This is a genomic window from Psychrobacter aquaticus CMS 56 (genome assembly GCF_000471625.1).
In the GTDB taxonomy this organism is placed as follows: domain Bacteria; phylum Pseudomonadota; class Gammaproteobacteria; order Pseudomonadales; family Moraxellaceae; genus Psychrobacter; species Psychrobacter aquaticus.
Genome location: NZ_AUSW01000027.1, coordinates 1 through 57671, shown reverse-complemented (window position 1 = coordinate 57671; position 57671 = coordinate 1). Strand labels below are relative to the sequence as shown.

Annotated in this window: 54 protein-coding genes and 1 pseudogene (1 of these 55 running past the window's edge); 32 read left to right on the top strand and 23 right to left on the bottom strand. The window is 43.4% G+C overall.

Annotation, left to right across the window (positions count from 1 at the left end; genetic code table 11):
* From clpX to rdgB, 4 genes are all read right to left on the bottom strand, one after another.
* Window positions 1-198: the 5' portion of an ATP-dependent protease ATP-binding subunit ClpX gene (clpX, locus tag M917_RS07565; protein ID WP_021814214.1), read on the bottom strand. The gene continues 1077 nt to the left of window position 1, outside the view; 198 of the gene's 1275 nt are visible here — the first part of the coding sequence; it begins with the start codon at window positions 196-198; its stop codon lies off the left edge, out of view.
* Between the two features lie 109 nt (window positions 199-307).
* Complete coding sequence (gene clpP / locus M917_RS07560; RefSeq protein ID WP_319802566.1) at window positions 308-946, bottom strand: ATP-dependent Clp endopeptidase proteolytic subunit ClpP; 639 nt, start codon at window positions 944-946, stop codon at window positions 308-310.
* Window positions 947-1397: 451 nt separating this feature from the next.
* Window positions 1398-2741: a trigger factor gene (tig, locus tag M917_RS07555; RefSeq protein ID WP_021814212.1), complete on the bottom strand. Its 1344-nt coding sequence runs from the start codon at window positions 2739-2741 to the stop codon at window positions 1398-1400.
* Window positions 2742-3168: 427 nt separating this feature from the next.
* Window positions 3169-3813, bottom strand: a complete 645-nt coding sequence (rdgB, locus tag M917_RS07550) for an RdgB/HAM1 family non-canonical purine NTP pyrophosphatase (RefSeq protein ID WP_021814211.1) — start codon at window positions 3811-3813, stop codon at window positions 3169-3171.
* A 507-nt stretch (window positions 3814-4320) separates the two neighbouring features.
* On the opposite strand from rdgB, the gene M917_RS07545 reads away from it, so the two are divergent.
* From M917_RS07545 to M917_RS07540, 3 genes are all read left to right on the top strand, one after another.
* The gene (locus M917_RS07545) at window positions 4321-4950 is read left to right on the top strand and encodes a superoxide dismutase (protein ID WP_021814210.1); all 630 of its coding nucleotides are present in this window, start codon (window positions 4321-4323) and stop codon (window positions 4948-4950) included.
* A 116-nt stretch (window positions 4951-5066) separates the two neighbouring features.
* Entirely contained in the window at window positions 5067-5198 is a 132-nt protein-coding gene (locus tag M917_RS14510) for a hypothetical protein (protein ID WP_021814209.1), read from the top strand.
* Window positions 5199-5218: 20 nt separating this feature from the next.
* On the top strand, window positions 5219-5623 hold the full coding sequence (locus tag M917_RS07540) for a hypothetical protein (protein ID WP_021814208.1): 405 nt from the start codon (window positions 5219-5221) through the stop codon (window positions 5621-5623).
* A 110-nt stretch (window positions 5624-5733) separates the two neighbouring features.
* Here the strand turns inward: M917_RS07540 and M917_RS07535 are convergent, their stop codons facing one another.
* The 4 genes from M917_RS07535 to M917_RS07525 all read right to left on the bottom strand — a co-directional run bounded on the left by M917_RS07535 (window position 5734) and on the right by M917_RS07525 (window position 8810).
* The gene (locus M917_RS07535; protein ID WP_021814207.1) at window positions 5734-6543 is read right to left on the bottom strand and encodes an HNH endonuclease; all 810 of its coding nucleotides are present in this window, start codon (window positions 6541-6543) and stop codon (window positions 5734-5736) included.
* Between the two features lie 175 nt (window positions 6544-6718).
* Window positions 6719-7876: a metal-dependent hydrolase gene (locus M917_RS07530; protein ID WP_021814206.1), complete on the bottom strand. Its 1158-nt coding sequence runs from the start codon at window positions 7874-7876 to the stop codon at window positions 6719-6721.
* Between the two features lie 32 nt (window positions 7877-7908).
* Window positions 7909-8046 carry a hypothetical protein gene (locus tag M917_RS14115; protein ID WP_021814205.1) on the bottom strand — a complete coding sequence of 46 codons (138 nt, stop codon included), beginning with the start codon at window positions 8044-8046 and terminating at the stop codon, window positions 7909-7911.
* A 77-nt stretch (window positions 8047-8123) separates the two neighbouring features.
* Window positions 8124-8810, bottom strand: a complete 687-nt coding sequence (locus tag M917_RS07525; RefSeq protein ID WP_021814204.1) for a TetR/AcrR family transcriptional regulator — start codon at window positions 8808-8810, stop codon at window positions 8124-8126.
* 58 nt (window positions 8811-8868) lie between these two features.
* Here M917_RS07525 and M917_RS07520 point away from each other — a divergent pair, with 58 nt between their 5' ends.
* Together M917_RS07520 and M917_RS07515 are read left to right on the top strand one after the other, a co-directional pair.
* Window positions 8869-9348, top strand: coding sequence for a nuclear transport factor 2 family protein (locus tag M917_RS07520; protein WP_021814203.1), 480 nt, complete (start codon window positions 8869-8871; stop codon window positions 9346-9348).
* The gene (locus M917_RS07515; protein ID WP_021814202.1) at window positions 9341-10183 is read left to right on the top strand and encodes an ergot alkaloid biosynthesis protein; all 843 of its coding nucleotides are present in this window, start codon (window positions 9341-9343) and stop codon (window positions 10181-10183) included. The genes M917_RS07520 and M917_RS07515 overlap by 8 nt, the downstream gene beginning before the upstream one ends.
* Window positions 10184-10190: 7 nt before the next feature.
* Here the strand turns inward: M917_RS07515 and M917_RS07510 are convergent, their stop codons facing one another.
* Both M917_RS07510 and M917_RS07505 read right to left on the bottom strand, forming a co-directional pair.
* Entirely contained in the window at window positions 10191-11009 is an 819-nt protein-coding gene (locus M917_RS07510) for a DUF72 domain-containing protein (RefSeq protein ID WP_021814201.1), read from the bottom strand.
* Window positions 11010-11079: 70 nt separating this feature from the next.
* Window positions 11080-12168, bottom strand: coding sequence for a polyprenyl synthetase family protein (locus tag M917_RS07505; RefSeq protein ID WP_021814200.1), 1089 nt, complete (start codon window positions 12166-12168; stop codon window positions 11080-11082).
* Window positions 12169-12914: 746 nt separating this feature from the next.
* Between M917_RS07505 and fadB the strand changes: the two genes are divergently transcribed.
* The 6 genes from fadB to M917_RS07475 all read left to right on the top strand — a co-directional run bounded on the left by fadB (window position 12915) and on the right by M917_RS07475 (window position 19497).
* On the top strand, window positions 12915-15074 hold the full coding sequence (gene fadB / locus M917_RS07500; protein WP_021814199.1) for a fatty acid oxidation complex subunit alpha FadB: 2160 nt from the start codon (window positions 12915-12917) through the stop codon (window positions 15072-15074).
* A gap of 236 nt (window positions 15075-15310) precedes the next feature.
* Window positions 15311-16483 (top strand): acetyl-CoA C-acyltransferase FadA, encoded by a 1173-nt coding sequence (fadA, locus tag M917_RS07495; RefSeq protein WP_021814198.1) that lies wholly within the window; start codon window positions 15311-15313, stop codon window positions 16481-16483.
* A 124-nt stretch (window positions 16484-16607) separates the two neighbouring features.
* Window positions 16608-17126, top strand: coding sequence for a helix-turn-helix domain-containing protein (locus tag M917_RS07490; protein ID WP_021814197.1), 519 nt, complete (start codon window positions 16608-16610; stop codon window positions 17124-17126).
* Window positions 17030-17953 (top strand): IS3 family transposase, encoded by a 924-nt coding sequence (locus tag M917_RS07485; RefSeq protein ID WP_152513965.1) that lies wholly within the window; start codon window positions 17030-17032, stop codon window positions 17951-17953. Before M917_RS07490 ends, M917_RS07485 begins: the two co-directional genes overlap by 97 nt.
* A gap of 226 nt (window positions 17954-18179) precedes the next feature.
* Window positions 18180-18755 carry an isochorismatase family protein gene (locus tag M917_RS07480; RefSeq protein WP_021814195.1) on the top strand — a complete coding sequence of 192 codons (576 nt, stop codon included), beginning with the start codon at window positions 18180-18182 and terminating at the stop codon, window positions 18753-18755.
* Between the two features lie 112 nt (window positions 18756-18867).
* Complete coding sequence (locus M917_RS07475) at window positions 18868-19497, top strand: HD domain-containing protein (RefSeq protein WP_021814194.1); 630 nt, start codon at window positions 18868-18870, stop codon at window positions 19495-19497.
* A gap of 91 nt (window positions 19498-19588) precedes the next feature.
* Here M917_RS07475 and asd read toward each other — a convergent pair whose 3' ends face one another.
* Window positions 19589-20422, bottom strand: a complete 834-nt coding sequence (gene asd / locus M917_RS07470; RefSeq protein WP_040642304.1) for an archaetidylserine decarboxylase — start codon at window positions 20420-20422, stop codon at window positions 19589-19591.
* Window positions 20423-20823: 401 nt separating this feature from the next.
* Here asd and dtd point away from each other — a divergent pair, with 401 nt between their 5' ends.
* The 3 genes from dtd (at window position 20824) to phoR (ending at window position 23375) form a co-directional block, all read left to right on the top strand.
* On the top strand, window positions 20824-21279 hold the full coding sequence (gene dtd / locus M917_RS07465; RefSeq protein WP_021814192.1) for a D-aminoacyl-tRNA deacylase: 456 nt from the start codon (window positions 20824-20826) through the stop codon (window positions 21277-21279).
* Window positions 21280-21502: 223 nt separating this feature from the next.
* Complete coding sequence (phoB, locus tag M917_RS07460) at window positions 21503-22207, top strand: phosphate regulon transcriptional regulator PhoB (RefSeq protein ID WP_021814191.1); 705 nt, start codon at window positions 21503-21505, stop codon at window positions 22205-22207.
* Window positions 22208-22283: 76 nt separating this feature from the next.
* The gene (gene phoR / locus M917_RS07455) at window positions 22284-23375 is read left to right on the top strand and encodes a phosphate regulon sensor histidine kinase PhoR (RefSeq protein ID WP_021814190.1); all 1092 of its coding nucleotides are present in this window, start codon (window positions 22284-22286) and stop codon (window positions 23373-23375) included.
* A gap of 200 nt (window positions 23376-23575) precedes the next feature.
* Here the strand turns inward: phoR and M917_RS07450 are convergent, their stop codons facing one another.
* Entirely contained in the window at window positions 23576-24166 is a 591-nt protein-coding gene (locus tag M917_RS07450) for a M23 family metallopeptidase (RefSeq protein ID WP_021814189.1), read from the bottom strand.
* A gap of 302 nt (window positions 24167-24468) precedes the next feature.
* On the opposite strand from M917_RS07450, the gene M917_RS07445 reads away from it, so the two are divergent.
* Window positions 24469-25164, top strand: a complete 696-nt coding sequence (locus M917_RS07445) for a putative quorum-sensing-regulated virulence factor (RefSeq protein ID WP_021814188.1) — start codon at window positions 24469-24471, stop codon at window positions 25162-25164.
* 36 nt (window positions 25165-25200) lie between these two features.
* Here M917_RS07445 and M917_RS07440 read toward each other — a convergent pair whose 3' ends face one another.
* Entirely contained in the window at window positions 25201-26043 is an 843-nt protein-coding gene (locus M917_RS07440; protein ID WP_051354246.1) for an alpha/beta hydrolase family protein, read from the bottom strand.
* 589 nt (window positions 26044-26632) lie between these two features.
* On the opposite strand from M917_RS07440, the gene M917_RS07435 reads away from it, so the two are divergent.
* Complete coding sequence (locus M917_RS07435) at window positions 26633-27316, top strand: LOG family protein (RefSeq protein ID WP_021814186.1); 684 nt, start codon at window positions 26633-26635, stop codon at window positions 27314-27316.
* A 152-nt stretch (window positions 27317-27468) separates the two neighbouring features.
* Here M917_RS07435 and M917_RS07430 read toward each other — a convergent pair whose 3' ends face one another.
* Together M917_RS07430 and M917_RS07425 are read right to left on the bottom strand one after the other, a co-directional pair.
* Window positions 27469-29034, bottom strand: coding sequence for an FAD-dependent oxidoreductase (locus tag M917_RS07430; RefSeq protein WP_040642318.1), 1566 nt, complete (start codon window positions 29032-29034; stop codon window positions 27469-27471).
* A gap of 343 nt (window positions 29035-29377) precedes the next feature.
* Window positions 29378-29983, bottom strand: coding sequence for a YceI family protein (locus M917_RS07425; RefSeq protein WP_021814184.1), 606 nt, complete (start codon window positions 29981-29983; stop codon window positions 29378-29380).
* A 545-nt stretch (window positions 29984-30528) separates the two neighbouring features.
* Here M917_RS07425 and M917_RS07420 point away from each other — a divergent pair.
* Window positions 30529-30807, top strand: coding sequence for a type B 50S ribosomal protein L31 (locus tag M917_RS07420; protein ID WP_021814183.1), 279 nt, complete (start codon window positions 30529-30531; stop codon window positions 30805-30807).
* A gap of 111 nt (window positions 30808-30918) precedes the next feature.
* On the opposite strand, the gene M917_RS07415 is transcribed toward M917_RS07420, so the two are convergent.
* The 3 genes from M917_RS07415 to M917_RS07405 all read right to left on the bottom strand — a co-directional run bounded on the left by M917_RS07415 (window position 30919) and on the right by M917_RS07405 (window position 34393).
* Window positions 30919-31749 (bottom strand): SGNH/GDSL hydrolase family protein, encoded by an 831-nt coding sequence (locus tag M917_RS07415; protein WP_021814182.1) that lies wholly within the window; start codon window positions 31747-31749, stop codon window positions 30919-30921.
* 4 nt (window positions 31750-31753) lie between these two features.
* On the bottom strand, window positions 31754-33151 hold the full coding sequence (locus M917_RS07410; protein WP_021814181.1) for a nicotinate phosphoribosyltransferase: 1398 nt from the start codon (window positions 33149-33151) through the stop codon (window positions 31754-31756).
* 174 nt (window positions 33152-33325) lie between these two features.
* The gene (locus M917_RS07405; protein WP_021814180.1) at window positions 33326-34393 is read right to left on the bottom strand and encodes a bifunctional nicotinamide-nucleotide adenylyltransferase/Nudix hydroxylase; all 1068 of its coding nucleotides are present in this window, start codon (window positions 34391-34393) and stop codon (window positions 33326-33328) included.
* Window positions 34394-35427: 1034 nt separating this feature from the next.
* Between M917_RS07405 and nfuA the strand changes: the two genes are divergently transcribed.
* Both nfuA and M917_RS07390 read left to right on the top strand, forming a co-directional pair.
* Complete coding sequence (gene nfuA, locus M917_RS07395) at window positions 35428-36111, top strand: Fe-S biogenesis protein NfuA (RefSeq protein ID WP_021814179.1); 684 nt, start codon at window positions 35428-35430, stop codon at window positions 36109-36111.
* A gap of 179 nt (window positions 36112-36290) precedes the next feature.
* Window positions 36291-37601: an O-acetylhomoserine aminocarboxypropyltransferase/cysteine synthase family protein gene (locus M917_RS07390; protein WP_021814178.1), complete on the top strand. Its 1311-nt coding sequence runs from the start codon at window positions 36291-36293 to the stop codon at window positions 37599-37601.
* Between the two features lie 114 nt (window positions 37602-37715).
* Here M917_RS07390 and M917_RS07385 read toward each other — a convergent pair whose 3' ends face one another.
* Together M917_RS07385 and rsmI are read right to left on the bottom strand one after the other, a co-directional pair.
* On the bottom strand, window positions 37716-38735 hold the full coding sequence (locus M917_RS07385) for an adenosine kinase (RefSeq protein WP_040642301.1): 1020 nt from the start codon (window positions 38733-38735) through the stop codon (window positions 37716-37718).
* 76 nt (window positions 38736-38811) lie between these two features.
* Entirely contained in the window at window positions 38812-39756 is a 945-nt protein-coding gene (gene rsmI, locus M917_RS07380) for a 16S rRNA (cytidine(1402)-2'-O)-methyltransferase (RefSeq protein WP_021814176.1), read from the bottom strand.
* 124 nt (window positions 39757-39880) lie between these two features.
* On the opposite strand from rsmI, the gene M917_RS07375 reads away from it, so the two are divergent.
* The 8 genes from M917_RS07375 to hisC all read left to right on the top strand — a co-directional run bounded on the left by M917_RS07375 (window position 39881) and on the right by hisC (window position 48308).
* A complete protein-coding gene (locus M917_RS07375) occupies window positions 39881-40378 on the top strand; it encodes a YraN family protein (RefSeq protein ID WP_040642299.1) in 498 nt (165 codons plus the stop codon).
* Between the two features lie 201 nt (window positions 40379-40579).
* Complete coding sequence (locus tag M917_RS07370; RefSeq protein ID WP_040642295.1) at window positions 40580-41416, top strand: BON domain-containing protein; 837 nt, start codon at window positions 40580-40582, stop codon at window positions 41414-41416.
* A gap of 326 nt (window positions 41417-41742) precedes the next feature.
* A complete protein-coding gene (locus M917_RS07365; protein WP_021814173.1) occupies window positions 41743-42687 on the top strand; it encodes an alpha/beta hydrolase in 945 nt (314 codons plus the stop codon).
* 212 nt (window positions 42688-42899) lie between these two features.
* Window positions 42900-43145 (top strand): BolA/IbaG family iron-sulfur metabolism protein, encoded by a 246-nt coding sequence (locus M917_RS07360; RefSeq protein ID WP_025652491.1) that lies wholly within the window; start codon window positions 42900-42902, stop codon window positions 43143-43145.
* Window positions 43146-43251: 106 nt separating this feature from the next.
* Window positions 43252-44520: a UDP-N-acetylglucosamine 1-carboxyvinyltransferase gene (murA, locus tag M917_RS07355; RefSeq protein ID WP_021814172.1), complete on the top strand. Its 1269-nt coding sequence runs from the start codon at window positions 43252-43254 to the stop codon at window positions 44518-44520.
* 146 nt (window positions 44521-44666) lie between these two features.
* Complete coding sequence (gene hisG, locus M917_RS07350; RefSeq protein WP_021814171.1) at window positions 44667-45362, top strand: ATP phosphoribosyltransferase; 696 nt, start codon at window positions 44667-44669, stop codon at window positions 45360-45362.
* A gap of 429 nt (window positions 45363-45791) precedes the next feature.
* Window positions 45792-47087: a histidinol dehydrogenase gene (gene hisD / locus M917_RS07345; RefSeq protein ID WP_021814170.1), complete on the top strand. Its 1296-nt coding sequence runs from the start codon at window positions 45792-45794 to the stop codon at window positions 47085-47087.
* Window positions 47088-47174: 87 nt separating this feature from the next.
* Complete coding sequence (hisC, locus tag M917_RS07340) at window positions 47175-48308, top strand: histidinol-phosphate transaminase (RefSeq protein WP_021814169.1); 1134 nt, start codon at window positions 47175-47177, stop codon at window positions 48306-48308.
* Between the two features lie 117 nt (window positions 48309-48425).
* On the opposite strand, the pseudogene M917_RS14005 reads toward hisC, so the two are convergent.
* The 3 genes and pseudogenes from M917_RS14005 to M917_RS07325 all read right to left on the bottom strand — a co-directional run.
* Window positions 48426-49412 (bottom strand): annotated as a pseudogene (locus M917_RS14005) (anthranilate synthase component I family protein); the annotation flags it as partial.
* A gap of 43 nt (window positions 49413-49455) precedes the next feature.
* Window positions 49456-50169 (bottom strand): hypothetical protein, encoded by a 714-nt coding sequence (locus M917_RS14000; protein ID WP_021814167.1) that lies wholly within the window; start codon window positions 50167-50169, stop codon window positions 49456-49458.
* 3 nt (window positions 50170-50172) lie between these two features.
* A complete protein-coding gene (locus M917_RS07325; protein WP_021814166.1) occupies window positions 50173-51408 on the bottom strand; it encodes a beta-ketoacyl-ACP synthase II in 1236 nt (411 codons plus the stop codon).
* Between the two features lie 533 nt (window positions 51409-51941).
* On the opposite strand from M917_RS07325, the gene M917_RS07320 reads away from it, so the two are divergent.
* The 5 genes from M917_RS07320 to M917_RS07295 form a co-directional block, all read left to right on the top strand.
* Window positions 51942-53087 (top strand): EcsC family protein, encoded by a 1146-nt coding sequence (locus M917_RS07320; protein ID WP_021814165.1) that lies wholly within the window; start codon window positions 51942-51944, stop codon window positions 53085-53087.
* Between the two features lie 453 nt (window positions 53088-53540).
* A complete protein-coding gene (rpsL, locus tag M917_RS07310) occupies window positions 53541-53915 on the top strand; it encodes a 30S ribosomal protein S12 (protein WP_011281154.1) in 375 nt (124 codons plus the stop codon).
* A 221-nt stretch (window positions 53916-54136) separates the two neighbouring features.
* The gene (gene rpsG / locus M917_RS07305; protein ID WP_021814163.1) at window positions 54137-54610 is read left to right on the top strand and encodes a 30S ribosomal protein S7; all 474 of its coding nucleotides are present in this window, start codon (window positions 54137-54139) and stop codon (window positions 54608-54610) included.
* A gap of 342 nt (window positions 54611-54952) precedes the next feature.
* Window positions 54953-57079: an elongation factor G gene (gene fusA, locus M917_RS07300; RefSeq protein ID WP_021814162.1), complete on the top strand. Its 2127-nt coding sequence runs from the start codon at window positions 54953-54955 to the stop codon at window positions 57077-57079.
* A gap of 223 nt (window positions 57080-57302) precedes the next feature.
* Window positions 57303-57671 (top strand): GTP-binding protein (locus M917_RS07295; protein ID WP_040642290.1); only part of this gene is annotated, 369 nt, incomplete at its 3' end.

Genomic DNA, 57671 nt, shown 5'->3' with positions numbered 1-57671 from the left:
CGTTGGCAGTTTTTTATTGACCCAAGAGGTATCAATCTCGCTATCATCATCGCCGTCTTCTGCACTGTCTGCGATTAAGTCGGTGCATAGCTCAATACACTCATTACAAATATTGGCATCGTCAGCGGCGATTAACTGCTGTACATCACTTTTGGCTTTGCCGCAAAACGAACAATGCGGGGTGTTATCTTCTGCCATAAAAGGCGCTCCTAAAATTTAAAACGTATCAATATTCTGATTGTGTGCATCAATGCCAAAGCAAATAGAGCTAAGGCATTTCATGCTTATCAAAGCTGCTATGTCGTAATTATAATGAGTCAGGGCGACGCTTTAATACTTCATCAACCAGACCGTATTCTTTTGCTTCATCGGCATCCAACCAATAATCACGCTCGACATCTTTTTCGATTTTTTCTACTGGCTGACCAGTACGCTCAGCTAAGATCTGATTTAAGCGCGCACGGGTTTTTAGAATTTCGCGCGCATTGATTTCGATGTCTGTCGCTTGACCTTGTGCACCGCCTGATGGCTGGTGAATCATCACACGAGCGTTGGCTAGCGCATAACGTTTACCTCTTTGGCCAGCAGCCAACAAGAATGAACCCATGCTATAAGCACCGCCCATACAGATGGTCGATACTTCAGGCTTGATGAAGTTCATGGTATCAAAAATCGCCAAACCTGCACTGACAGAACCGCCTGGTGAGTTGATATATAAATGAATGTCTTTATCAGGGTTTTCAGCTTCTAAAAATAACAGCTGGGCGACGATTAGGTTGGCCATATGGTCTTCGACTTGACCCGTCAAAAATATCACACGCTCACGCAACAGGCGTGAAAAAATATCAAACGAGCGTTCACCGCGCGCTGATTGTTCGACAACCATAGGAACTAACGCGCTCTGGGGTGCCGCTTGTGTGCTTTGCATTTCGTTATGTGCACTCATCAGCATATCAAAATGTGGGTTGGTAGTGATGCGATCATAATCTGTCATAAAAATGTCCTGTTTATAAGTACATAAAATAAAGGGGTAAAGGTTAGCGAACGCTTGAGGTTTTATTGGTGTTTATCATTATAACTATTGTTGCTGATTGATAACACGAACCAGAATCAATAGTATGATCTAGACGCCGCTAAAAATAATTGAGCTAATGGTAACTTTTTTATTGGGAAAATAGTAATTTTTTCATGTGAAAAATGACTTTCTATTAATACTCTAAGTGACTTCCTATTAATAAGGCGTCTGTCTACGTTTATCAAGGGTATTGCCCATAAACTATTTATAAAGGTATATAAACCCCAATAAAAATGCCCTAACGAAATGTTAGGGCATTTTGACAGTAATATTAGCAACGAATACCCATTACAGGCACATTACCAATTTACATCTTACTAAATTACATACCTTGCTGCTGTTGTTGCTGAGCAGCTAGCAAGTCTTGGTAGCTGACTTCTTTGTCAGTGACTTTACCTTGGCTGATCAAGTAATCTACTACTTGGTCTTCTAATACGACAGACTCAATGTTAGCGCGCTGCTGCTTGTCATTGGTGTAGTACTCGACCACTTCTGCTGGATCTTCGTAGTTTTCAGCCGCTTCTTTGATGAAAGTTTCAACGCGCTCTTGATCTACTTCTAAGCCTTTGGTATCGATAACACGGGCAACGATGATGCCAAGACGGGCTGCACGTAGCGCTTGCTCTTCAAATAGCTCATTTGGTAGCATGTCTTTGTCGAAGCTATCCGCATTGGCGCCGAACTGCTGAGAAAAACGTTGCATCATCATGTTGCGCTGACGCTCGATTTCTTGCTCTAGCATAGCGTTTGGTACGTCAAACTCGTTCTTTTCTAGCAACGCATCAAAAGTCGCTTGCTTCACTTGGCTACGCGCTGCGTTTTTGATTTCGCGTTCCATATTTTTGCGAACGTCATCTTTTAATTTCTCAACACCGCCTTCTTTTACGCCGAATAGCTCAAGGAACGCATCGTCGATTTCAGGCAATTTAGACTTTTCAACCAGTTTTAGGTTGATTTTGAACTGGGCTTCTTTACCAGCTAGGTTCTCAGCTTGGTAATCTTCTGGGAAAGTCACGTCGATGACTTTTTCTTCGCCAGCTTTCATGCCTTTGATGCCCGCTTCAAAGCCTGGGATCATCTGGTTGCTACCGATAACCAATTTGAAGTCTTCAGCTGAGCCGCCTTCGAATTTTTCACCGTCGATTGACCCTTCAAAGTCAAAAGTCACTTGATTGTCTTTGGCTGCCATGCCTTTTTTCTCAACGAATTCTTCACGTTGCTTTTGAAGGTTTTCGATCATGGTGTCGACGTCTTCTTCACTTACTTTAGCCGTGTGACGCTCAACTTCGATCTCATCGATGCCTTGCACGTCAACTTCTGGGAAGATTTCGACAGTGGCTTGATATACCAAGAAATCATCTTCAAGTTTTACATCGTCGATGTTAGGCATGCCAACCGCGCGGATGTCTTCAGATTTGATCGCTTCAAAAACGGTATCACGGATCACATCGTTGATGACTTCTTGCTGAATGCCCGCACCGTACTGAGAGCGGATGTGTGACATAGGGACGTTACCTTTACGGAAACCGTCAATCTTGGCAGTTTTCGCAACTTGGCGAATACGGCCTTCGACTTTGTTCTGAATTTTTTCAACGGGTACTTTAACCGTTAGTTGGGTTTCTTTATTAGATAGCTTGTTGGTTGTGACTTGTAAATCTGTAGCCATGTTCATTACACCTTTAGGATTAAGTAGTACGTTTGATTAATGAAATAGTACTTAGGGTTAAATGGTAATAGACAAACCGCGCCTCGACATATGGCCGTGTACGACGGGTTGCCGTTGGAATAAATAGGGGATAGTGATAGTACGCAATTCTAATGTCAGCACTAAGACAAAAATTCCAAACTGCTGATATTATAAAAGACCATCAAATATCAATAATAAACCGTAAATGGCCTGCATAATAACGCTTTTTGGTGACTTACACAGACAAATCACGGCTTCCAGCAAAATTTTAAAAGTAGAACAGTATAATCTATCTGTTTATTAAAGTAAAAATTATCTGTTTATCGTCAACTCACTTTGAATCTGCTACATTGTCGGTCTCGCTTAGAATAAGATTTGTGCATCTGCACCAAGCTTTAGGGGTTTTCTACAAAGGTAACTGTGACAATAATTGCTGAATCGCCTGCCCACGATGGCTGATACGGTTTTTGTCCGCAGCGCTTAGGCTTGCCGCACTGGCTTGTAAATCAGGCAACCAAAACAGCGGATCGTAACCGAAACCCCCGTCACCAAGCGGCGCTTCTAAAATCTCACCATGCCACAGACCTTGTGCGATAATCGGCAGGGGATCATCCGCATGGCGCACCATGGCTAGTACGCAAACAAACATACCTTGAATGGGTTGCTTACCGCGAATCGCCTGCAAATCCGTGACAAGCTTGGTGTTGTTTTTGGCATCGTTGCCGTGTTCGCCTGCATAGCGAGCAGAGTAGATACCGGGTGCATTACCTAATACTGGTACACATAATCCTGAGTCATCAGCAATGGCGGGCAATCCGCTGATACGGCTAGCATGTCGTGCTTTGATAATGGCATTTTCGACAAAGCTTAATCCGTCCTCAACCGCATCTTCGATACTCAGCTGACCTTGCGGGATGATCGTTACATTCAAATCCGCCTCAGCAAACAACCTGTTGAACTCAGCCAGCTTGCCTTTATTATTGCTGGCGAGTACCCACTGGTTATCTGATGTCGATTGAGTAGAGGGTAGAGAGGTACTGGTAGCGCTCATAATATCATTCCGTCATACGAGTGGTGATGGTTTGGGTAGTCTGTTGCTAGCTTTTGATAGTGGTAGTGGTGTTTATATGGATCAATTTCAATAGCCCTACAGCAATGACTGTTTATAGCTTTAAGATCATTGTCGCTATCAATAGATAAACCACCAGTTGCTATACAGATAGTATGGGTTATAACATTTGGTAACTGATATTGCTGGTTGCTTTTGCTATAATAGCCGACAAGCTACAGTGAATTATATCTTATGGCTTGTGAATATTAAGTTAATAAAAACACATAAAGTCAAACACTTGGCTTTTGGGCAAAAAATAATAGCTCAGTCAATTTTGGATTCATAATAATACGTGATATTGTGTTAAGCAATAAAGTGTATGAAGCGATAACATTCAATTCGAACAATAAACTCAGCCAATTTAGGTCGCTATTTTGTAGAATAAAAACAGTTTAAAATTTTTGTTTCTACAACTCAACGGCCAAAAACAGCAAGGATAAAATAATTATGTCACATATTACATTACCAGACCTACCATATGCAAAAGACGCACTAGAGCCACACATCAGTGCTGAAACGCTAGAATATCATCATGACAAGCATCATGCTGCTTATGTAAATAAGTTAAATGAGCTACTACCAGGTTCTGGTCTAGAAGACAAAACGTTGCCAGAAATCATCAAAGCGACTGCTAAAGATGACAGCAAGCAAGGTATGTTCAACCAAGCAGCCCAAGTATGGAATCACACGTTCTATTGGAACTGTATGACCCCAACCAATGGCGGCGGCGAACCTACTGGCGATCTACAAGCTAAAATCGAAGAAGATTTCGGTAGCTATGACAAGTTCCGTGAAGAGTTCAAAAACGCAGCATTGACTCAGTTTGGTTCAGGTTGGGCATGGCTAGTTGCTGATAAAGTCGGTGGCAAATTGTCTATCGCCAAAACAGCAAATGCTGATACACCATTGGCACATGACCAAGTAGCGGTATTGACTTGTGATGTATGGGAACATGCGTACTATGTTGATTATCGTAACCGTCGTCCTGACTATGTCGATACGTTCCTAGACAAGCTAGTGAACTGGGACTACGCAAACGCAAAATATAAAGGTCAAGACGCTGGCGTTGAAGAGTAATCTTTAACAATCTAGTATTTGATTCATAAAAAAGGACACCGCGAGGTGTCCTTTTTTTTGGTATGTGTTTTAATAAAAAAGGAGTGGGACAATAAAAATTCCACGGTAAGATAGCTGTGCCTGATACCTACTCTATGGGCTGGAACTTTAATGAGCACTTTCATGGTAAAGGCTACGCCAGCAAGCCCATCCATGATTTTATAGATAAAAATGGTCTTGATGGCGCTATAATACAGACGCGAACATAAAATATAGACAGGAGAATAGGGTGAATAAAGCACGCATCGTAGTACTTGCTACATTGACACTATCGGTGCTGAACCTATGCTTTATGATACTGAGCGTATTGACTAGGACGCGGGTATTTCCTGATTATTCACCGATGGTAATCACTTTATTCACGGTATTTTTGATCACCCTTGGGGTGCTTAGTGTGTGGCAACTGTTCGCGGGGCTAGACGGTCAGGTGATGCGCGGAAAAGTACTCTTACTGCTCGCGGTGGAGTATTTTGTGGTGTATGTGGCTGACATTACCAATATCTTTCCGCGCTCGGTCGCGCCAATGGGGCAGACGCTGTTTGCCATGGAGATGCTTGGCGCTTTGCTGGCGGTATTGCTGTTTGTTAGCGTAAGTCGGTATATTAAATCCGTGCCTACGCATAACTCTATGTAATAGGTTATGCAGTGATTGTGGCAATGGGGTGATTGGAATTTAATAACAAGGACACGACGAGGTCTCCTTTTTTTGAGTTTTTTAGGATATTAGACGTACTGTTTACCAGTTCAAGGCTTGCTTCTACTGGCTATCAAGTATTTTAATTCAGTAATTGATAGTGTCTTATCTCTTTCTCTGTGAACTACAGAATGACAGTTCGCACAAAGGGGAATGAGGTCAGTTTCTGGATCTATTGTTTTAGGCGCTTCAAATTCTGATACAGGAACTATATGATGAATATGGATAAATCCTTCAGCATATTCTCCATAAAAATCTCCAAAGTTAAATCCACAAGCAGAACAAGAGTTACCGTGAATGGCAATCGCTTGCTTTCTATATTTAGGATTTCTTTCGTACGTAGTTATATAGCGTTTTGATTTCTTGCCTTCACTTAAAGACTCAAGCGAATCCTGATAGTTTTCTATAATTTTATCTAAAATATAAGTCTTCTTTTGCTCTGAAACTTTATTAGGGCTGACTTTCGAGATAATAAGATGGTAAGTGTCTGCGTCGATAGCTCTTACTCCATCACGCCAATAATTGGATTTTCTCGACTCAGGAATTGTTTCTAGGTAATTTGAATTGTCTTTTGCTAAAACTGCTTCTTCAAATGGTATAAATTCAGTAATAGTAGCAAAAAAGTCATTTTTAATACTTTCTTTGTCTGGATAGGTTTTACCGATTTTAGCAAAAGCGAAATAGTGAGGAGCATCAGATAGTCTGTTTTTCGAGAAAGATTTATTTTTGAGAACTCCTTTATAGTAAATAATATTAGTGCCTGGCTCCAGATATTTTAAATATCTTTTGGGAAAGTGATAAAGGATACCGGTTTCATCAGCCCAAGCAGATTCATTATTTTCAGTTATTACCGTATACACTCTATTACTTCCTTATATTTCAAATTTAACAGTAGTATGACTTTTATAAAAATAGCTTAGTTATATCTATCAAAGCACTTCAAACCCAAACCCTCTTGCATTATCGCAATATTATAATAAGCATGCGCATTGACTGTGTTTTAAATATTCAATGTATGGTGCCACCGATCACGACTTATTCAACCATTTCCCAACCCTCACTTGTATCCACCATCGACTCATCAAACACCCTTTTAAAGCCCTGCTTAATTAGTTCAAAACGCGATGATTCAGTTTGGTTGTCAGGAGTCACCACAGGTGCTTCTATAGGTGTTATGGCTTGCCACTGCGTATTTTGATTGGATTTGTCGGCTAATACAAAACTAAAGAAAGCGGTGTCACTTGCCATCATACGCAAATCATCAACGACCAGCTGTTTGGTTGCGCCGCTAGCATTAGAAGCGGCGGGTAGCATTTGGAGGCGACATCCTGTCCAGTTACCGGAGAACCAATCAAGACGCTGGGCATAGGGTCGGCTTTGTGCTGGCATGTTTGCCCGTAGTGTCTGTGCGTTGTCGTACTGAGTCAGGTAGCGGTATTCAGGTAAGCGGCTATCTAAGACACTACTTCTTAATTCAATCAATCTATTTTGATCGTCTTCGGCAACGGTACGCCACATGAGTATCGTCGGTAGGACAGGCATGGTTTTGAGTCGTAGGGCGTCAATGCCAGCGGCAGCCAAGGTTCGCTCAGCTTGGGACTGTGCGTGGTATTTTAGTCCTAAGCCAAGCAGTAAATAACTACTACTGAGCAGTAGCATCCAAACCGCAAGGCGCTGACAATTGACCAGCAGTCCTGCCTTGAATACGGCAAGTTTGCTACCTTTGAAGAGTCCCACGATCACTGCTATCAGTAGCGGTAGGGTATAGAGTGGGTCGATAATGAATACCGACGCAATACTGATTGGGGTGATCTGAAAAGGGTCTTGTAGCGGCCAAAATAATTGTGTGCCGTAGACTGTAAAGCTGTCCAAGATAGGATGGGTGGTCAAAACTAACGTCATGGCGAGTGCTAAGCGCCGCGTTGAATAAGGCAACGGCATATCGCGCCATTGATGATAGCGACTAATCAGCCAAGCGCCTACGATACCCACTACAGTCAGGACGAGTAATGAATGACTAAAGCTGCGATGGTATGTCATGTCACTAATGGGATCGGGGTAGCTGATAAGTACATCCAAATCAGGTAGTGTGCCCAGTATCGCCCCGTATAGGTAAGCTTTGCGGCCCTGATATTTACCAAGTACTGCCCCTTGGACGCTAGCACCTAAGACGATTTGACTGAGTGAATCCATAGCGCTCTTATTAATTTAAGGGTTTAGATTAATTACAATATGTCAAAGTTATGCGCTGCCAACGCTTCTCGCAGCATCGCAATATTATAATAGGCAGGTGCATTGACGGTGTTTTGAAAGAAGACATATAGCGTATCAAAGTTCTGACGCTGATTGGCAATCGGCTCCAATGAAGGACGTTAAGGCAATAATAAAAGCCTGATAACCGTTATTTTAAGTAAATTTGATAACCAAAAAACGCATAAAATTAACAACGAGCCATCGCTTCAATGGCTTTTGCCACATCATTCAAGTAATCCTCATTGACACGTTGTCCTGTCACTACCATACGCCAGTAGATCAAACCTGCTATGGCATCACTCAACAGCTCAATATTGGCATCTGCTGGTATCTCTCCTCTTGCGATGGCACGAGTAAAAATTTTCTCAGCATGCCCGCGACGTTGCTGTTGTAAACGTCCGCGGATGGCATCAGTCAAATCGCTTGAGCGCCGCATCTCAGCATGCAAATCCGGTAAAATTCGACCGATAAGAGGATGACGTAATAACCGTCTTAATGTCAATAATGTCTCGTAGATATCACCATATAGTGAGCCGGTATCAGGCTCCACGATAAGCTCGATACCGATAGTCTCCATTCGCTCAACGACCATTGCAAATTTAGACGGCCAGCGTCGATATAGCGCCGCTTTTCCGACTCCAGCACGTTTGGCCACTTTTTCAAGGCGCAATGAACCATATCCGTTAATAGCCCATTCAGTAAACAGCGCCTGAGTGAGTGCCTCAGTAACGGCAGGTTGCATCACCGCCGCTCCTGACGGCGCACGTTTTTTTGTGCGGCTTTCTGTCGGATTATTTGGTTTAACGTCATCGCTATCAGAGGATTCATTCGAATCTTTTACAGAATCAGCTTGAAAATGCTTGTAATTTGTCAAAAGAAGGTTATCCTATATGGATGGAACGATATCGTTCCATCCTAAATGAGGTGAAATCATGAAAACAGGTCATAAACAAAATAACAATCTAGTTCCTGCATTCTCAACTATGATTGCTCAAGCGCTAGGTTCATCCTTAACCATTACTACCGAAAGTTTTGCAGAGATGTTCGCAGAAGACGGTGTCATGGAGTTTCCCTTTGCTCCACCAAGTATACCTGATGTTTTAAAAGGCAGAAGTGCGATTGCCAATCATCTTAAATGGCTACCTGAACTACTCACTATTGATTCATTCAGCGAGCCCCAAGTGTATCGAAGCGAGGATGGCAAAACGGTGATTCTTGAATTTGATTGTATTGGTAAAGCCACTGCAACAGGCAAGCCTTATAACCAACGTTATGTATCAGTCATTACGATGCACAATGGCAGAATACAACGCTACCGTGACTATTGGAATCCGCTAGTCGCGCTATCCATTATGGATAATGACACAGTGACTGCTACGTCTGATACAAAACGGGAGAGTACTCATGCGTGATACTATTTTAGTCACTGGTGGTACTGGAAAGACGGGTCGCCGTATTGTTCAGCAACTCGAAGCTCGTGCCATCCCTGTCAAAGCCGCATCACGTACCACTAATGCTCCAAACCGTGTGAGATTTGATTGGTACGATGCGACCAGCTTTGTAGCAGCACTAAAGGATGTAAGGAGCGTATATCTGATTGCGCCAGCCGATACCGTAGAGTCTCTAGATGCCATGCGTCCATTTCTTGAACAGGCAATTGCCGCAGGTGTAGAGCGATTTGTATTACTTAGTTCATCCTCAATTGAGCAGGGTGGCCCATTGATGGGGCAGGTACACGAGTGGCTCGCGCAGCAATCTGTGCCCTATACCGTACTGCGTCCTAGCTGGTTTATGCAGAATTTTTCTGAGTCTCAGCATCTGATGGGTATTTGTCATGCGGATATGATTCGTTCGGCGACGGATGATGGAAAAGTGGGATTTATCGATGCCGAAGATATCGCTACCGTTGCAGTAGAGGCGCTAACTGATCCAAATTTCTCGCATACTGAGTTGATACTGACGGGACCTGCGGCTATTAGTTATGATGAAGTCGCTCAGATTGTCAGTGATGCCATTGGTCGTCCTATCTCACACAAGCGATTAGATGCTCGTAAATTGGGTGAAATGTTTCGTGAAATGGGCGTAGCGGCTGACTTTGCTGACGTCCTTGTCCAGTTGGATATTGCGATTAGCGAAGGCGTAGAAAACCGTACTACTGATAATGTGCATACGGTGACGGGTAGAGAGGCGGGTAGCTTTGAGGCGTTTGCACAACGTGAAGCTGCGGTATGGAAAGTTGAATCCTAATATAGTATTACAACACCTCAAACTCGAATCTACCCAGCGCCTCTCTGAGCATCGCAATATTATAGTATGCATGCGCATTGACGGTGTTTTGAAAGAAGATATAAAGCGTATCAAAGTGCTGGCGCTGATTGGCGATCGCCTGCGCCCAGTCCTGCATTTCTGCCTCGTTATAGCGATAATCATGACGGTCGCTGGCGCTCATGGCATCCCACCAGTTTAGATTATTGCCGTGCATACGTAGGTAACCTGTGCGCTCAGTAAATATCAGCCGTGATGGCGGTAGGCCGCTCACTTTTGGATAATCAACGCTGCACCAAATCAAACCTTGCTCGCGAAAACTATCGACCACTTGCGGGGTGTGCCAACCATTGTGACGAAACTCAACGGCCAACGGATAGTCTTTAAACCAGCTGACAAGATTGGCAAGATAGAGACGATGCTCGCGTGTACGATCAAAGCCATGTGGGAACTGGAGTAATAATGGCGCTAAAGCATTTGCTTCGATAAGTGGCGATAGCGCATTCAAAAACGCTTGCGCGTGTTCGGCTGTGCCTTTACGCGCATGAGTAAAGTCTTGATGGAGTTTAACAGCAAATTTTAATTGGCTATTTGTTTGCACATACGCCTTGTCAACCATCCCAGCAAAGGCTTTTTGTCCGATGGGTGCGTAGAATGTGCTATTAATCTCGACCGCGCCGTATTGCTTGGCATACTCGCGCAAAAAGTCCGTTTTTTTGGTGCCAGTGGAATACAGCGTGCCGAGCAAGTCGGTATCGCTATAGCCACCAGTGCCAAGATAAATACGCGGGGTAGGGTTACTGTCCATGTCGACCACTCACTACCTTTTGGGGTAATAAAATTTGCTGATTTTTTTTATTCAGATGCTATTTGCTAAACTATTTTTTACGAGCCCATAGCCATTCTATTAATGCCAGTAAAGCATCGTTGTTTTGACTGTCGCTAAGCTCTCGACTGATGGCTGCGCGTCCATCCTCAAACAGTGACTGCGCATAGCTGGTCGCATCATCGACACCCATCAATTTTACATAGGTGGATTTGTCCAACTTTTCATCGCTACCTGCAGGTTTGCCAAGCATATCGGTGCTGGTGGTCACATCCAAGATATCATCTTGTACCTGAAAGGCAAGGCCAATATGCTGCGCGCATTCTTGCAATGCCATGCGCTGCGGGGCAGTAGCGCCCGCACAAATACCGCCCATAAGCATGGCCGCCTCAATTAATGCGCCTGTTTTGTCACGGTGAATGGCTTCTAAATTCTCTTGAGAGATGTCCGTACTGGCTTCTGCATTGAGATCGAGCATTTGACCCGACACCATACGCCGTGCACGCGGGGCAAATATAGCCAATAGCTGGCTTGCGATAGTTGCATCGAACGGCGCAAAGGTGGGCATCTCTGCGGTCAATACTTCAAAGGCGAGGGTCTGCAACACGTCTCCTGCCAGCAGCGCCGCCGCTTCATCAAAAGCGATATGACACGTCGGCTGCCCACGGCGTAGCTCGTCATCGTCCATACATGGCAAATCATCATGTACGAGTGAATAAGTATGCAACAGCTCCACCGCCAACGCCGCTCGCCGCGACATATCATAGTCTGAGTCGTTTTCTAACAATGAATCCAGATCAGAACTTAGCATGCTGTCAGGTTGAGGTGAGTGATTAGCAAAACTATCAAGAGTATCGACGCCGTCATTGTACTGGTCTGTACGTTCACTATTACTGCTATGGATACTGGCAAACGCACTGGCAACCAATAGTGGACGTACCAATTTGCCATGACCCGTCATCACATAGCGACAGGCATCGACCAGTGGGCTTGGTAGCTCGGCATAAGCAAATAGTACCTCGATATCGTGAGCCAATTGCGTACGCACAGCACCATGAAATTGCTCAGTGCTTTGAAAAGAGACAGAGTTAAAAGGTATAAAGCCAAAAGAGGTCGCGCTAGGAGTAGGGGAAACAGTCATAATCCAACCATTTATCAGGGACACAGTAAAGTTATCAGGGATACGCTAAAAACGGTATTAGTGTAGCATGATAGGTCATATCGCTTGTGTGAGACACCGTATCAATTGATTGTTTTTTGCATATTGTTATTTCGCTTTATCTGAAAATAGAGAAGTACAGCTGAAATAAGACCACAAGTCCTTACTACGCATTGGCAGTTTTACTCACTGGTTGAATATGTTTTGATAAAGGCGCAAGCTAAGTGAGCGACATTAATTGAATGACATCAACTGTTTATCATCTTTGAGATGGTGTTCATTGAAAACAAATAAGATAAATGCCTATAAGTGATTTAAGAGTGACTTGCGAGTATGGCATTAGCTTGTGACAGCTAGGGGTATAATCCCCTACACTAATTGACGTGATAACGGTCTGATGTTGACCTTACTGGGTTTTACTCAGGATAATGAATCATTCATGTTCAGTATTGGGCCTTGTCTTAGTCGTTATTTTTTACATCAGTATTTTTAGCAGTAGCATATAAATAAAGCGCCGTATGATTTTGTGGAAAAACTTTAAAATAAGTACATAGCAGTGAATACAAGATCATGAGCGCTGGATAATAAAGACATCTTTACTCGTGTGCTGGCTAGTTGGTCTTTACAACGAAACAGGCGCACAAGTGCTATTACCCATTTTACTAACAGTAACTGGCTATTTATTTTACTCTAAAACGTAGCTTTCGTTATATAGAAAGGAGTTTCAAATGGTATACCAAGGAAATCGCATCACGGTGACAATGCTAGAGGATGGCATCGCCAACATGCAGTACAACGCCGAAAATGAGAGCGTGAATAAGTTTGATGCCGAAACCAACAAACAGTTTGGTGAAGCCGTCAGCGCGTTGGAAAAAGCTGACGACGTAAAAGGTCTTATCGTCACCTCAGCCAAAAGCGTGTTTATCGCTGGTGCTGATATCACAGAGTTTGTGGGTTCTTTCAAAAAATCAGAAAGCGAGATCAAAGATTGGGTCATTCATGTCAATGACGCTTTTAATCGTTTTGAAGACCTGCCATTCCCAAAAGTTGCTGCCATTAATGGTGCGGCAATGGGCGGCGGCTGTGAGATGACATTGGTGTGTGAATACCGTGTCATGAGTGACAAAGCGATTATCGGTCTACCAGAAACTCAGCTGGGTATTTTCCCAGGTTTTGGTGGTACGGTGCGTAGTACTCGTATCATTGGTATCGATAATGCGCTTGAGCTTATCGCTACTGGCACACCAAAAAAACCGCTTGATGCACTAAAGCTTGGTTTGGTTGATGCAACCGTACCTGCTGATGACTTGCAAGATGCGGCGATTGATTTGGTCAAAAAATGTATCTCAGGTGAGCTTGATTGGAAAGCGAAACGCGAAGAAAAACTGGCTCCAGTGAAGCTAAACCAGCTTGAGCAAGCCATGGCATTCAACAGTGCCAAAGGTATGATCTTTGCCAAAGCCAATCCTAAGCAGTATCCAGCACCAGCACTGGCTATTGAAGCCATCGAAAAACATGTCAATTTACCTCGTGACAAAGCGATTGAAGTCGAAGCCGCTGGGTTTGCTAAAGCCGCTAAAACTCCGCAAGCAGAGAGCTTAGTTGGTTTGTTCTTAAACGATCAGTTGGTCAAAAAACTGGCCAAAAAACACAGCAAGCTTGCACATGACATCAATGAAGCCGCTGTACTAGGCGCTGGTATCATGGGCGGCGGTATCGCTTATCAGGCAGCCAGCAAAGGCTTGCCAATTATCATGAAAGACATTAAGTCTGAGCAATTAGACCTTGGTATGGGCGAAGCCAGTAAACTGCTTGGCAAAATGGTGGATCGCGGCAAGATGACCCCAACGCAAATGGGTGAAACGTTAAGCCGTATCCGTCCTACTTTGAATTATGGTGACTTTAGCGAGACTGATATTGTTATCGAAGCCGTCGTAGAAAATCCAAACGTGAAGCGCGCGGTGCTAAAAGAAGTAGAAGGCTTGGTAAAAGACGATTGTATCCTAGCGTCAAACACCTCAACCATTTCTATCACGTTCTTAGCTGAAGCGCTTGAGCGTCCAGAAAACTTCGTGGGTATGCACTTCTTCAATCCAGTACACCGCATGCCATTGGTAGAAGTGATCCGTGGTGAGAAATCCTCTGAGGAAGCCATCGCAACTACGGTTGCACTAGCTTCTAAAATGGGTAAAGTGCCAGTTGTGGTCAATGATTGCCCAGGTTTCCTTGTGAACCGTGTATTGTTCCCATACTTTGGTGCTTTTGACTTGTTACTTAAGCAAGGCGCTGACTTTGCTCATGTCGACAAAGTCATGGAAAAATTCGGCTGGCCAATGGGTCCTGCTTACTTAATCGACGTGGTTGGTCTAGATACGGGCGTCCATGGCGCAGAAGTCATGGCGGATGGTTTCCCTGATCGCATGAAGCCTGACTACAAAGGTGCCATTCAGCATCTGTATGAAAACAATCGCCTAGGTCAAAAGAACGGCGTTGGTTTCTATAAGTATGAAACCGACAGCCGCGGTAAGCCAAAGAAAACTGCTGACGACGCCACTTATGAGTTGCTACAGGCGACGAGTGACAGTGACAAGCAAACCTTTGATGATCAAGCGATTATCGATCGTACCATGCTGGCTTTCTGTAATGAAACTGTACGCTGCCTAGAAGACAACATCGTGAGCACGCCAAGCGAGGCCGACATGGCAATGATTATGGGTGTAGGTTTCCCGCCATTCCGCGGTGGCCCTTGCCGTTATGTCGATCAAATGGGTCTTGATAACTATTTGGCATTGTGTGAAAAATACGCACATCTTGGCAAAGCCTATGAAGCGCCGCAAAAGATTCGCGATATGGCCGCCGCAGGTGAGACTTTTTACTCAGTCGCTTAATGAACATACCGTATTAGGATAAGTGTGGTATGTCTGTCAAAAGAAGAATAGCAATGGATTTATCAATACTCTTTAATGACAGACGTATTGTTTTAGCTGGTTCACTTTAGATCTGACAGATGGTATTAAGCGTCAACGTGCATTGCATATCATGTCTTATCTTATACAAGATAAGTAAGTTATAGAGATGAAGTGGGCGACCTACACTGACAATAAAAATTGAAAAGGAAGATAGTATGACAACTTTAAGTCCAAATGATGTGGTCATCGTAGATGGCGTGCGCTCGGCAATGGGCAAAACTAAAAACGGTATGTTCCGTCATGTACGTGCTGACAATATATCTGCTGAATTGGTTCGTGCCTTGGTAGAACGTAATGACTTTGATACCAATGACGTCGAAGATATTATCTGGGGTTGTGTCAACCAGACGCTAGAGCAAGGTTTAAACATCGGTCGCAACATTGGTTTGTTAGCTGGTATTCCAAAAACCGCTGGTGGCCAGACTGTCAACCGTCTGTGTGGTTCTTCTATGCAGGCGCTACATACCGCTGCTGCGCAAATCATGACCAACCAAGGTGATGTCTTTATCATCGGCGGTGTCGAGCACATGGGCCACGTAGGCATGATGCACGGTGTTGATTTGAACCCTGCGGCTTCCAAGCACTATGCAAAAGCCTCAAACATGATGGGCTTGACCGCTGAAATGCTCGGCCGTATGAACAACATCACGCGCGAAGAGCAAGATGCTTTTGGTCTTGAGTCACATCGCCGTGCATGGGCTGCGACTACTGAAGGTCGTTTCGACAATGAAATCATCGGTATCGAAGGTCATGATGCTGCTGGTCGCTTGCAACTGTGCACCGTTGATGAAGTGATTCGTCCAGATGCCACGATGGAGCAAATGCGCAATCTACGTCCAGCGTTTGATCCAAAAGGCGGTACGGTGACTGCGGCAACCTCATCTGCACTATCTGATGGTGCGGCAGCCATGCTAGTCATGAGCGCGCAAAAAGCCAAAGACTTAGGTCTAAAGCCACGCGCTCGTATTCGTAGCATGGCCGTCGCTGGTTGTGATGCTGCTATCATGGGCTACGGCCCTGTACCTGCCACACAAAAAGCCCTAAAACGTGCTGGCATGAGTATCGGTGATATGCAAACCATCGAACTAAATGAAGCGTTTGCTGCTCAAGGCTTGTCAGTACTTAAGGCACTGAACTTGACTGATAAGCAAGACATCGTAAACATTAACGGTGGCGCGATTGCGCTAGGTCATCCACTAGGATGTTCAGGTGCTCGTATCACAGTGACCTTGCTAAATGCAATGGAGCAATCAGATACAGAAATCGGTCTAGCGACGATGTGTATTGGCCTTGGCCAAGGTATCGCAACGATCATTGAACGTGTTTAAATTTTTGTATCGCTAGCCAGTTTTTAATATTTAACGATCGTAAATATTTTAATAAAAAAGAGCCTCTAGTCATCATGACTGAACTGCCCCCCCATAAGTTGGACACAACTTATGGGGTATTTTTATGCGTTACAACATAGACTTTAAACTCAAGATCATCGCATACTACAGGCGAGGACATACTGGCGTCGCGACAGCAAAGAAGTTTAAACTTGATAAAAAGATAGTATCTAAGTGGATTTACCAATACCAAAACGGCGGCATAGATGCAATTAAGCCTAAGGCCAATAAAACTAAATACAGTAGCGAGTTTAAACACCAAGTGATCATGGTCATGTTAGAGCAAGGCTTAAGTCAATCTGAGACTGCTCTTAAATTTAACATCAGCTCACCTGCGCTCATCAGTCACTGGCACAAAGCGTATAGGCTTTATGGTATGTCTGGACTCACTCCTAAACATAAAAGTAGAGGCGCCATGAGCAAGCCCATGATCACAAACAAACCAGATAATGAAAAGAGTCTTGCTGAATTGAAGCGCGAGAATGAATACTTGCGTGCGGAGGTTGCCTACTTAAAAAAGCTCGATGCCTTGCTCAAAGCGGAGGAACAAGCAGACAGAAAGCAAGGCTCATCGAAGCGCTAAGAGATGACTGCTGTTTATCTGACTTACTTAAAGTCTCAGGTATGCCTAAAAGCGTCTTTTATTATCAGAGAGCAAAGCTTGAGAGTGACGACAAATACGCTGAGTTGAAGCTACGTATTGCTACGCTGTATCATCAGCATAAAGGCAGGTATGGCTATCGTAGAATAACGGCCGCATTAAAGCCGGTAGGGGTTCATCACAATCATAAGCTCATTGCTAAGCTTATGCGTCAAATGACGCTTAGCGCAAAGATAAGGCGCAAGAAGTACCGCTCCTATAAAGGGGTACAAGGCAAGATAGTGAAGAATCACTTAAAACGTCTGTTTCATGCAGATCAACCACATAAGCGCTGGCTCACCGACATTACTGAGTTTAAGGTAGGTGACAGTAAGCTGTATTTATCGCCCATACTCGATTGTTATAACAATGAGGTCGTCAGTTATACGATCTCAAGAAGGCCAACTTATGATTTGGTGAGTCAAATGCTAGATTGTGCATTAACAAAAACTAAAGCGTGTCGGGATAAGAGGTTAATGCTGCACTCGGATCAAGGATGGCATTACCAAATGGCGCAGTTTAGCGCTACACTTAAGTATCATGGTATTAAGCAAAGCATGAGTAGAAAAGGCAACTGCTTGGATAATGCGCTCATGGAGGGGTTCTTCGGTACATTAAAGTGTGAGACCATTTATATTGAAAAACCTCAAACCATTGAGCAGTTAGAGCAACAAATCCATGAGTACATTCATTATTACAACAATGAGCGTATTCAATTGAAACTAAAAGGACTGAGCCCTGTGCAGTACAGAACTCAGTCCTTAGATTAAAATAAACCGTCCAAGTTTCGGGGGTCAGTTCAGACTGGGGGTTTTTTATTGAGTAAATTAAAGCGGTTTGGAAGCGCATAATACTGATAAATTTTTATTAAAAATTATCTCCATTGACGTATCCACCAAACTATGACTAAATAAGAGTAAGCTGATTCAAGACACTATTCATGATAATTCTAAAGTAGCTTTTAATAATAAATGTCAGCCGTACAAGGAGTGTACTATGTCTACTACAATTACCGACCGCACTTATCGAATCGCTCGTGAAAACACGCAAGCGATGATTATCGATGTACAAGAACGCTTAACACCGCACATCTATGATCACGAAAATATCATCAAAAAAACAGTGACGCTTATCAAAGGTCTACAAGCGCTTGGTATCCCCATCATGCTCAATGAGCAATATAAAAAAGGATTGGGCGATACCTTGCCCGAGATACGTGATGTACTAGAAGGTGACAACAAAAAAAGCTTTGAAAAAGTCACGTTTAGTGCCTGCGATAATAACGACACATGGCATCATTTAGCGCAGCAGAATCGTAGCACTATTTTATTATTGGGGGTCGAGGCGCACGTTTGCGTGTTACAAACCGCACTTGATTTGCTTGATAATGGGATGCAGCCCGTCATTATTGGTGATGCTGTTGGTTCGCGTTTCTCCTATGATAAAAAACAAGCCATTCGCCGTATTCGCCGTGCCGGTGGAGTAATTACGACAGTAGAAACCATTCTGTTTGAATTGTGCCGCAGTAGCGAAGACCCAGCGTTTAAAACCATTAGTAATTTAATCAAATAGCGGGTTTAACCCATTTCAGTAGATTTAAACGAGATAGCGCTTTGTAAGATAAGCGCTATTTTTTTTAGCCATAACAGTGATTTTTAAAACTACCAAAGAATCAGAGAGAAGTATGTCTTCAAACACGCCTATGTCATTAACGAATCCAAAAGCCGTTTCAACTATCGATATAGATGATATCACTCATTTTTTACTAGAATTAGATGCCCTAAAACGTGTGAATCGCCGCAGCTATGTGACAAATACCACTCGTAAAGAAAACTCTGCCGAACATTCTTGGCACTTAGCCATGGCGTGCTGGTCAATCGCTGAGTTATTTGAATTGGATATCAATCACGAAACACTGCTAAAGATGGCTCTGGTACATGATTTGGGTGAGATCGATGCGGGTGATACTTTTTTATATGCCAATGTACGTAGTGATGCCCATATTGAAGAGCGCTCTGGTATCGCCAGATTGCAGTGTGAACGGGGCAATGGCATTAGTGAGCTAAGCGCAATTTGGGAGGCGCAAGAGACAGGCAGCAGTAAAGAGGCTCAGCTGCTTAGGGTCGTTGATCGCTTATTGCCATTTTTGCTAAACATAAATACCAATGGTAAAACATGGATTGAGCTTGGGGTCACACGTACCCAAGTCGCGAGTGCTCATGTCTTTATTAAAGAAAGCTTCCCTTCTATTCATGATTGGCTCTCAAAAAATATTGAGTACGCAACCGAGCGAGGATGGCTGATTAATGCGTGATTCTAAGTAAATAACAGACAATAAAAAGCCCAGTCAAACGTCATTATTCACGTTTAACTGGGCTTTTATTTTTTATTATGCCAGAGAAAAGTTACGGTTTAGTGATACCCAGCAACTGTCCCATTTTTATCACGCTATTGGCGTGCATGCTTGCTTGCCAGTCCGCTTGTGCGGCTTTTGGCAGCAGGATAATGGCAGTAGACCCTAAATAAAAACGTCCAAGCTCATCACCTGCTGCAAAGTCCATATCATGATCGGCTTCTTGTATGTCATCGGTACGAGTGATCTTACCAGTCGCTACGGTTTCGATGCCAGCGACAATCATAGCGCCAACCATCACCACGGCAGCTTTACCATATTTGGTATCAAACATACACACCAAACGCTCGTTACGGGCAAATAGGTCAGGTACATTGGCAGCAGTGGTATTATTGACCGAAAACAGCGTACCCGGTACGTAGCGTGTCTTGGTCAACGTACCCGCAAATGGCATGTGGACGCGATGATAATTGCTTGGTGCCAGATAAACAGTGGCAAAACTGCCATCGGCAAAATAGCTACCATCTTCGCTATCGGCAAGCAGTTGCCCGACATCATAGTGACGACCTTTGGCCTGTAGCAATTTATGATCTTCGATTTGTCCGAGCTGAGAGATGATACCGTCAGCAGGACTAACGATGCCGTTGACAGTGGCATCGATCGGGCGAGCGTCTTCTTTTAGCTCACGTGTAAAAAAGTCATTGAAACTCTCATACGCATTCAGACTTTGGCGCTCATACTCATCGAGACTGACGTTGTAGGCTTTGGCAAAGCCACGGATAAATGCCCGTTTGACATATGGATGACGGCTGGCAGCCAAACGCCCAGCGACTTTACTCAGTTGCTGCTGCGGGACAAGCTGTTGTAAGGTGGTGAATAAATTCATAGTAAGGCGACCAAAATAAAGTTTGAGGTAATAGAGCATGTTTGATAATTCAACCATGGCACTGACAGAGACTATTTTTTAGGCGATTCGAAGGTAAAAATAGTGAGTATAGTCATTCTATACGTCTATTTTTAGCAATGAAGCGGCAAAAAAGAGTCCTGTCCTTTTAGGCTGATGCTAAAACTGCCCCATACGGCGTTGCAAGTCTCGCCAAGGCATTAACATTATCATCGACTTGCGCCTTGTCTGGAACCGTTTTAGCGATCAGCAGTGCCTATTTGTGAATATCAAACACGCCCTAATTAATGAGCAAGTAAATGGCGGTATTTTATCATGGACAGCGTATCATTGTATGAGCATAATCTGTAAGCCATTCCATTTATAAATAAAGAAGGCCGTAAATGAAAGCACTTGTACAACGGGTACACCGCGCTAGGGTCGTTATCGATGATCATTGTGTTGGTGCAATCGAACGTGGTTTGTTGGCTTATATTGGCTTGGGACATGAGGACAGCTTAGAGAGTGCACAGCGAATGATCGATAAAATCCTCACGTATCGCATCTTTGATAATGATGACGATCCTGCCAAATACGGTAAACTGGATAAAAATGTGCAACAAGTCGGTGGTGGGTTGTTATTGGTATCACAGTTTACCTTAATGGCAAAAACAAACAAAGGCCGTCGTCCTGATTTTGGTGAAGCGATGGCACCTGACGCGGCAAAAACATTGTTTGCTCAATTGGTTGCTTATGCTCAGACGCAACATCCTAATGTTGCCACTGGTCAATTTGGTGCTGATATGCAAGTTGAGAGTATCAATGATGGCCCACTGAACTTTTTATTAGAAGTGGATTAAACGATTGAATAAGTTGTCAGCTACAGTCGATTCAATCTAAAAATCATATCAGTAGTACGTTACTATAAGTGTGTCTTTCTTATCTTGAGCTGACTATATTAATCGCTTAAAAACCCAATGTCATCGAGTTGTCATAATTAATTTGTTTAATAGAGAGAAGTTGGCGAGCATTTATCGCCTTTTTTACATGCTAAACTTTGTCCTCTAACACTGAGAATGCCGTATGTACAATGAGCAAATTTTGATTGTTGAAGATGAACCCGCCATTCGTGAAATGATCGTAATGACACTAGAGATGGCAGGGTTTGATAGCTTGCAGGCAGCTGATGTGTCAGAAGCGCATCAACAAGTAGTCGATCACAGGCCAGCATTGATTTTGTTGGATTGGATGCTACCGGGGGATAAAAGCGGCATTGATTTTTGTCGTATGCTAAAAAACGATGATTTGCTCTCTGAGATACCAGTCATTATGCTGACCGCCAAAAGTGAAGAAGACAGCAAGGTTCACGGTCTCGATGCTGGTGCGGATGATTATATGACCAAGCCATTTTCGACGCGTGAGTTGATTTCAAGAATCAAAGCGGTGCTGCGCCGTAGTAGTGCGCTCAGTAACGATAAATCGATCGAAATAGGCAATTTAAGTTTAGACCCAAAAAGCCAACGCGTGATGGCTGCTGGCAAAGTTATTGAGGTTGGGCCTACTGAGTATCGCTTATTGGCGTTTTTTATGAGTCATCCAGAGCGTGCTTATACACGGACACAATTACTGGATCAAGTATGGGGCGGAAATGTGTATATTGAAGATAGAACCATTGATGTCCATATCAAACGTTTGCGTACATTACTGCGCCCCCATAACTGTGATACGTTGATACAAACGGTACGCGGTACTGGTTATCGATTTTCTAGCCTCATTGAACCAATGTAGCTTGTTATAAGTAATTCACAATCAGAAGTGTCATCGTAATCTAACGTAACACAGCGAGTAGTGGTAAGGAGGATAGATGAGCAACATCGCGTCGATGGATAATGAGCCCCAGAATCAGTTAGAGCCAATCGCCCAGCAAAATACAACGGATCAACTCAAAAAAATCAGAAGCGCCTTACGGGCATTACGAGATGCAGTAATTTTACTCAACGAAGATGACAGTTTGGAATGGTGGAATCAATCTGCTCAAGAGTTATTGTCATTACAACCAGATGATAAAGACAAAAGTATTTTTGATTTTATTCGTGTGCCTGAGTTTCGTCAATATTATCAGGCGACTACAACATTTAATGATAGTGTGCATATAGAGTCATGGCAAGACCCTAAGCGCTATCTGAAATGTGAACTCACACCTTTCGGCGATGAGAAACTGCTAATTATTTATGATGTCACGCGCTTGCAGCATTTAGAGGAGATGCGTCGTGACTTTGTAGCGAATGTCTCGCATGAACTGCGTACACCGTTGACCGTAATGATGGGGTATCTAGAAAACTTCTCAGATCAACCAGATATGCCACCGCATTGGCGACGCGGTTTTGAGCTAATGACTCAGCAAACTGCCCGTATGAATAGGATTGTGAATGACTTATTGTTGTTGTCTCGCATTGAAATCGAAGAGACTCATGAACTTAATTATATCGATATGACCCGTTTGCTTACCAATATTTATGACGATGCGCAGGCTTACAATCAAGCATATGGCCATACCATTCATTTGCAGATAGATACCTATGATGGGTTGTATGGTTCGGAGATGTACCTAAATAGTGCGTTATCGAATCTGGTTATTAACGCCATTAAATACACACCAAAAGGTGGCAATATTGCCATTAGCTGGACAAAGACTGCTGATGGTTGTCGTTTTGCTGTCGAGGACAATGGTATTGGGATTGCGCCGGAGCATATCACACGTTTGACTGAACGTTTTTATCGCGTTGATAAAGGTCGTAGCCGTGCCACAGGTGGAACTGGGCTGGGACTAGCAATTGTAAAGCACGTCTTGTATCAACATGAGGCCAATTTGCAAATTGAGTCAGTAGAAGGAGTCGGATCGACTTTTAGTATGGTGTTTCCAGCAGCTTACGTTCGCTCTGCGTCCACCGATTAATATTAAAATTTCTTGCTAATTTTTATAAACTATAGTTGATAATAAATAGAATTGATACAAGATATCATGATGCTAGACTGGGATAAATTTTTCTGGCTTGCTGTGCCTTCGCAGCTCGATGCTACAAAAAATTTATCCTAGTCTCTCCGTGTATTTCTTATAGTGAATTGACTACATCTAGAAATAGGGCGTTACCAACTTTAGTCTTTTTGCAAAAGCGGATATGGGTTAACGGCGCTGCCATTGATATAAATGCCATAATGGACATGAGGCGGTGTGCCTTTGGCGTTGCCGCTATCACCAACATAACCAATGATGTCACCAGCATTTACCCAGTCATTGGGCGCGATGTCAGCATAGTCTTCTAAATGGGCATAGTAATGCCCTGCACCCCCTGGTCCTACTACCACGACCACGCGACCACCCAAATTATTTTCCCCAACTTTACTGACGATGCCTTGCGTCGTTGCTTGAATCGGTGTGCCTCGCGGGGCAAAGATATCAATCCCTTCATGTGAGCGTCCTTGACTACGCGCGGCGCCCCATGTATCGGTCAGTCGCTGTTCGGGCAGCGGATTGGGCAAGCTGTTTTCTGTGGGTGGTTCTTGTTGCATTAGGCTGAGCTGTTGCCATTTCGCCACCATAAATGACTGTGTCTGTTGACTGATGCTTGGCAATAGTTTATCGAGTATAAATAGTAATGCTAACAGCACAGTAGCCCTAATCAACACCTTTAGTACGCGGCTCAAAAGTGCAGGTTTTTGTTGCTTGTTTTCATCATTTGGTGGCATTAAAGTCTCTTATCTTTTTTAGATTATTTTAAATGATAGTATATGGGTTTTATGGGTCTGCGTTTGTATAGCATTGTTATATAACAAGTTTATTCCCATGAATAGCGTATTTACTCTATAGTCGATACTAAATAAAGTGGATACACGATATTATGACGCAGGACTGGTACAAATTTTTCTGCCTTGCTGTGCCTTTGCTGCCAGAGGCTACAAAAAATTTATACCAGTCTGGCTGAATCTCTTTTATAGCAACTTGACTATACGATACCACGACTGTTATTTAGACTTATGGATCATGCCTTATGACTGATTTTGATACTGCCCTGATTATTGACACTGAAACCGATCAAGGGCGTGATCCACGACCGATCCAAGTAGCGACCATCAATGTCACTACGGGCTATGAGTGGATGAAGTACTTCAATAGTGGCCGTCCAATATCACCGATTGTCATCAAAGTGCATGGCATTACTGATGAAGATGTCGCGGGTCTTGAGCGTTTTGAGTTGGAACAATTTGAATTGCCAGCGTACTTGATTGGTCATAATGTTCGCTTCGATTGGCGCGTGATTGGTAGTCCCTCTACCAAGCTGATTTGTACCGTTAGACTGGCGCGCGCCGCCTTTCCAGAGTGGCATGCTTATGGTCAGTCCAAGTGTATCGAGCAGCTATTGGGCAACGGCGCGGCGAGCAGGATGACGATTGCAGCTCATGACGCGCTAGGTGATGCTCGTATGTGTTATTTGCTGTATCGGGCGTGCTGTGAGCGTTTAGAGATTTCGCCGACGGATTTTGCAGCGGCACATGCCATCTCTAATACTGCCAATCCTGTGAGTAAGATGCCTTTTGGCAAGCATAAGGGCAAGGCAATCAAAGACGTACCTATCAGCTATGTGAAATGGATGCTTGGTAACATTCATAACATGCAGCCGTCACTGTATTCTGCGTTAAACAAGCGTATCAAGGCAGAAGAGCCAACAGAGCATATCAAGGAATAATGAGGCGCATCGAGGTGTGATATAAGCGCTAAACGGTTATTGCTGATGCAACCAATCCACCGCCATCTGCCATAGCGTTGGTGCTTTGGCGTTGGTTTTACTACTGAAATAACGCATGTGACCGATATGATGTAGCCCAAAATCCTTGGGTTCTAAAAAGCGCTTTTCGACTGGCATTTTTGTAAATACGCGTATCATATCGTCCATGTTTTTGCTATTGGCGATATCATCATCGCTAAAGCCGAGCCACAATGCGGGCATGTTTATCTCATCATAAAAATGCGTGTGTATACTTTTGCCAAAGGCTGTCTTGATATAGCCTGCGCCATTGCACCACTCACGCCACTGCTTCGCAACACCGCGCGGCAGCGGTTCACCCATACCAATTTTATCCGAAGGCGTGTAACCTAATGCTAAGTTAGTGACAGGAATAAAGGCGTCCATAAAGCCCATCGCTTTGAGCTTATAAGGCAATTCCATGTTTTTGATACGGCCTGAGGAACAAGCCACATTAAATACAGAGGCAATGACCTTGTGATTCGGCATCAAACCAATCAGTTGACCGCCCGCGCTATGACCGATTAGGTGGTAAGTGGCATCGGCAAATTCATCTTGCAACGCATCGAGCACAGCTGGCATATCATGACGGCCCCAGCTGATTAAAGACGCGTCACATTTCGCCAAATAGGTCGACAGTGATTCGCCAATCCCTTCATTGTCGAAGGTCAGCACACCAAAGCCATGACTGGCTAAGTGCGTCGCAAAATTATGGTAAAACTGTCGTTTGATGCCCGTTGCTGGGGCTATCATGATGGCTTTTTTTATCGTTTCTTTAGGTCGATACACAGTCGCGGCTAATGGCTGGTTACGGTCGGTCATTATACTCAGTAAGTAGGTGTCGATATCCGCATGGGGATTGATGGTAGCGTCAATAATATTACTGCGTTGCGCTACAGAAGAAGGCGTTTTATGATTATCCATGGTTTTACCTTAATAGTTTTTAGTCGTACGGCATGATTGGTTATTTGGCATAATTTATCAACGCTCCGCATCAAAAATGTAGTAATTGCGTAGTGGTAAATCGTTGCTACCACGTGATGCCATTGCTTATGTTAAGATGAATGCTGATGAGCAAGGCGAACAAGAATGACTTCCAAGTTCTATCTAGGGCGTGTCCTCAATCTGAACGAGGATGCCTAAATGTTTATAAAAATGGCTAAATATTCGCCAAACTGTGTCAAATAGCTGGTTAATATCTCGATATTATCAGCACTATTTTCCTTGTTTGGCTTCAATTTATCTCATTTTTATAACCATTTTCAAAATGAGGACACGCCCTAGTTTGTCTGATAAGATTGTCTACAAAGATTTGAATAAACGTTTTTTTTGACGATTTAAGATCCGCTCAGAAATGCGTACCAATAAGCACACTAAATAAAAACAATTGATATAAAATTAAGGACGCTATATGCAAATGAAAATTAACAACGATACTTATGAAGTCATTACTAGCCAAGATATCACTGATATTGAAAACGCGGTAGACAAGTCAACGCTGTCGATGCCGCTGGTGGCGGTTTACTGTGGCTCACGTCTGGGTAACAGTGAAGTGTATGAACAAGCAGCCCGTGAGCTGGGTCTCGCTCTGGCGGAGAATGGCTTGGGACTGGTATATGGTGGCGCGAGTATCGGTCTGATGGGTGCTGTCGCAGATGAGGTTATTCAAGGCGGTGCGCAAGCGGTGGGGGTGATTCCAACCTTTATGCTAAAGCATGAGATTGCTCATGAACAGCTGACTCGTTTGCATTTGACCGATACCATGCACACACGCAAAACAGTGATGGCAGAGTATGCTGATGCCTTCATCACTCTACCGGGTGGGCTCGGAACACTAGAAGAAATCATGGAAATTGCCACATGGCGTCAGTTGTATCAACATGAAAAGCCGATGATTATCCTTAATATTAATGGCTTCTATGATCGTATGATTGAGCATTTAAAATATACTGCTGATCAGGGCTTTATGAAGCAAGAAGACCTTGAGCGTTTGGTGGTTTGTAATACGATTGGTGAAGCCATTGACTTGTTAAAAACCGTAGTGACCATCGAAGATACAGTCGATACTGAAAAAATGGTAGGTAGCGAAAGCTAAGATTTAGGGGCTGTAGTGCTTGTATGTTTTTCCTTGCGGCTTTAATTTTGCAAATGGTATGATTTTTCATTTTATGTAAAAGAAAAAGGCGTTGGTAACCAATGATTGGTTATCGACGCCTTTTTTTCTTCTTTTAATGCCACTATAAAGAACTATGCCTCATCTGGTGACAGGTCATCTAAGGTTTTTTCGCGGATACCATGATTCACATTCGCCATCGCCAGCGGGAATCCACGTTCTTCAGCCAGTACACGCGCAACTTCATCGATGATTAAACTGTCATTGTGCACTAAGTAAGGCCATTCATGGGCATAACGATTACGATTTGCTGGCGTGTCATTATCAATCAAGCCAAGCGTAGTCAACTCATCCACAATTTGATCAGCAGCAATCAATGTTGATGACGCTTTTACGTTCTCAGCGCGGGCATAGCGTATATTAGAATAAAGGCTCACATCAGCGACTCGCAATGTATCGTCTTGGCCTGGAATTTGTTGACCACCATACAATGCGTTACCAACTGTGCGCGCACTATGAAATGTCGGTACAAACTCCGCTACATAGTCAATCGCTTGCTGACTACGCGCTTGGAGCGGTGCTTTATCCCAGCCATCTTCAATATAATGCACGTATTGCGGAGGCAGCTTAGGTTGGGCACTGTCTTTGCTAGACGCGACCAATCCGTCATCGAATAATGTGATAAATTTACTCATACCATGTATTTGAAAGTAGCCACCAGGATAGGGTGTGAGCTGTGCCATGCCTTCTGGTGTGCCGCGACTGCCATAAACGATGATCTCTGGTATTTGGCCACCCGCATTGTCCCAATGAGTGATATAGGAGGATTTAAACTCAACCATGCGAGTGACTTTTACACCAACCATATCGTCGATTACGCCAGTACGGAAACCGCAAGCATTGATTAAATAATCGACTTCGATAGACTCAGGTTCTGCATGCGTTGCTTGCTGGCTGAATGTTTGTTGATAGTCGATGCGCCACTTAGTAACATGGTGGTCAGCGTTTGAGCAGTTTTCACAATCCACAGGCATGACTTGTTTCACTTGAGTATCGGTAAAGACATGTGCGTGCTCATAACCTTCTAGTGCCAACTGCGCAGAGGCGGCCAGACGAAAGATATTCCAACCATACTCTTGTACGACAATCAGCGGAAATTTGACTTTATTTAAGTCTAGATACTTAGCAACCGGTATCATCCACTCGTCAACGGTGCTCGGCACAGCGACTTGGTGGCGCTCAGACAGCTCAATCAATTGCTCATGACTGTATAACTGATAATAATCTTCAGGATCGCCCAAAACTTTATTATTGGCATCTTGAGCAATAAGGTCACGATAAGCTTCTGTCAAGATATCAAGGCGCGGTAGTAAGTCTTCGGGCAAGCCTTCATCGCGAGTCGGAACAGCAAATACGGTTGGGCGTACATCGATGGTATAAGGATAAAGACGTAAAATATCGATGCATTGTTTGAGAAGCGCGACGCAATCTTCATCGGGGATTTCACGGTATAAATTGCCACCTGCATGCAAATGACACATAGGCGGTCCATCTATCAGCGATTTATTTTTTTCAAATAAGTAAGTATCCAGCCCGAGCGCCGCTAAGCGAATTGCAATGGTTGCTCCGGCCGTACCACCACCGAGAATACCAACACGTTTGGTGGAATGAACATGATTTTTAGTAAGAGAGTGAGTCATTGTCGTCATTGTATCCCTAGTAGTATCCATAGCTAGTAGCATCCACAGCAGGTCATGCTCGGCGTATACATTAAATATATTATCACTGTTGATATGCGTGCAAAGGCAGTCAAGTTCAATGTGTATATTAAGCCGCAATGGTCATTTTTTATTGTGTAGTGTTTCTTAATTTCTTTAGCGACATTGTACGAAAAACTACAACTGATATGAGGGCAAATACGTAAGTGGGTACATGAGTTTTGTCAATGAATAGCCGAGAACAATTAGAAAAGCAGCCACATATAATGGCTGCTTGTTTGAAATTTAGAAAAATTGATAATGCTGCTTGACCTAAACGTTAGGTTTATTTCGCTTTTTTCTCTACCAATTCACCATCGATTTGGATAGGAACGTTGGTCGTGATGCCATCAGCAAAAGTGGTCATACCATAGGCGGCGCGATCAATGTTACCAGTGGCACGGAAACCAACAACAGGTTCTTTCGTAAGCGGGCTATTCGCAATTTTATTCAACTTTACATCAAGCGTTAGTGGTTTGGTTTGACCAAGCATCGTAAAATCACCCGTTACTTTGGCTTGTTGCGGATTAATAAAAGTGACTTGGGTAGATTTAAACGTCATGGTTGGATATTTTGCAACATTAAAGAAATCATCTTTCTTTAAATGCTCGTCACGCGCATCCCAATTGGTATCGATACTGTCAGTTGCAATCGTAAAGTTCATATTGGTTTTGCTTGGGGCTTTGATATCGTAATTAACCATGCCTTTGACATCATTAAAATGCCCCATAGTGGTTGAAAACCCCAAATGGTTAACAGAAAATCCGACACGAGTATGTGAGTCATCTAATTGCCATTGGCTTGGCAGGGCAGCGCTTGCCATAGTAGTGACAGCCAGTGCTGAACTGATTAGTAATGTTTTTGCGGTGTTTTTCATGACAGTATTTATCATTGAATTGTCCTTAGTTGGGGTTTGTTAAGTAAAGGGGGTTTATTGCTGGTCAGCAGTTGTAAAGTGTTTGTCATTATAAGTCGGTATAATTAAAAACAAGCCATTTAAAAAGGTTGTTTAAAAATTACAGATTAGAAACTATAAATATTAATGATACATAAATATTAATAATGCAATTTTCTAATTGTTAATGAAAGCTACAGTAACAGATTTTATTGATAATTTCAGCTAAATGATTATTGTACTAATGTAACGTATTTTTCTCAACGCAATAAGCGTCTTGTTGACCACTTATCACACATAGGTAGGATAACTGCTACTTGCATCAAACACCAAAAACCGTTAGAATCGCGGTTTGATTTTCCCGCTGGGGAAAGGCTAAGCGAGCAGAAGAATGGTGTTGGGTGCTGGAATAAGCCAGTGACACAGTTGCCATACTTGTAAATGTCCTTAGTGCCTCAGTTACGTATGTCATCGTTCGTTTAACACATCTTAAATAGGATGTTCAGACGGGCTATTCATACATCGGACATAGAGAGTTTATTATGCGTAAAGATATCCATCCTAATTACCAAGACGTTTTATTCCATGACACTAACGCTGACGTGTTCTTTTTGACTCGTTCAACCGTTAAGACTAAAGCCACTCGTGAATACGAAGGTACAGAATACCCATACTACCCACTTGATATCTCAAGTGCGTCGCATCCATTCTATACTGGCGAGCAGCGTAAAACATCTACCGAAGGTCGTGTTGCTAGCTTCAACAAACGCTTTGGTGCATTCGGTGGCCGTAGCAAGAAAGCCGCTGATTCTGCTGAATAATTTACACTTATTGTGTAAAGGTATTTTGCTAAGCAATAAAAAACCGCTGATGATTCAGCGGTTTTTTTTGGGTTTTTAACAGCAAATTTTTTCTGATTGCCAGCTAGCATTTTAAGATGGGGACGTATCCAGCAACTGTGTGATACGTTCGGCCAATTGCTGCGCCCAGTAACCATACATCAAACTACTAGGGTGAAAGCCATCACTTGCAAACATCACGGCAATATCGATAGGTGTGCCGTTAGAGTGCTCTTCTATCATTCGTGGGAAATCAGTGGCCATATAGTTGACGCCATCATGAGCATCACAAACTTGTTGCAGTATTCCATCAAGAATAGACGCTTTAGCACCAACAAAGTTATTCAGTGGAGCAGGTATCGCAGGCATTTCTGCCATCGGCGGTAGACTAAAAAAGATTAATTCTTGCGCGCCAAATTTACGCTGAGCAATCGCAATGATGTCTTCAATTTGCTGTTGCCATTTATTCACAGAAACGTTAGCGGTGGTGTCATTAACACCGACACTCAGCACCATCATATCTACAGGCTGAGTAGCCGCAGGTAAGACGTACAACCGACGTAAAATATCAAAACTGGTATGTCCTGTCGTCGCCTGCAACGACCAGTTCAGCATACTAAATGTCGAGTTGATCGTGGGATGTTGCTCCAAAACTGGAATCAGCCTGCCGACCAGCGCTTCTTGCTGTGTTTGACTACCGACACCAGCTGCTGCCGAATCACCAACGATCATGAGATTAAGCGTTTGCTTGGATTCATCTGTTGATGTATCAGTAGACTTGTTCAGTTGAACAAGCCCATGCCTTTCGCCATTTGGTTCAGGAAGACGCAATGTGTCACGCTTGATTTTGCGCCCTTGATAAAGATAAACAGGAGCGAGCAGCATGTCTCTTGCGACGGTCGCGACTTTATTGCTATTTATCATATTGCTACCATCCCGCACGCTCCCGAATAGTCGTGAGACTGTCTTCAATTAATAATTGACCATCAACATAGACATCGCGTAATAGGTTGCTGGTATTGGCAGATAGCTCATCTGCTTTGATGGTTTTTATTGAGCCGTGGCTGTCTTCGATCAAAGCCAAACGTCCTTTTTTTGAGCGTTTAGAGCGGCTAGTCACAGGATCTTTATAGATATCTTTCCATGTACCGTCGATAGAGATGGCGCTGGCTTTCATTGCCCAGCTCATCGTGTCGCGATTGACTTGTTGTAGTAATCCGCCGCCCATACCAAAAGTGACATTGTCTGCGCTAAAACCTGCTTTTATAACCACTTCAATGATCTTGCTCAAGGTTTGTGGACTGATGCCGTCACCTTGAATGATACGTACATAATCAGGCAGGACTTTATAGCCCTTGCTGTTGATGGTCGTTCCAAATTTCACTGCCAACCGCTCTAACGCTTCACGCACCACTTTGGCAGGTTCACCACTGTCTGGTCTGATGACTAAGGTACCACCCATGTTTTTCACATCGTCTTTTAGGCTGCCACCCCAGATATTGTCAATGGCATTCCATAAGTCATAGCTATCAGACACAACAGAAAAGCTTTTTCCTTCGCCGCCAAACTGCTCAATCATATTGGCAAAGGCGGCAGTCTCACCATCACGGCCCCATGCTGTCATGGTACTGTGCTCAGCTGCAGGGATAGAAAACGCGGGCATATCATTGCCCATTTGATACCAGCGACTGGCAGCAACCAACGCGGTCATCGAATCCGTCCCAGCAAAATTCACCAAATGTGCCAAACTGCCAAGCGCGACGGACTCCTGACTAGAAGCGCCCCGCGATCCAAAATCATGCAAACGAAAGGTAAGCGAGTCTGTGTTATCCGCCGACTTTTCTAGTGCTTGACGAATGATGCCTTTGCAATAATGCGAGACACTAGCGACGGTGGAAGGATACCAAATCGCCCGCAATAGTGCAGTTTCGATGTAACTCGGTAACCAATAAAACTCAGGATCGGTATTGATGATTTGGCAGACCACATTGGATACTGGCACGATGCTGCCTTCGGGTACAGCTTCGATGCGTAATGGCAGGTAGCCATCGTGCTTGTCGACCAAACGCTCCCAACCCGCACGATTAAAGGTCAAGCCATGCGCTTGAATGACCATTTCGGCTTCATCAATATCTTGATGGGTGATTGGTGTGCTTAGGTATTCTTTGATAAAGGCTTGCAAGCCAAAGAAAACTACATCGTAGTCGCCTTTACGTGCTTCGATGTAGCTCGACAGATACTCACTACCGCTTGGATATTGCACCCAATGCGAGGTTTTGTAGCTGTCGCTGTTTAAGATTAAATTGCTTAGATTACTGGTATACATCACAGAACTCCTCTGCTTTTAGATGCCGCATCTGCTTTGATGAGCTAACAGTTGCGGCGATTAACCATTGCCGTCTATCGGCGCTGGCGTGAAAAACATAAAATAAATCATGTAGTCTGTCGTCATGCTTAGTTTTTTTCTAATGGAGGTGCTATACCTTTCACTAGAAAAAACCTAGAGCCCAACCATTTTGGTAATAATCGCATAGTGATCTTCAAACATCATTTTGGCATCCAGCTCAGCGAGCGGCAGCCAAAATGCTTGAGCGGCATCGTCGCCACCTTTTACTTTTGGCAACCCTTTTGGATCATTTTTGAGCTGAAAGTAAAACGCTTGAGTAATCGTGCGACCACGCGCTGAGCGATACGGGTCATCAAAGGTATGTTGACTGTGGCAAGAGCCGCGCAATACAGGTTGAGGAACTTTGAGACGTGTCTCTTCGCGTAGCTCACGGATACAAGCATCGAATAACGTCTCCTTTGGATCTACAAACCCACCTGGCAATGCCCATAATCCGCGCCCTGGCATACTACGGCGCTCAACCAACAAGATATGTCCTGACTGTATGATTAAAGCATCAGTCGTCATAAAGGTGGGGGCATAAGGGGCAGATTCCCATTGCCTTTTGTATTTATCAATAAAGTCTGCTTCTTCATGTAGCTGTTGGTAGTCGTCAGTTTGTTTGAAGTCGTTAAGGACGTTGCGTGTTGACTCAGGCGTGCGTTCAGGCGTTGGGGTAGCGCCCATGAGATAGCTGTCACGAATAGGCGTGGCGGATAGATTGTGATAATTAGGCACTGAAACGGATGCCCAGTTAGGGAATAAGGATAAGTAGTAAGATGAGCTATCTTTTGAATGACCGATCAGACCAATATCCGTTTGCAAATCGCCCGTGACAGATTTTACGCCAGCTTGCACATATTGTAGCCAGCGCGTGTCATTGTATAGGGCATCGTCTAATCCAACGCAGTGAATCCGAGCCGCTTCCTCTGTTGAGTAGGCGCCCTTAATCATGGCAGAACGCTCAGCGACACTAAAGGGGTTGCGCAAGCTGCGTGGTAGGTTGGCGGAGCCAATGAGCATAATCACGTCATCCGAGCGTTTGAGCGCCTCATCAATGACTGCCTTATGGCCACAATGAAACGGCTGGAAACGGCCGATAAAGACCAAATAACGATAGTGTTTTTTGTTTTGCTTATTCGGTTGTTGCTTGTCTGTCGGTTGCTCTGCTGATTCACTCATAGACGTCCATTTCCTACCGCTTTTTTTAATGATTAAAAGTTAATGACGCTAATACTGACACAGCCCATGACTTTTTGACAAGTGGAAAGATGTTTTGCCAAAGGTAATATTTAGGTCTTATTCAGATATATAAGTGTATTGCCTATGATTAGCAGCGCTATAAACAAAATAATGGTAACTATGTAAAGTATAAAGTAGCACTTAAATGCATTTATCTCTTTAAGTTTTAAATCATTTTTATAATCTGCGTAAAAGATTATATGGTATGAGGGATTGTAAAAAAAAATGAGTAAATAAGGTGCTTTGTCGTAATATTTCATGATTTTTTTGGTTAAGATAAAGTAATACCTATTAGCGATTATCATAGTGATTATCAGAATAACAAAGATGCTCAATATTATAGTTACCATTATCTAGTCCGTTTATAAATATATGCTTTGGTTTAGTTTTTATTTATGGATATAATTTTCAGTAACAGCATTTTTATGTAAAAAATTATTGCTAAATTTCTTACGAAAATCCTAATCATCACAATCTATCATTGTAAATCTAGTGTGATCGATAAAAACAGCTAGTATTTTCATTTATGTTTAATGCGATTAATGATAGGACGTATAGGGTTTGATAAATGTATGGCGTTAACTGGCATAAACCTCTTACGATTTTAAAGCTACCTTGGGTGCTTGATAAGTGATACAGCTGTCTTTATATAAAGGATAGCTTATCGGTCATTATACCAATAATGCCTAATCTACTGATTAGTAGCGACATTAAAAAAATCAATCACAACCATTAGTAGCGCTCGCTATCTAATTCACAGTAGCGCGGTCGGAATTAATGCTTGATTCAGGTATAATAGCAATTATAACCGCATTAAATTTTATAAACATCGTGGTCAGTGTCATACAATAATAAATTTCAATCATTGATAGTCTGCATGTCTTATATAATCCGTAAAATTTTAGAAAATCCAAATTCACGACACAGTAGCCACGATAGATATCGCATTTGTGTCATAACGCATAGGAAATATTATGAGTGAGCAAAACCAAGCTGATAACCAACTAGACCAGTCTACCGACTATGAATCAGCACTAGATACTGAGCAAATTGAAACAAAAAGTAATATCACCATCACTGAGTCGGCTCAAGGATATTTGGCAGATTTGTTGTCTAAGCAAGATACTGATGGTATCGGTGTGCGTATTTTCGTTGAGCATCCTGGCACGCCGCGTGCAGAGTGCTGCATGGCATATAACCAGCCAGGTGAAGAAGACAGTGCTGATCTGCGTTTTACCTATGACAATTTCTCTGCGTTTATTGAGGCGGCGTCAGTCCCTTATCTAGAAGATGCGGTCATTGATTATAATAAAGACCGTTTCGGTGGTCAGCTGACGTTCCGCGCGCCAAACTCTAAAGTACCAAAAGTGGGTGCGGATGCCAGTGTTGAGGAACGCATCAACTACGTATTGCAGTCAGAGATTAACCCAGGATTGGCGGCGCATGGTGGGGACGTACAGTTACTTGAGCTGATCGACGAAGAAGGCGTTGGCCTCACTGCTGTCTTGAAATTCGGCGGTGGTTGCCAAGGTTGCTCGGCGGTTGATATGACCTTGCGTCAAGGCGTTGAAGTACAGCTTAAACAGCAAATACCAGAGCTGACGCAAGTGATTGATGAAACCGATCACACGCGTACAGAGAATGCTTACTACAAATAAAAGCGTTAGTAAAAGCCAAAGATTTGAGTAAATGCTAAAAGTTATTTTTAATTAAAAAGCCGAGTTCTAATGAACTTGGCTTTTTTTATTGCTATGATTTGGCAGATAGCTTTTTTGAAATGATTTTTACATGCTAACTTTTTAGCCAATTATTTTTAATTAATACAAAGGAATGTATGATGAGTGATGAACAACCAGCCCAGAAACCACAGACTCCCCAACGTCTAGAAACCTTGGCGATTCATGCTGGTTATACTGTTGAGCCAACGACCAAAGCGGTGGCAGTGCCTATTTACCACACCAGCTCGTATGCGTTTGACAACACTCAGCATGGGGCAGACTTATTCGATCTAAAGGTGACGGGTAATATTTATACTCGTATCATGAACCCGACCAACGCTGTGTTAGAGGAACGCGTGGCAGCGCTTGAGGGCGGTATTGGTGCGCTTGCTGTGGCATCAGGCATGGCAGCCATTACTTATGCCATTCAAACCATTTGTGAAGCAGGCGATAATATCGTCGCGGTATCGACGCTGTATGGTGGTACTTATAATTTGTTTGCTCACGCCCTACCGCGTCAAGGCATCGAAGTGCGCTTCTTTGACCACAAAGATCCTGAAGCGATTCGTGACTTAATCGATGATAAAACCAAAATGGTCTTTGCAGAAAGCATTGGTAATCCGCTAGGTAATATTGTAGACATTCAAGCACTCAGTGATATTGCCCATGAATACGGTGTACCAGTGGTAATTGATAGTACGGTTGCGACGCCTGCGCTATGTCGCCCGTTTGAATTTGGCGCTGATATCGTCATTCATTCATTGACCAAATACATGAGTGGTACAGGGACATCAATTGGTGGTGCGATTGTCGATAGTGGTAAGTTCCCATGGGGCGACTATCCTGAGCGTTTCCCATTATTGAACACACCTGATGCCAGCTATCATGGGGTAAATTTTGTCAAAGATGTGGGCGCGCCAGCCTTTATTGCCCGTGCTCGTGTGGCACCACTACGCAACACTGGGGCGGCACTCAGTCCGCTAAATGCTTTTGGTATTTTGCAAGGTATGGAAACGCTTAGTTTACGCATGGAGCGTCATGTGCAAAACGCCCAAGCTGTCGCAGAATACCTGCGTGATCATGAAAAAGTGGCTTGGGTAAAATATGCGGGTTTACCAGATCATCCTGAACATGAGCTTGCCAAAAAATATATGAAAGGCACGCCGTCTGCTATTTTGACCTTTGGGGTAAAAGGAGGACTCGAAGCAGGGGCGCGCTTTATTGATGCGCTACAGTTGATTACGCGTTTGGTGAATATCGGCGATGCCAAATCTTTGGCCTGTCATCCAGCGACAACGACCCATCGCCAATTGAATGAGCAAGAACTTGAGAAAGCAGGGGTAAGTACAGATATGGTGCGTTTGTCTATTGGTATCGAACATATCGAAGACATCAAAGCCGATCTGGCGCAAGCTCTAGCTTCGGCGTAGCTATGAACGTTTTTTTATTAAGCTAGCTAGATAATTCAGTGAGTAGTACGCAGAAAGCCCGTATCAAATCGATACGGGCTTTTCTATTCAGAATCAAAAATACGTGTGTTTATTTTAAGCAGATAACACGCGCTGAGCGATATCTTTATAATCCTGTGATGCCAAGCGCGGGCCAAATTGTTGGATGACTTGGGCGGATACTTCGCTGGCAAGACGACCGCATTCTAGCAAGCTGTATTGTTGAGACAGCGCATATAAGAACGTACCAGCATAGTTATCACCCGCACCATTGGTATCAATGACATTGGCAACCGCTGGTGTCGCAATGTCATAAATCTCAATCTCTGAGGTATTATCAGACTTATGGGCAATGATTGCCCCGTTGGCACCATCTGTGACTACGGCTGTTTGGCAGTAGTCAAGTAGCGCGCGTGCTGCCGCTTTCACTTGTTTTTTATCGGTGAATAGCTTGGCTTCTTCACTATTACAAAATATCACAGCGACTGTATTGCCAAGCATATTGAGCAGACCCTCTTTAGCAAATTTCACTACGGCGGGATCGGCAAAGCTTACCGCAATTTTTGCTCCATGAATGCCCGCTTGTTGGCGTAATTGGGTCATCGATGGTTGAATGCTCTCAGACATGGCCAAATACCCTTCTATGTATAGCCAGTCTGACTGCGCCAATGCCTCAAAATTGACATTATCAGCAGTGATGTCGCTTGAAGTACCAAGATAAGTTTGCATGGTACGTTCGCCATCTTCGGTCACTGCGACCACACAAGAGCCAGTGACACCGCCTGTATGGATGGATTTTTCTGAGGTTGCGACGCCTGCTTCATGCAAGTCCTTTAGGTAAAATGCACCTTGACTGTCGTCCCCAACGCGGCAGGCATAAAAAGGCTTGCCGCCTAGACTGGCAAACGCGTACATCGTATTGGCAGCTGAGCCCCCGCCAGCTTGTTTTGATGGCTCAATCTCAGCAAGTTTGAAATAAGCGAGCAGTTGTTGTTGCTCTTCGATATCTGCCAGCGTCATATTGCCTTTGGTCAGGTCTGTCTCTTCTAATGCGGCATCCGATAACACATATTCGTGGTCAACTAAGGCATTCCCTATGGCCATTACATCGTACATTGCTTACCCCTTTTCAATGAATTTATAAACGTCTATTTTTTATATCTACTGATGTTAGTATCCGTCTCTCTTAATACTAAGACTGTAATTCAAGCAAGCGTTGATAAAGCGCATTCTTTTTTACGCCTGTGATATCAGCGGCCAATGCCGCCGCCTTTTTAACTGATAAATCCTCTAACAGACGCTGCAACAATTTATCATGCGTGCTGATGTCATCGGTATCTTGTGCCACATTCACACCAGCGACCACAACTACGATCTCACCGCGCTGCTGATTGTCGTCTGCTTTTACAAATTCTACCAAATTGCCAAGTGTGCTCTTGTGTACGGTCTCAAATGTCTTGGTCAATTCACGACAAAAAGTCACTTCGCGCTCAGCCCCGAATGTCGCGGCCATGTCTTCTAAGCTCGCAATAATACGATGCGGTGCTTCATAAAATATCAGCGTTTCGGTACGTGAGTGTAAAGCGCTCAGTTGTTTTTGGCGACCATGCGTTTTTGCTGGCAAAAAGCCAATAAAGCTAAAGCGATCTGATGGTAAGCCTGCAACTGATAAGGCCGCAATAGCAGCAGATGCCCCAACAATGGGTGACACTGTAACCTTTGCCGCATGAGCAGCTTGCACCAATTGATAACCCGGATCACTTACCAGTGGTGTCCCTGCGTCACTAATCAAGGCGACCGAGTGACCTTGCTGAATCATCTCGATGATTTTGGGTGTTTGTACCGCGCTATTGTGCTCATGATACGCCCAAAGCTTATTATGACCTTTTTGTTTTGTGGCAGTATTAGCGTCATTGTCGGTGTCATGAGTTACAGACTCTTTGGTGTCGTCCGCTTTATTACCTTTGGTATCAATACCAAAATATGACAGTAGCTTACCTGAGGTGCGGGTATCTTCGCAGGCAATGATGGCAACTTGCTTTAAAATATCGATTGCATGCGGTGTCATGTCATTCAGATTACCAATCGGCGTGGCAACGATATATAGACAAGCTGGCATCGCAGTAGGGGTAGACATGAAAACCTCGAATCGTTAAAAATAATAAAGTACCGTTAACTATACTGTCAGCATGCATTATTTGTCTCAGAAAAATAATGCATGATTGTGTATGGATAAATGGCACAAAAGTGGTTAGTTTAGCATGTTGTGCTATGATAATTCTGAAATGTTAATCAGATCTATTGACCTCATGGCAAACCATAAATTACTCCATAAAACCTTGGCCCTGAATTCACCAACACAGCGCCAAGGCAGTCTGTTTGAGCAGCAGGCGTGTGAATTTTTACAAAGGCAAGGGCTGCGCTTGCTTGCACAAAACTGGCAGCAACCAAAAATTGGTGAGCTAGATTTGGTCATGTTAGAGACGGGGCCAGCATGGTCGACGCTGGTATTTATTGAAGTACGCCAGCGGCAACGTTCGGGTTTTGGCGATGCAGCGCTCAGCGTCACACCGAGTAAACAACGTAAGGTGATTAAAACTGCCAAATATTTTTTACAACAACACCCTGAGTATGCGCATTATGATTGTCGGTTTGATGTCATTGTTTATAACACGACGAGTAAAATGCCGCTCAAAGGACGACTGATAGACAACCAACCAGAATGGCTTCAAGGTGCTTTTATAGCCAATGCTTGGTAATAGGTACGGTATGGTAATAGCATATAGAAATACTCTTATTGATGGGTTAAATAAAGTTAGACAATCAATGACCGTTACCAAAAACCTAACCGCCATCCATAAAAATTCAGTAAAGTAGCTCAATTAATAACCAGTAAATTTACAATTACCAGATTAATTGAATTTCTATCATTGACACAATTATGCTCTAAGAGGTAAATCATGACACGGATGCATTTGCGCACTGCTATTTTTGGTTCATCACATCGCACTGCAATCGGCGCAGTGCTGATGGCTGGCATTATTAGTACGGGCTGTACCACCAACTATTTGACCAATAGCACTGAGGGAACTTATGGCGTACCAATGACTGAGCGCACCATTCCGCAGCGTTTGCTTGATCGTAGTATCGAACATACGGCCAAAATCAATGTCTACGGTCTAAGAGAAGACTTGCAGCAAATCAGTCGTATGGGCATTGATAGCTTTAATAGTGAAGTGTTATTGACAGGTGAAGTACCGACTGAAGCAATCAAAGCAGAAGTAGAAAAAGTCGTCAGCTCCATGCCAGATGTGCGCCGGGTTTATAACGAGCTGGAAGTCAGTGCTTCAAAAGGCTATAGTTCAACCGTCCATGATGGCTATATCACCTCAAAGCTACTGGCAAAAGTAGCCACGAGTGATGGGGTTAAAGCATCGCAAATCAAAGCGGTGACCAATAATGGTGTGGTTTATATCATGGGACGTATGACACCCACTCAACAGAGTCACTTAGTTGATATCGCCAATACCACGGTTGGTGTTACAGAGTTGGTATTACTAACGACGGTCGTCGATGATAGAGGCATAAAAATAAATGAAGACGACATTATGTATGAGAATAACTTGGCAACTCCTGCGGCAGTACCAGTCGTAGAAGGGGCAGCAATGTCGAACGTCAATAATTCTACCATGACAGAAGCCGCTAGTACGGCGACACCCATTATAGTGACAGAGGAAGGTGCTACCGTCGACCAACCGTCATCAAGCCCATATATCGAGCTTTATCAGAATCAGTAAAAGGGTGTCTAATGATAAAAGTCTGATAATAAAAACAATCACGGTTAATAGAACAAACATATAAGCATGATTGTTTCAGAGTGCGATGTAAATGTCCACGTAAATATAAACGGTGTGTGCTGGTCACCTTGTGTTTAGAATAGCTAATATTATAGAGCGTTAAATGACAATAAACCTAAACAGTGATAACAGTAAAAGCACGAAAAATATTCAGTCAGAACGTAATATATGAACCGTGAAAGTAGATAAAACCGCGCCAACAGTACCGCAAAAGGTCATCATTCTACTTACCAATCATTGACTGACATATAATAGGAATACTGGTTATGAAGGTTTCAAGTAAAGGCACAGCAAAAACCAAAGCACATACATTGACAGGGGTAGGCGTTACGGCTGCATTAGCGATAGGCGGCATTGCGCTGGCCACGCAGCAAGCACAAGCGTTATCAGCGCTGGCCATCGTCAATGGCATCACCGCAAATGGTGGTGTTGGTGTGAGCAAAGACATTCTATATGGCGATGAACCCTCACAAGATTTAGATATTTACTATCCAAAGCCTTTAGCACAAGCAATGAAAACCCAAAGTGTGATAGAGACCACATATCCCATGGTGGTATTTGTCCATGGTGGCTCATGGGAAAGTGGCAACAAAGAAGAATATGCTTTTGTTGGACAGAGCTTGGCGCAAGCAGGCTATATCACTGCCGTGATTAATTACCGTAAAGCGCCTGAGCATGTATATCCTGACTATGTGAAAGATGCAGCACAAGCGATAGCGTGGAGTTATGACAATGCAAAAAACTTTCATGCTGATCCTGAGCGTTTAGCGGTAATAGGACATTCTGCTGGCGCGTTCAATGCAGTTGCCGCAGTCGCTAACGAAGACTTTTTAGCGCCATATGGTGTCAAGCCAAAAGATCTTGCTGCGGTGATTGGCATCGCTGGTCCTTACAGCTATGATTTTCGTAAATTCAGTAGCGCGACAGCCTTTGGCGCAGGTGCGACGCCAGATGACGTCATGCCAGATCGTCAGATTAAAGGCGCGCAGCCACCTTATCTATTATTGACCGCCGAAAAAGACAAAGTGGTTCATGCCACCAATAGTATTAAAATGACCAACGCGCTACAAAAAGCTGGTGTCATTGTTGAAACTGGGGAAATCAGAGGTGCCAGCCATGCCACCAGTATTGGAGCAATGGCGCCGCCACTACGCTGGGTTAATGATGTTCGCGCCCAAGTATTAACCTATTTAGACAAAACGCTAAAATAATCCATACGGTCGTGTAGCTACTTTATAGTCAGTTCAGCATTAGAATATATCTATTTTATTTAGAATCGACTATACGCTATTACTTCTACTTCCAAGCAGTTGCGTAAGACAGTACTGTAAGATGCGCAAACTCTTGTTATAATATCGGCACTTTAAATTTCCATTTCAGAATCTCCACCCCACTTTACTGTAAGGCAGAATATTCTATGAGCATGAACGCTGACGATTTGATCGCATTTTTACAAACTCATTTCCCAGATGCTTTTATTCAAGCTGCCAATCAAGGCAATAAGTTTGATGTACGTGTGGTCGATGCTAGCTTTGAAGGCAAACGTGCCGTTCAGCGCCAGCAAGCGATCTATGCGCTCGTCAATGATAAGATTGCGAGTGGCGATATTCATGCGCTCAATATTCAAGCACTAACGCCTGCTGAATGGGATGTTCAATCAAAAGGCTAAATCACTATTTATAGGATTAAACTTCATAGAATAGATTGCTTAGACGATCGGTTTTAGAGGGTTTGGTTTTCATTATTTTTATACTTATCGCTAGGTTGTCACGTTTATGGATCAATTTTTAATCACCGGTAGTAGTCGTATCGCAGGGGAAGTTACTATTTCTGGCGCCAAAAATGCCGCTTTACCGTTATTGGCAGCCATGATATTGGCTGAGACCCCAACGACATTGCACAATGTGCCATCATTACAAGATGTACGGACGTTGATAGAATTGATCGGTGGCATGGGTATCCATATCCAAAAACAAGACGATACGGTTACTTGTGATACCAAGAGTATCGATAATTTTTATGCGCCGTATGATTTGGTAAAAACCATGCGTGCATCGATTTTGGTGTTAGGGCCATTATTGGCGCGTTTTGGTGAAGCAGAAGTCTCATTGCCGGGCGGCTGTGCGATTGGTTCGCGTCCAGTTGATCAGCATCTTAAAGCGTTTGAAGCAATGGGCGCTGAGATTAGCGTAGAAAATGGCTATGTAAAAGCGCGAGCACCAAAAGGTGGTAGATTGCTTGGGTGTCATTTCTCATTTGATATGATTACTGTTGGCGGTACTGAAAATGTCATTATGGCAGCAGCGCTTGCCAAAGGTACGACGGTTCTGGGCAACTGTGCGTTAGAGCCAGAAGTCGTTGATCTGGCCAATATGTTGGTTGCCATGGGTGCTAAAATTAGCGGCATCGGTACGGCAACCATGACTATCGAAGGCGTTGAGCGTCTGCATGGCTGTGAGTATTCTGTGGTAGCAGATCGCATCGAGACAGGTTCGTATCTTGCTGGCGCGTTGATGACTCGCGGTGATGTATTAACCAAAAAAACCACGGCGTCTTTATTACACCCTGTGCTTGAAAAATTTGAAGCCATGGGTGCAATTATTACCACGGGCGATGACTGGATTCGGGCGCAGATGAAAGGGCGTCCAAAGCCAGTTGATATTCGCACTCAGCCCCATCCCGGCTTTCCAACAGACATGCAAGCACAAGTAATGGCGATTGCATGTTTGGCTAATGGCACGAGTACATTCATAGAGAATATTTTCGAAAACCGTTATATGCATGTGCCTGAGCTTAACCGTCTAGGCGCTTCTATCCAAGTTGACGGTCATACAGCAGTGGTAAAAGGAGTTGAGAACTTTACAGCAGCCCCAGTGATGGCAACTGATTTACGTGCGTCTATGTCATTGGTGATGGCTGCCGCGACTGCTGAAGGCGATAGCTTGATTGATCGTATTTATCATATTGATCGTGGTTATGAGGATGTCGAAAATAAACTGCGCGCCCTTGGTGTCACGATCGAGCGTATCAATAACAAGGACTGATATTAATAGTCTTATCAAGTAAGCTTTGATAGGTATGTTATTGATAGATAGTAGTTGCATTGTGAAATTGATTGAAAGTTTGGCGTTATGAAATTAAAAAATTCTCTTTAATGAGGATGCCCACTGTATATGGACACGATGTCATTATGACTGAAGCAACCAAACCAATACCCGCCAGCGGTTTATTGAACGAAGTAAATGATGAGTTCTCAGGCTTAACGCTGGCCTTATCAAAGGGTCGTATTTTAGAGGAGACCATGCCATTGCTACGTGCGGCTGGTGTCGACTTGCTAGAAGATCCTGAAGCGTCGCGCAAACTTATTTTTCCAACCTCAAACCCCAATGTGCGTGTATTGATTTTGCGTGCTAGCGATGTACCAACCTATGTAGAGCATGGTGCTGCTGACTTTGGTGTGGCGGGTAAAGATGTATTACTGGAGCATGGCGCCAATCATGTTTATGAATTACTTGATTTGCAGATTGCTCAGTGTAAGTTGATGACTGCTGGTGTTAAAGGTGCGCCATTACCCAATCGTCGTTTGCGTATTGCCACCAAATACGTCAATGTTGCTCGTGCTTATTTTGCTAGCCAAGGTCAGCAAGTGGATGTGATCAAACTTTATGGTTCTATGGAGCTTGCGCCTTTGGTTGGCTTAGGTGATTTGATCGTCGATGTGGTAGATACTGGCAACACCTTACGCGCTAATGGACTCGAAGCACGCGACCATATCTGTGATGTCTCCTCACGTCTGATCGTTAATCAAGTGAGCTATAAGCGCAAATTTGCCTTACTTGAACCGATTTTGGACAGTTTCAAAAACAGTATTGCTAGCGCTTCATGAGTCAGCGGTAATCATTGATAATACAAAGTCTTGTTATACAAATTTTCAAACCAGTTTGGCGTTCTATGATAGACATAGCGTGCTAAACTGGTTTTATTGTCTTTATACCAAACCCAAAAAATACAAGTAGCCGCATTAAGCGCTTAGCTTGCCATGCGTGGCACTGGCACTCATTTTTCTTACTACTCTGATTTTTGAGATTGGTATTACTTGCCAGAAAACAAAAGCCCAGTATAATCTAAGTGAGATGCCAGTATAATTAAGTGAAAAGATAATAAATACGTTGATATATCATTGATCCACTTTAAAAAGGTTACTGTTTTGCTGGTGTGAATTTTATACAGCCGCTATATAAACTATAGCTTATAGCAATTTTTGATTTTTTAAATTCTTATAACCGTGTTCTATGTTTAACCACAGGATTCAGTCATGCGCCAATTAAGTACTCAAGATGCCGATTTTGACAGTCAATTGACCCAATTGCTTGCTTTTGAAACCGTCAATGATGCCGATTTATTAAAGACCGTTGACGATATCATTGCGCAAGTGCGTCATGATGGTGATAGCGCAGTACTGGCGTTGACCCAGCATTTTGATCAGCATCCAGCATCGACGATACAAGAGCTAGAGCTTTCTCAAGAGTCACTTGCTGAAGCGTTTGCCAATCTTGATGATAAAATAAAAACAGCATTGACCACGGCAGCGACGCGTGTGCAGACTTTTCATGAACGTCAAATACAAGAGACGTGGCAGTATGAAGATGAGCTGGGCAATCGCTTGGGTCAAAAAGTCACGCCGCTTGATCGCGTGGGTATTTATGTGCCGGGCGGCCTTGCCTCGTATCCTTCTTCTGTGCTGATGAATGCCATTCCAGCCAAAGTAGCTGGCGTCGCTGAGGTCATCATGGTCGTGCCAGCCCCAAATGGCGTACTAAATCCTTTGGTATTGGCAGCGGCGCATTTGGCGCAAGTTGATCGCGTTTTTACCATTGGCGGCGCACAGGCTGTGGCAGCATTGGCTTATGGGACGGAAACGATTCCAGCAGTAGACAAAATCACAGGACCCGGTAATAAATACGTCGCGGCGGCCAAACGTGCAGTATTTGGACAAGTTGGTATCGATATGATAGCTGGTCCTTCAGAAGTGCTGGTATATGCAGAGGGCGAGGCGCAAGATCGCGCTGACTGGCTAGCAATGGATTTGTTGTCACAAGCAGAGCATGACCGCATCGCGCAGGCCATCTTTGTCACGACAAGTAGCGAGCAATTAGCAGCAGTCGCTACTGAGATAGAAAAAGCATTGGCAGAATTGCCAAAAGCGGATATCGCTCGTGATTCGCTAAAAAATCGTGGCGCGCTTGTTTTAGTGAAAGACAGAGCAGAGGGCATGGCACTTATCAACCGAATTGCGCCTGAGCATTTGGAGTTGTCTGTTGATGACCCTGACGCGCTGCTTGCGGATATTCGTCACGCTGGCGCTATCTTTATGGGTCGTCATACACCAGAAGCGATTGGCGACTACTGTGCAGGGCCGAATCATGTACTACCGACATCCGGTACTGCCCGTTTTTCTTCGCCGCTAGGGGTTTATGACTTCCAGAAGAAGTCATCCATTATTTATTGTAGTGAAGCTGGCAGTAAGCCGTTGGCAGAAACGGCAGATATTTTAGCGCAACGTGAGGATCTAGAAGCTCATGCGCGTTCGGCTCGTTACCGTTACCAGTAATATGTTTTGGTACTTTTAAAAACCACCTTAAAAATTACTTTTGGAATTTATTGTTAATAGCCTTTATGGCTAATAGTAGGATAATTTATGAGTGAGTTAAAAACAGATACCAGACTTTGGTCATCTAAAGCACGCAATTTGTCACCTTATGTCCCTGGTGAACAGCCGCAACATGACAATTTATGCAAATTAAATACCAACGAAAACCCATTTCCGCCCTCACCAAAAGTAGGGGAAGCCATCGCTAAAATTTTGGAGCAGCAGGCGGATGACTTGCGTTTGTATCCAGCGCCTGAGTCTGATGATTTACGTGCCGCATTGGCGCAACTGTACGATCTTGATGTTAACCAAGTATTCGTGGGTAATGGCTCGGATGAAGTGTTGGCACTGGTGTTCGCTAGCTTCTTTATGAAAGAGCGCCCGGTATTAGCGCCTGATATTAGTTATAGCTTTTATCCAGTATATGCACAGACATTTGGTGTAGAGCTGGTACAAATAGCATTAGAAGAAGATTTCAGTATCGACCCCGATACATATCGCCAGCCTTGTAGCGGTATTATTATTGCCAATCCCAATGCGCCGACTGGTTTATTATTATCGCTTGCCGATATTCGTAAACTGGCTAGTGAGCATTCGAACGCAGTGGTTGTGATTGATGAGGCTTATATCGATTTTGCTCATATAAAAGATGGCAATTCAGACGCTCAGGTCTCAGCAGTGAGCTTGATCAATGACTGCGATAATATTCTAGTGACGCAGACCTTTTCAAAGTCACGTTCGCTTGCTGGATTACGTGTTGGTATGGCTTTTGGCAACCCGTCGCTGATTGAAGCACTAACGCGTATGAAAAACAGTTTTAATAGCTATCCCTTAGATAAATTGGCACAAGTGGGTGCGACTGCCAGTGTGTTAGATATCGATTATTTTGAGAAAACCCGTCAGCAAGTGATTGATTTGCGTCAATCTTTAACAGCGGAGCTGACTGTATTGGATTATGAGGTGCTGCCATCACACGCAAACTTCGTGTTTGTCCGTCCTAAAGATGGCAATGCGAGTGCGGTCGCCAGTGCATTGCGTGAGCAGGGTATTATCGTTCGTCATTTTGATAAGCCGCGTATTGCAGACTACCTACGTATTACGGTTGGTACGGCAGAGCAAAATCAGCGTTTGATTGATGCTTTAAAAGAGCTACATATAGATACTGGCGTTACAGCTGGTTAATGACTTGCTTGCTATGTCTATATCGATTGATGTTACTAATGAGTGTTAAAGACAAGCCTGCTAACGTAATGTTAAGCAGGCTTTGTTTTTGATTATTTCTTAAGACAATACTTAATTTTATTTGCTCAGGTTATCTTGGGCAAGTACTGACAGTAGGTTGCCCACCTTATCTAAGCACTCTTGATATTCAGCATCGCAATCAGAAGCGACAGTAATACCGCCACCAGCCCATAAATTGATGTATCTGCCTTTATCTAACTCATTGTCTGGTGAGATGCTGGCTTGCAGCGTGCGAATCAGCACATTCCATTGACCACTACCATCAAAATTCATATAACCCATGGTGCCGCAGTAAGCACCGCGCGGGCCTGTTTCTAGTTCAGAAATAATTTCAACTGCCCGCTTTTTGGGTGTACCAGTGATAGAGCCGGCAGGTAGACTACCAAATAATACCGTCAGTGGATGGGTATCTGTCTTTAGCTCAGCGCTGATCGTACTAACCATATGATGGACATTGCTAAAACTTTCGATCGCAAATAATTTTGGTACTTTCACGCTACCTATCTTGGCATATTTACCCAAGTCATTACGCAGTAAATCGACAATCATGACGTTTTCGGCACGATCTTTTTCACTATTTATCAGTTGTTGCTTATAGATATGGTCTTGTTCAGCCGTTGCACCGCGCGGCATCGTTCCTTTGATTGGCTTGGTGTGGATGTAGTGGCTGCCAGTCTGATTGTCTTTATTAAACGTAAAAAACAATTCTGGAGAGCAGCTTAGTAATTCAAAATGGCTTTGTTGTTCAGTCATTTTATTTGGTTTAGTAGTACAGTCTTGCCTATTGATATGGGTTTTATCGCCCATATATTTGGTGCTCAAATACCCTGCAAATGGCGCATGGGTATTACGATGCAGACTGGGTAAGTAATCAATGAGAGAGGAGAGGGGTTCACCGCGTTTGTCTTTATGGGGAAGGCAGCCATACCACTCTTGAGTCAAATTGATTTGATAACAGTCACCTTGCTCTAGATAGTTTTGGGTTTGATTAAAGGCTTGCTGGTAATGATGCTTATGCCATCGCGCTGTTAGTATTAAAGGAGTCGGCTTTAATAATGTTTCAAACTCCGCCTGATTAAGATGTTTATCAGACTAATTTTTTTTCTAAAGCATCTAAATAGGAGATAAGCGTTGTCACGAGTGCGTTTTTTTTATTGTCAGTCTCATCAAATGTATTATGGGTTTCGTTCACAGTTAATGTCCAAGCAGAGTCACTATATTCATCAGCGGGTGTCAGATAAATATCATAATGTCCCAGTACGGCACAAGGCTGCGTTGCCAGTTTAATGTCGGCAGCTGGACTTAGGTCGCGTGCGGACATGTCATAACCGATAAAACCTACTAAGCCATGATGGTAGCTTGGTTTGTCATTTGCGTTATTCGATGGTTTTGAATCATTGCTATGCTTGTCATAGGTTTGACTATAAGTAATTAACTCGTGCTGCCATGCCACATAGCTCATATGGGTGGTGGTGATGGCGTTGTGCTTAGTATTATGAGAAAGACAAGCATCACGGCAATGTTTGATGACTTTATAAGGCGTTGATGATTCATTAGACAGTGTGTGATTGGTAGGATAAACCGACCAGCTGGTTTTAGGCAGCAAACCAATCACTGGTCTGCCATCATTATTGAGCCAAACCAGTTGCCAGTTCGCCTCAGTATCTTGCGCTGCTAGATGCTTTTGTAATTGTGGCATCAATGCTGCCGCAGACAAGTCACCAAAACGCCAGCTAGGTTTGGTAGCTGGCGAGATGGCAGAAGCTGTCTGCTCCGTTGTATTATGATGTGCTGCAAGCATATGCTAAGCGTCAAATTTTTTGATAATTAGGGTAGCGTTAGTACCACCAAAGCCAAAGCTGTTGCTCATTAGCGTTTCAAGCTTGGCTTCACGCATTTGAGTGACGATATCAAAGCCTTCAGCGGCAGGATCTAATTCTTCAACATTAATGCTTGGGGCAATAAAACCTTCTTTTAGCATCAATAAGCAATAAATCAGCTCTTGCGCACCGACCGCACCCAAGCTATGGCCTGTCATAGATTTGGTCGAGCTGATAGCGGGTACTTTACTGACATCATCACCAAATACTTTTGCAATGGCTTTAAGCTCAGTCATATCACCTAGTGGCGTACTAGTGCCATGGCTATTGATGTAATCAACGCTCTCCAAGCCCGCTTCAGCCAATGCTTGTTGCATACAACGTACAGCACCTTCACCACTTGGAGCGACCATTTCTGCGCCATCAGAGCTGGCACCATAACCGACGATTTCGGCTAAAATATTGGCGCCACGTGCTTGGGCATGCTCTAAACTTTCAACGACAACCATAGCACCACCAGCTGCAATCACAAAACCATCACGATTCTTGTCATAAGCTCTTGATGCCAGTGTTGGCGTGTCATTATATTGAGTGCTAACCGCACCCATGGCATCAAACATGCAAGACTGTGTCCAATGCTCAGATTCACTACCGCCAGCCAGCACCACGTCGGCTTTGCCTAGCTGAATTAACTCAGCAGCATGACCGATACAATGGGTTGACGTTGCGCAAGCAGAAGCGAGAGAGTAAGAAACCCCTTGGATTTTTAGACCTGTTGCCAGTGCTGCTGATACCGAGCTGCCCATGGTTTTTGGCACCGCCATGGCGCCGACACCGCGAAGGCCTTTTTCGCGCATGGCATCCACAGCATTAACGATATTTTCTGTCGATGCACCGCCCGAGCTCGCTACTAAGCCCACACGTGGATTACTATTAATAGTCTCAAGGGATAAACCTGAGTGTTCAATCGCGTTTAGTGCGCTAACATAAGCATAGAGACTGGCATCACTAAAAAACCGCTTCAATTTACGATCGATACCGCTGGTATCAAGCAGTGATTGATCGATACTGCCACTAACGTGTGACTTAAACTCATGCTCAGCATAAGAGTCATTGAACGTAATACCAGACTTTCCTTCTTTAAGAGCAGTAGTGACCGTGGCTAAATCATGTCCGATACAAGAGACAATCCCTGCTCCAGTGATAACGACGCGACGCATATTCTATTCCTTATGAGTAACGATTTGCAGCTATTGACATGCAATAATCGTTGTAAATCTATATATGAGGTTTAACTATTAATTAATTTGAGCATTATAGTGAAAAAATAGTCTATGTAGATAACGATAGCATGAATTAAAGTAACTACAGTATATTAAAGACGATATCAATTCAGTGTACAATTATGCTCTAACTTACGGCACATGATAACGTATCAAGCGTTGAAAATCTTTGGACAAGTGTAAAATAATGGCGAGATAGCTTCTATGGCTACAAGGTAATGAGAAAGTGAGTGGCTATGAAGCCCTTTTATTCAAGCAGTTGCTTTGCTATTTATGAAAAACAATGTGGGTGAACTAAAGGCTATGGTTAAGTTAGACAAAAATTAAGTTATACTTTTAGATACAAAATTTGTGATAGCGATAACATTGTTCGCACTGACATCAACCACAGTGGTTCGCTAGAATGACATAGTCAGTATTTTTATATAATAAAACAAAATTAAACTTCTTCTTTATTAAAGGATATTCCGATGGCAAAGCGTAGCACTCTCTCTAAAAGCATCAATACTGTAGGATCTTTTACGCGTAATAACTTAGAGCGTATGGGCGCTTTGATCGATGGTATGAATGCTAAAACCAGCAAGCCGCGTCAATATAAAGCGGTTAATTTGGGCGATGAAGACTATCAGCAAGATTTATTTCGGGAGCAAACGTTGAAGGCGACTCAGCAGTTGCTGGGGCCACGTTTTGCAACTTATGGTAAATATGCCAAAAAGGTAGTACCAAACAGTTTTTTCCAATCGACAGTCGATGGGGCTTTCGCTCAAGTAGCCAAACTTGCGTCTAATTGGAGTCAAATTGATTTGCCTAATGAGCATCGGTTTGCCAGTGTCGCAAGCTTAGATGACGAAGAGCGTTATGCATTAGCTACCGATATCGCCAATCAAAACCGCGCATTGGCGACGATGGGCGGTTTGACTGGTCTGGCTGGGCTTCCAGGTATGCTGGCTGACACATTGTGGGTATTGTTGGTATCATTAAGAACTATTTATCAGTTGGGTGCTGTATACAATAAGCCACTGACAGGTAAACAAGGTATCAAAATGGCTTATGAGCTGCTCTCAAATGCTGACCTAAGCAAAATGCAAGAGAAGCAAGCTTTACTTGCAGGTATCGGTATCGGCAAAGGTCTACTAGATAATGCTCAAAGCAACGGTTTACATAGTGAGCTTAAAAACTTAGGCCTGAAAAATAAAAACGTTAATTTTTATGCTGAGCAAATTGATAGTATTGCCAGTCAAGTTGGCATCGATTTGGATCAAATCAATTTGTCATGGGTGCGTCGTTTCTTACCAGCCACCGCCGTCATCATTGGTATGCGCTATAACAGTCAATTGATTGATGAAGTGATTGGTGTGGCTCAAGCAACTTTTGCGCCAGAGGCAAAACTTGCCAACCGTGCTATCACAGATGATAGTAGTAATGAAGCAGAGGTCAAAAAACCTACTGATAGTAATGAGCAGGAAAGTAGTGAGAAGCAGGAAGGTAACCAGACAAAAGACACCATAAACAAAGACACTAAGCAAGAAAACGATAAGCAAAAGAGTAAGGCAGATGAATCATCCGATGACACATCAGCTCAGGTAGATAAAGTCACCGACAAGCCAAGCAAGTAAACAGAATCTGCACGTCTATTTTTATATGGTCTTCTTTTAACCAAACTAGCAAAGTTGGAATCAGCTAGTTAACTATCTCTAAGATTGGCGATACTATCTTATCTCTCTTGAAATCTAAGATAGTATCGCCATCTAGTGCTCATAAATTGCTATTTTTTAATACTCAATGCTTTACCTAAATTGTAAATGCACCTGCTTTTAAAGCCATGTTTAATAACCCGTTTTTGCAGTTAGTTTTTAATTAAAAACAGAGAAAATGGTATCGAAATAGGTTGACTGCATATCTAGCAAATATTGTAAAGCACAACTACTCATAAGTGGTTGAAATAGCTGCAACAACTCTTTATAATACACTGTCCTAAAAATGGGTGCGCCAAAATCTGTCACTAACGTCAGATAGATGGTGTAATACTCCATTTTTTTGTTTTATACCAAACGGGAGAAGGATGCCTTATGGCAACAACTAACCAATTGATTCGTAAAGGCCGCAAAACCATCAAGGAAAAGTCAAAAGTTCCTGCGTTGGAAGCGTGCCCACAGCGTCGCGGTGTATGTACTCGTGTATATACTACCACGCCAAAAAAACCTAACTCAGCCATGCGTAAAGTATGTCGTGTACGTTTGACTTCAGGCTATGAAGTATCAAGCTACATTGGCGGCGAAGGTCATAACCTACAAGAGCACAGTGTTGTTCTTATCCGCGGTGGTCGTGTAAAAGATCTACCAGGTGTACGTTATCACACGGTTCGCGGTGCACTAGATTGCGCAGGCGTTAAAGACCGTAAGCAAGGTCGCTCTAAGTACGGTGCTAAGAAGCCTAAAGTTTAATAGCTAAACGTTATTAACTAAAGTTTTTTGCACTATCCAATAACTGTGCATGGGTTTGGTGTCAGCGGTAATATGATTGGTATATCAGTAATTTTATATCGATCAGCTACTTTTAAAACATACCACCATGCAGTAAGGCTAACTGACAACTCGTAACTATGTCTTATTGACAAGTATGATGTTGTGAATGTTAGACACTCCTGAAGATAAGGAAATTTATTATGCCAAGACGTCGCGTCGTTGCTACCCGTGAGATCCTACCGGATCCTAAGTTTGGTAGCCAAACTGTTGCAAAATTCATCAACCATGTAATGAGTCATGGTAAAAAATCTACTGCTGAGCGTATCGTTTACGGTGCACTTGAAACAGTAAGTGAAAAGCGCAAGATCGAAGATCCAGTATCTTTCTTCGAAGAAGTACTTGAAAATGTACGCCCAATGGTAGAAGTAAAAGCTCGCCGCGTCGGCGGTGCAACCTACCAAGTACCAATGGAAGTACGCCCCTCCCGTCGTACTGCCTTGGCTATGCGTTGGTTAGCAGAAGCTGCTGCTAAGCGTTCTGAGAAATCAATGGCTTTGCGTTTGGCAGGCGAATTGAATGATGCTGCTGATGGCAAAGGCGCTGCTATGAAAAAGCGTGACGAAGTTCATCGCATGGCAGATGCTAACAAAGCATTCTCTCATTACCGTTTTTAAGCTACTGTTGAATAGTAGCTTTAGATTATTGGCTCACGTCAACTAATCTTAGATTGTTATTTATTCTATTGATTACCGCCATCATTAATCATGTTGTTAGTAGGGTTTATCCACTAGTAACTGAGATGGCGGATATCTATCTAGATGCCTTTCTAAAAATATATTTTTTAGCATAGAGCGTCCCAAATTTGATACCGCAATATTCTTAGTATTTGCTCTTTTTTTGTCCATATTAGGCTCAATAATCAGTAAGTAATATTACGAAGCTGACAGCTTTGTCATAGAGTATGAGGTAGAGACACAATACATTATTATATACACGACTTTTCCTAGGAAAACACTATGGCTCGTAAAACTCCCCTAAACCGCTATCGTAATATTGGTATCTCAGCGCATATCGATGCTGGTAAGACAACCACTACTGAGCGTGTTTTATTCTATACCGGTGTTAGTCACAAGATTGGCGAAGTACATGATGGCGCAGCTACCATGGACTGGATGGAACAAGAACAAGAGCGCGGTATTACTATTACCTCAGCGGCAACAACTTGTTTTTGGTCAGGTATGGGAAAACAGTTTGACGAACACCGCATCAATATTATTGACACCCCTGGTCACGTTGATTTCACGATCGAAGTTGAACGTTCTATGCGTGTACTTGATGGCGCTTGCATGGTTTACTGTGCAGTAGGCGGCGTTCAGCCACAGTCTGAGACCGTATGGCGTCAGGCGAACAAATATAAAGTGCCACGTCTTGCATTTGTAAATAAAATGGATCGTGTTGGTGCTGATTTCTATCGCGTTATTGAGCAAATCAAAACCCGTCTTGGTGGTAAGCCAGTACCATTGGTTATCCCAATTGGCAAAGAAGATGACTTTGAAGGTGTTGTTGATCTAGTAACCATGAAAGCTATTTATTGGGATGAAGCGTCTCAAGGCATGGAATATGATGAACGTGACATCCCAACTGAACTACAAGAAAAAGCGGAAGAGTATCGCGAATATCTTGTAGAAAGCGCTGCTGAAGCAAACGAAGAGCTCATGAATGAGTATCTTGAAAGCGGCGAATTGTCTGTAGATCAGATTAACAGTGCCATTCGTCAGTTGACGATTGATAACGAAATCATTCCACTTCTTTGTGGTACTGCCTTTAAAAACAAGGGTGTACAAAAGATGCTGGATGCAGTTATTCAGTATCTTCCAGCGCCAATGGATGTACCTGCTATTAAAGGTATCCTTGATGACAAAGATGAAACTGAAGGCACCCGTGAAGCGTCAGATGAAGCACCATTTTCAGCTTTAGCATTCAAAATCATGAATGACAAGTTCGTTGGTAACTTAACCTTCGTTCGTGTTTATTCAGGTGTTCTAAAGCAAGGTAGCAGCGTTTATAACCCAGTTAAAATGAAGCGTGAGCGTGTTGGCCGTATTGTACAGATGATGGCGAACTCTCAAGAAGAGCTTGCAGAAATTCGTACTGGTGATATCGCAGCATTAGTTGGCATGAAAGATGTAACGACTGGTGATACGCTATGTGACGAAAGCAATGTTATCACGCTTGAGCGCATGGAATTCCCAGATCCAGTTATCAGCCTAGCGGTTGAACCTAAGACCAAAGCTGACCAAGAAAGAATGTCAATTGCTTTAGGTCGTTTGGCAAAAGAAGATCCGTCATTCCGTGTACATACAGATGAAGAGTCTGGTCAGACAATCATCAGCGGCATGGGTGAATTGCATTTAGAAATTCTAGTTGACCGTATGAAGCGTGAGTTTAACGTTGAAGCTAACATCGGTGCGCCGCAGGTTGCTTATCGTGAAACAATCCGTAGCACTGTTGAGCAAGAAGGCAAATTTGTACGTCAAACTGGTGGCCGTGGTAAATTTGGTCACGTTTGGTTACGCCTTGAGCCACTTGATCCAGCAGGCGACGTTGAATACGAATTTGCTGAAGAAGTTGTTGGTGGTACTGTACCTAAAGAATTCCATGGTGCGGTCGACAAAGGTATTCAAGAGCGCATGAAAAACGGCGTACTTGCTGGCTATCCTGTTGTTGGCGTTAAAGCAACACTTTATGATGGTTCTTACCATGACGTTGACTCTGATGAGCTATCATTTAAGATGGCAGGCTCTATGGCCTTCAGAAAAGGTTTCTTGGCAGCTGATCCAGCGTTACTTGAACCAATCATGAAAGTCGAAGTGGAAACACCTGAAGACTACATGGGCGATATCATGGGCGATCTTAACCGTCGTCGTGGTCTAGTACAGGGTATGGAAGACTTGCCTGGTGGTACTAAGCAGATTCGTGCTGAAGTACCGTTATCAGAAATGTTTGGTTATGCCACGCAAATGCGCTCAATGTCACAAGGCCGTGCTACTTATTCAATGGAATTCCAGAAATATGCGGAAATTCCAAAATCAGTTGCTGCTGAAATCATCTCTAAATTTAACTCTAAAGATGATGACGAATAAATAATAATCTATTAAATATGACAATATAGGACGTGTTTCTATGTTGTCAGTATAGAATGCACCAATAACTTGTTAAAATACTTGTTATTGGTCGCGATTTTCTTATAATATCTGCACATTATTATGTGCACACTTTTAACACTTATCTTAAGTGGTCAAGATTGTCTTAGTTATCGTATTGATACGAACTAAGCATTTGACCCCAAAAAAAGAGGAAATACCCATGGCAAAGGCCAAGTTTGAACGCAAAAAGCCACACGTCAACGTCGGCACCATCGGACACGTTGACCATGGTAAAACAACCCTTACCGCTGCAATCGCAACCGTAGCAGCAATCACCTCTGGTGGCGAAGCCAAAGACTACGCGTCTATTGACTCAGCCCCAGAAGAAAAAGCACGTGGCATCACCATCAACACCTCACACGTAGAATATGACACAGACGCACGTCATTATGCTCACGTAGATTGCCCAGGTCACGCCGATTATGTTAAAAACATGATCACTGGTGCCGCTCAAATGGACGGCGCAATCTTAGTCGTATCAGCCACTGACGGCCCAATGCCACAGACTCGTGAGCACATCCTGCTTTCG

Bases quoted from the DNA above. Each gene is read 5' to 3' on its own strand.
- clpP (WP_319802566.1), bottom strand. From the start codon at position 946: ATGAGTGCACATAACGAAATGCAAAGCACACAAGCGGCACCCCAGAGC.
- tig (WP_021814212.1), bottom strand. From the start codon at position 2,741: ATGGCTACAGATTTACAAGTCACAACCAACAAGCTATCTAATAAAGAA.
- rdgB (WP_021814211.1), bottom strand. From the start codon at position 3,813: ATGAGCGCTACCAGTACCTCTCTACCCTCTACTCAATCGACATCAGAT.
- M917_RS07545 (WP_021814210.1), top strand. From the start codon at position 4,321: ATGTCACATATTACATTACCAGACCTACCATATGCAAAAGACGCACTA.
- M917_RS07530 (WP_021814206.1), bottom strand. From the start codon at position 7,876: ATGGATTCACTCAGTCAAATCGTCTTAGGTGCTAGCGTCCAAGGGGCA.
- M917_RS07520 (WP_021814203.1), top strand. From the start codon at position 8,869: ATGAAAACAGGTCATAAACAAAATAACAATCTAGTTCCTGCATTCTCA.
- M917_RS07515 (WP_021814202.1), top strand. From the start codon at position 9,341: ATGCGTGATACTATTTTAGTCACTGGTGGTACTGGAAAGACGGGTCGC.
- M917_RS07510 (WP_021814201.1), bottom strand. From the start codon at position 11,009: ATGGACAGTAACCCTACCCCGCGTATTTATCTTGGCACTGGTGGCTAT.
- M917_RS07505 (WP_021814200.1), bottom strand. From the start codon at position 12,168: ATGACTGTTTCCCCTACTCCTAGCGCGACCTCTTTTGGCTTTATACCT.
- fadB (WP_021814199.1), top strand. From the start codon at position 12,915: ATGGTATACCAAGGAAATCGCATCACGGTGACAATGCTAGAGGATGGC.
- fadA (WP_021814198.1), top strand. From the start codon at position 15,311: ATGACAACTTTAAGTCCAAATGATGTGGTCATCGTAGATGGCGTGCGC.
- M917_RS07490 (WP_021814197.1), top strand. From the start codon at position 16,608: ATGCGTTACAACATAGACTTTAAACTCAAGATCATCGCATACTACAGG.
- M917_RS07480 (WP_021814195.1), top strand. From the start codon at position 18,180: ATGTCTACTACAATTACCGACCGCACTTATCGAATCGCTCGTGAAAAC.
- M917_RS07475 (WP_021814194.1), top strand. From the start codon at position 18,868: ATGTCTTCAAACACGCCTATGTCATTAACGAATCCAAAAGCCGTTTCA.
- asd (WP_040642304.1), bottom strand. From the start codon at position 20,422: ATGAATTTATTCACCACCTTACAACAGCTTGTCCCGCAGCAGCAACTG.
- dtd (WP_021814192.1), top strand. From the start codon at position 20,824: ATGAAAGCACTTGTACAACGGGTACACCGCGCTAGGGTCGTTATCGAT.
- phoB (WP_021814191.1), top strand. From the start codon at position 21,503: ATGTACAATGAGCAAATTTTGATTGTTGAAGATGAACCCGCCATTCGT.
- phoR (WP_021814190.1), top strand. From the start codon at position 22,284: ATGAGCAACATCGCGTCGATGGATAATGAGCCCCAGAATCAGTTAGAG.
- M917_RS07450 (WP_021814189.1), bottom strand. From the start codon at position 24,166: ATGCCACCAAATGATGAAAACAAGCAACAAAAACCTGCACTTTTGAGC.
- M917_RS07445 (WP_021814188.1), top strand. From the start codon at position 24,469: ATGACTGATTTTGATACTGCCCTGATTATTGACACTGAAACCGATCAA.
- M917_RS07440 (WP_051354246.1), bottom strand. From the start codon at position 26,043: ATGACCGACCGTAACCAGCCATTAGCCGCGACTGTGTATCGACCTAAA.
- M917_RS07435 (WP_021814186.1), top strand. From the start codon at position 26,633: ATGCAAATGAAAATTAACAACGATACTTATGAAGTCATTACTAGCCAA.
- M917_RS07430 (WP_040642318.1), bottom strand. From the start codon at position 29,034: ATGACTCACTCTCTTACTAAAAATCATGTTCATTCCACCAAACGTGTT.
- M917_RS07425 (WP_021814184.1), bottom strand. From the start codon at position 29,983: ATGATAAATACTGTCATGAAAAACACCGCAAAAACATTACTAATCAGT.
- M917_RS07420 (WP_021814183.1), top strand. From the start codon at position 30,529: ATGCGTAAAGATATCCATCCTAATTACCAAGACGTTTTATTCCATGAC.
- M917_RS07415 (WP_021814182.1), bottom strand. From the start codon at position 31,749: ATGATAAATAGCAATAAAGTCGCGACCGTCGCAAGAGACATGCTGCTC.
- M917_RS07410 (WP_021814181.1), bottom strand. From the start codon at position 33,151: ATGTATACCAGTAATCTAAGCAATTTAATCTTAAACAGCGACAGCTAC.
- M917_RS07405 (WP_021814180.1), bottom strand. From the start codon at position 34,393: ATGAGTGAATCAGCAGAGCAACCGACAGACAAGCAACAACCGAATAAG.
- nfuA (WP_021814179.1), top strand. From the start codon at position 35,428: ATGAGTGAGCAAAACCAAGCTGATAACCAACTAGACCAGTCTACCGAC.
- M917_RS07390 (WP_021814178.1), top strand. From the start codon at position 36,291: ATGAGTGATGAACAACCAGCCCAGAAACCACAGACTCCCCAACGTCTA.
- M917_RS07385 (WP_040642301.1), bottom strand. From the start codon at position 38,735: ATGTACGATGTAATGGCCATAGGGAATGCCTTAGTTGACCACGAATAT.
- rsmI (WP_021814176.1), bottom strand. From the start codon at position 39,756: ATGTCTACCCCTACTGCGATGCCAGCTTGTCTATATATCGTTGCCACG.
- M917_RS07375 (WP_040642299.1), top strand. From the start codon at position 39,881: ATGTTGTGCTATGATAATTCTGAAATGTTAATCAGATCTATTGACCTC.
- M917_RS07370 (WP_040642295.1), top strand. From the start codon at position 40,580: ATGACACGGATGCATTTGCGCACTGCTATTTTTGGTTCATCACATCGC.
- M917_RS07365 (WP_021814173.1), top strand. From the start codon at position 41,743: ATGAAGGTTTCAAGTAAAGGCACAGCAAAAACCAAAGCACATACATTG.
- M917_RS07360 (WP_025652491.1), top strand. From the start codon at position 42,900: ATGAACGCTGACGATTTGATCGCATTTTTACAAACTCATTTCCCAGAT.
- murA (WP_021814172.1), top strand. From the start codon at position 43,252: ATGGATCAATTTTTAATCACCGGTAGTAGTCGTATCGCAGGGGAAGTT.
- hisG (WP_021814171.1), top strand. From the start codon at position 44,667: ATGACTGAAGCAACCAAACCAATACCCGCCAGCGGTTTATTGAACGAA.
- hisD (WP_021814170.1), top strand. From the start codon at position 45,792: ATGCGCCAATTAAGTACTCAAGATGCCGATTTTGACAGTCAATTGACC.
- hisC (WP_021814169.1), top strand. From the start codon at position 47,175: ATGAGTGAGTTAAAAACAGATACCAGACTTTGGTCATCTAAAGCACGC.
- M917_RS14000 (WP_021814167.1), bottom strand. From the start codon at position 50,169: ATGCTTGCAGCACATCATAATACAACGGAGCAGACAGCTTCTGCCATC.
- M917_RS07325 (WP_021814166.1), bottom strand. From the start codon at position 51,408: ATGCGTCGCGTCGTTATCACTGGAGCAGGGATTGTCTCTTGTATCGGA.
- M917_RS07320 (WP_021814165.1), top strand. From the start codon at position 51,942: ATGGCAAAGCGTAGCACTCTCTCTAAAAGCATCAATACTGTAGGATCT.
- rpsL (WP_011281154.1), top strand. From the start codon at position 53,541: ATGGCAACAACTAACCAATTGATTCGTAAAGGCCGCAAAACCATCAAG.
- rpsG (WP_021814163.1), top strand. From the start codon at position 54,137: ATGCCAAGACGTCGCGTCGTTGCTACCCGTGAGATCCTACCGGATCCT.
- fusA (WP_021814162.1), top strand. From the start codon at position 54,953: ATGGCTCGTAAAACTCCCCTAAACCGCTATCGTAATATTGGTATCTCA.